The 42304-nt window shown below is 65.0% G+C and carries 45 protein-coding genes, 1 tRNA gene and 2 pseudogenes; 27 read left to right on the plus strand and 21 right to left on the minus strand.

All coding sequences use genetic code 11. From position 1 onward, the window contains the following. A partial coding sequence (locus KBY74_RS03435; RefSeq protein WP_254941516.1) for an FAD-dependent oxidoreductase occupies nt 1–847 on the minus strand: 847 nt, incomplete at its 3' end. Nucleotides 848–915: 68 nt separating this feature from the next. On the opposite strand from KBY74_RS03435, the gene KBY74_RS03440 reads away from it, so the two are divergent. From KBY74_RS03440 to KBY74_RS03460, 6 genes and pseudogenes are all read left to right on the plus strand, one after another. After that, nucleotides 916–1461, plus strand: coding sequence for a DUF1543 domain-containing protein (locus KBY74_RS03440; RefSeq protein WP_254941517.1), 546 nt, complete (start codon nt 916–918; stop codon nt 1459–1461). 48 nt (nt 1462–1509) lie between these two features. Next, complete coding sequence (locus KBY74_RS03445) at nt 1510–1854, plus strand: nucleotidyltransferase domain-containing protein (protein ID WP_254941518.1); 345 nt, start codon at nt 1510–1512, stop codon at nt 1852–1854. Next, a pseudogene (locus tag KBY74_RS13835) lies at nt 1847–2017 on the plus strand (HEPN domain-containing protein); the annotation flags it as partial. The gene KBY74_RS03445 and the pseudogene KBY74_RS13835, both read left to right, overlap by 8 nt. 26 nt (nt 2018–2043) lie before the next feature. Further along, nucleotides 2044–2229 (plus strand): hypothetical protein, encoded by a 186-nt coding sequence (locus tag KBY74_RS03450; protein WP_254941519.1) that lies wholly within the window; start codon nt 2044–2046, stop codon nt 2227–2229. Nucleotides 2230–2279: 50 nt separating this feature from the next. Next, the gene (gene mtnA / locus KBY74_RS03455) at nt 2280–3380 is read left to right on the plus strand and encodes an S-methyl-5-thioribose-1-phosphate isomerase (RefSeq protein WP_254941520.1); all 1101 of its coding nucleotides are present in this window, start codon (nt 2280–2282) and stop codon (nt 3378–3380) included. Further along, a complete protein-coding gene (locus KBY74_RS03460; protein ID WP_254941521.1) occupies nt 3373–4029 on the plus strand; it encodes a class II aldolase/adducin family protein in 657 nt (218 codons plus the stop codon). Before mtnA ends, KBY74_RS03460 begins: the two co-directional genes overlap by 8 nt. On the opposite strand, the gene KBY74_RS03465 is transcribed toward KBY74_RS03460, so the two are convergent. Together KBY74_RS03465 and KBY74_RS03470 are read right to left on the minus strand one after the other, a co-directional pair. Continuing rightward, entirely contained in the window at nt 4011–5381 is a 1371-nt protein-coding gene (locus tag KBY74_RS03465) for a sodium/glutamate symporter (protein ID WP_254941522.1), read from the minus strand. The genes KBY74_RS03460 and KBY74_RS03465 overlap by 19 nt on opposite strands. After that, the gene (locus tag KBY74_RS03470) at nt 5378–7321 is read right to left on the minus strand and encodes a prolyl oligopeptidase family serine peptidase (protein ID WP_254941523.1); all 1944 of its coding nucleotides are present in this window, start codon (nt 7319–7321) and stop codon (nt 5378–5380) included. Before KBY74_RS03470 ends, KBY74_RS03465 begins: the two co-directional genes overlap by 4 nt. A gap of 88 nt (nt 7322–7409) precedes the next feature. Between KBY74_RS03470 and def the strand changes: the two genes are divergently transcribed. The 4 genes from def (at nt 7410) to rpsU (ending at nt 9145) form a co-directional block, all read left to right on the plus strand. Then, on the plus strand, nt 7410–7994 hold the full coding sequence (def, locus tag KBY74_RS03475; RefSeq protein WP_254941554.1) for a peptide deformylase: 585 nt from the start codon (nt 7410–7412) through the stop codon (nt 7992–7994). A gap of 12 nt (nt 7995–8006) precedes the next feature. Further along, on the plus strand, nt 8007–8204 hold the full coding sequence (locus tag KBY74_RS03480) for a hypothetical protein (RefSeq protein WP_254941524.1): 198 nt from the start codon (nt 8007–8009) through the stop codon (nt 8202–8204). Between the two features lie 54 nt (nt 8205–8258). Continuing rightward, the gene (locus KBY74_RS03485) at nt 8259–8897 is read left to right on the plus strand and encodes a DUF3747 domain-containing protein (protein WP_254941525.1); all 639 of its coding nucleotides are present in this window, start codon (nt 8259–8261) and stop codon (nt 8895–8897) included. A 77-nt stretch (nt 8898–8974) separates the two neighbouring features. After that, complete coding sequence (rpsU, locus tag KBY74_RS03490; protein WP_010304532.1) at nt 8975–9145, plus strand: 30S ribosomal protein S21; 171 nt, start codon at nt 8975–8977, stop codon at nt 9143–9145. Between the two features lie 22 nt (nt 9146–9167). Here rpsU and KBY74_RS03495 read toward each other — a convergent pair whose 3' ends face one another. Then, nucleotides 9168–10745, minus strand: coding sequence for a YifB family Mg chelatase-like AAA ATPase (locus KBY74_RS03495; protein WP_254941526.1), 1578 nt, complete (start codon nt 10743–10745; stop codon nt 9168–9170). A 56-nt stretch (nt 10746–10801) separates the two neighbouring features. Between KBY74_RS03495 and KBY74_RS03500 the strand changes: the two genes are divergently transcribed. Genes KBY74_RS03500 through KBY74_RS03510 form a run of 3 tightly spaced genes read left to right on the plus strand, consistent with a single transcriptional unit; the run spans nt 10802 to nt 13414 of the window. Next, entirely contained in the window at nt 10802–11143 is a 342-nt protein-coding gene (locus KBY74_RS03500; protein ID WP_254941527.1) for a histidine triad nucleotide-binding protein, read from the plus strand. Between the two features lie 38 nt (nt 11144–11181). Then, entirely contained in the window at nt 11182–13173 is a 1992-nt protein-coding gene (locus tag KBY74_RS03505; protein WP_254941528.1) for an ABC transporter ATP-binding protein/permease, read from the plus strand. A gap of 16 nt (nt 13174–13189) precedes the next feature. Continuing rightward, nucleotides 13190–13414: a chlorophyll a/b-binding protein gene (locus KBY74_RS03510; protein ID WP_254941529.1), complete on the plus strand. Its 225-nt coding sequence runs from the start codon at nt 13190–13192 to the stop codon at nt 13412–13414. Between the two features lie 12 nt (nt 13415–13426). Here KBY74_RS03510 and KBY74_RS03515 read toward each other — a convergent pair whose 3' ends face one another. The 4 genes from KBY74_RS03515 to psbX all read right to left on the minus strand — a co-directional run bounded on the left by KBY74_RS03515 (nt 13427) and on the right by psbX (nt 15601). Further along, complete coding sequence (locus KBY74_RS03515; protein WP_254941530.1) at nt 13427–13843, minus strand: hypothetical protein; 417 nt, start codon at nt 13841–13843, stop codon at nt 13427–13429. Nucleotides 13844–13914: 71 nt separating this feature from the next. Then, nucleotides 13915–14460, minus strand: a complete 546-nt coding sequence (locus tag KBY74_RS03520) for a Tol biopolymer transporter periplasmic protein (RefSeq protein ID WP_254941531.1) — start codon at nt 14458–14460, stop codon at nt 13915–13917. 35 nt (nt 14461–14495) lie between these two features. After that, a complete protein-coding gene (locus KBY74_RS03525; RefSeq protein ID WP_254941532.1) occupies nt 14496–15392 on the minus strand; it encodes a Ycf66 family protein in 897 nt (298 codons plus the stop codon). An 86-nt stretch (nt 15393–15478) separates the two neighbouring features. Beyond that, nucleotides 15479–15601, minus strand: coding sequence for a photosystem II reaction center X protein (gene psbX, locus KBY74_RS03530; protein ID WP_106632598.1), 123 nt, complete (start codon nt 15599–15601; stop codon nt 15479–15481). Nucleotides 15602–15691: 90 nt separating this feature from the next. Between psbX and KBY74_RS03535 the strand changes: the two genes are divergently transcribed. After that, the gene (locus KBY74_RS03535; protein WP_254941533.1) at nt 15692–16036 is read left to right on the plus strand and encodes a YggT family protein; all 345 of its coding nucleotides are present in this window, start codon (nt 15692–15694) and stop codon (nt 16034–16036) included. 13 nt (nt 16037–16049) lie between these two features. Here the strand turns inward: KBY74_RS03535 and accC are convergent, their stop codons facing one another. Continuing rightward, complete coding sequence (accC, locus tag KBY74_RS03540; RefSeq protein WP_254937700.1) at nt 16050–17408, minus strand: acetyl-CoA carboxylase biotin carboxylase subunit; 1359 nt, start codon at nt 17406–17408, stop codon at nt 16050–16052. Between the two features lie 130 nt (nt 17409–17538). On the opposite strand from accC, the gene KBY74_RS03545 reads away from it, so the two are divergent. The 3 genes from KBY74_RS03545 to msrB all read left to right on the plus strand — a co-directional run bounded on the left by KBY74_RS03545 (nt 17539) and on the right by msrB (nt 19411). Continuing rightward, nucleotides 17539–17620: transfer RNA gene (locus KBY74_RS03545), tRNA-Leu, on the plus strand. A 16-nt stretch (nt 17621–17636) separates the two neighbouring features. After that, nucleotides 17637–18932, plus strand: a complete 1296-nt coding sequence (locus KBY74_RS03550) for a glycosyl transferase (RefSeq protein ID WP_254941555.1) — start codon at nt 17637–17639, stop codon at nt 18930–18932. Nucleotides 18933–18967: 35 nt separating this feature from the next. Further along, nucleotides 18968–19411: a peptide-methionine (R)-S-oxide reductase MsrB gene (gene msrB / locus KBY74_RS03555; protein ID WP_254937699.1), complete on the plus strand. Its 444-nt coding sequence runs from the start codon at nt 18968–18970 to the stop codon at nt 19409–19411. Nucleotides 19412–19443: 32 nt separating this feature from the next. On the opposite strand, the gene KBY74_RS03560 is transcribed toward msrB, so the two are convergent. Next, nucleotides 19444–20523 (minus strand): PRC-barrel domain-containing protein, encoded by a 1080-nt coding sequence (locus tag KBY74_RS03560; RefSeq protein ID WP_254941534.1) that lies wholly within the window; start codon nt 20521–20523, stop codon nt 19444–19446. A 68-nt stretch (nt 20524–20591) separates the two neighbouring features. Then, on the minus strand, nt 20592–24200 hold the full coding sequence (gene smc / locus KBY74_RS03565) for a chromosome segregation protein SMC (protein ID WP_254941535.1): 3609 nt from the start codon (nt 24198–24200) through the stop codon (nt 20592–20594). Nucleotides 24201–24317: 117 nt separating this feature from the next. Between smc and KBY74_RS03570 the strand changes: the two genes are divergently transcribed. Both KBY74_RS03570 and KBY74_RS03575 read left to right on the plus strand, forming a co-directional pair. Continuing rightward, complete coding sequence (locus KBY74_RS03570; protein ID WP_254941536.1) at nt 24318–24740, plus strand: glycine zipper domain-containing protein; 423 nt, start codon at nt 24318–24320, stop codon at nt 24738–24740. Beyond that, nucleotides 24737–25123: a phage holin family protein gene (locus KBY74_RS03575; RefSeq protein ID WP_254941537.1), complete on the plus strand. Its 387-nt coding sequence runs from the start codon at nt 24737–24739 to the stop codon at nt 25121–25123. Before KBY74_RS03570 ends, KBY74_RS03575 begins: the two co-directional genes overlap by 4 nt. On the opposite strand, the gene KBY74_RS03580 is transcribed toward KBY74_RS03575, so the two are convergent. From KBY74_RS03580 to KBY74_RS03595, 3 genes are all read right to left on the minus strand, one after another. Continuing rightward, entirely contained in the window at nt 25120–26286 is a 1167-nt protein-coding gene (locus tag KBY74_RS03580; RefSeq protein WP_254941538.1) for a class I SAM-dependent RNA methyltransferase, read from the minus strand. The genes KBY74_RS03575 and KBY74_RS03580 overlap by 4 nt on opposite strands. Before the next feature lie 693 nt (nt 26287–26979). Continuing rightward, nucleotides 26980–27264 carry a hypothetical protein gene (locus tag KBY74_RS03590; RefSeq protein WP_254941539.1) on the minus strand — a complete coding sequence of 95 codons (285 nt, stop codon included), beginning with the start codon at nt 27262–27264 and terminating at the stop codon, nt 26980–26982. A gap of 103 nt (nt 27265–27367) precedes the next feature. Then, on the minus strand, nt 27368–27823 hold the full coding sequence (locus KBY74_RS03595; RefSeq protein WP_254941540.1) for a hypothetical protein: 456 nt from the start codon (nt 27821–27823) through the stop codon (nt 27368–27370). Between the two features lie 171 nt (nt 27824–27994). Between KBY74_RS03595 and KBY74_RS03600 the strand changes: the two genes are divergently transcribed. The 5 genes from KBY74_RS03600 (at nt 27995) to KBY74_RS03620 (ending at nt 33784) form a co-directional block, all read left to right on the plus strand. Further along, complete coding sequence (locus tag KBY74_RS03600; protein WP_254941541.1) at nt 27995–28951, plus strand: DnaJ C-terminal domain-containing protein; 957 nt, start codon at nt 27995–27997, stop codon at nt 28949–28951. 25 nt (nt 28952–28976) lie between these two features. Continuing rightward, nucleotides 28977–29978 carry a porphobilinogen synthase gene (hemB, locus tag KBY74_RS03605; RefSeq protein WP_254941542.1) on the plus strand — a complete coding sequence of 334 codons (1002 nt, stop codon included), beginning with the start codon at nt 28977–28979 and terminating at the stop codon, nt 29976–29978. Nucleotides 29979–30042: 64 nt separating this feature from the next. Next, entirely contained in the window at nt 30043–30939 is an 897-nt protein-coding gene (locus KBY74_RS03610) for a hypothetical protein (protein ID WP_254941543.1), read from the plus strand. A gap of 20 nt (nt 30940–30959) precedes the next feature. Next, entirely contained in the window at nt 30960–31349 is a 390-nt protein-coding gene (locus KBY74_RS03615; protein WP_254941544.1) for a VOC family protein, read from the plus strand. Further along, entirely contained in the window at nt 31346–33784 is a 2439-nt protein-coding gene (locus KBY74_RS03620; protein ID WP_254941545.1) for an endonuclease MutS2, read from the plus strand. Before KBY74_RS03615 ends, KBY74_RS03620 begins: the two co-directional genes overlap by 4 nt. Here the strand turns inward: KBY74_RS03620 and KBY74_RS03625 are convergent. Further along, nucleotides 33772–34998 (minus strand): ABC transporter ATP-binding protein, encoded by a 1227-nt coding sequence (locus KBY74_RS03625; RefSeq protein WP_254941546.1) that lies wholly within the window; start codon nt 34996–34998, stop codon nt 33772–33774. The two genes, KBY74_RS03620 and KBY74_RS03625, sit on opposite strands and share 13 nt — an antisense overlap. Before the next feature lie 38 nt (nt 34999–35036). Between KBY74_RS03625 and obgE the strand changes: the two genes are divergently transcribed. Continuing rightward, entirely contained in the window at nt 35037–36047 is a 1011-nt protein-coding gene (gene obgE / locus KBY74_RS03630; RefSeq protein WP_254941547.1) for a GTPase ObgE, read from the plus strand. 35 nt (nt 36048–36082) lie between these two features. Here the strand turns inward: obgE and KBY74_RS03635 are convergent, their stop codons facing one another. The 4 genes from KBY74_RS03635 to KBY74_RS03650 form a co-directional block, all read right to left on the minus strand. After that, entirely contained in the window at nt 36083–36301 is a 219-nt protein-coding gene (locus KBY74_RS03635) for a CP12 domain-containing protein (protein ID WP_106632635.1), read from the minus strand. Nucleotides 36302–36505: 204 nt separating this feature from the next. Further along, nucleotides 36506–38395, minus strand: a complete 1890-nt coding sequence (locus KBY74_RS03640) for an ABC-F family ATP-binding cassette domain-containing protein (protein ID WP_254941548.1) — start codon at nt 38393–38395, stop codon at nt 36506–36508. Beyond that, nucleotides 38392–39033 (minus strand): DUF2301 domain-containing membrane protein, encoded by a 642-nt coding sequence (locus KBY74_RS03645; RefSeq protein WP_254941549.1) that lies wholly within the window; start codon nt 39031–39033, stop codon nt 38392–38394. Before KBY74_RS03645 ends, KBY74_RS03640 begins: the two co-directional genes overlap by 4 nt. Beyond that, nucleotides 39030–39983: a glutathione S-transferase C-terminal domain-containing protein gene (locus tag KBY74_RS03650; protein ID WP_254941550.1), complete on the minus strand. Its 954-nt coding sequence runs from the start codon at nt 39981–39983 to the stop codon at nt 39030–39032. The genes KBY74_RS03645 and KBY74_RS03650 overlap by 4 nt, the downstream gene beginning before the upstream one ends. A 71-nt stretch (nt 39984–40054) precedes the next feature. On the opposite strand from KBY74_RS03650, the gene KBY74_RS03655 reads away from it, so the two are divergent. Further along, the gene (locus tag KBY74_RS03655) at nt 40055–41023 is read left to right on the plus strand and encodes an aspartoacylase (protein WP_254941551.1); all 969 of its coding nucleotides are present in this window, start codon (nt 40055–40057) and stop codon (nt 41021–41023) included. On the opposite strand, the gene KBY74_RS03660 is transcribed toward KBY74_RS03655, so the two are convergent. Next, nucleotides 41002–41457 (minus strand): hypothetical protein, encoded by a 456-nt coding sequence (locus KBY74_RS03660; RefSeq protein WP_254941552.1) that lies wholly within the window; start codon nt 41455–41457, stop codon nt 41002–41004. The genes KBY74_RS03655 and KBY74_RS03660 overlap by 22 nt on opposite strands. A gap of 29 nt (nt 41458–41486) precedes the next feature. Continuing rightward, nucleotides 41487–41843: a prefoldin subunit gene (locus tag KBY74_RS03665; protein WP_254941553.1), complete on the minus strand. Its 357-nt coding sequence runs from the start codon at nt 41841–41843 to the stop codon at nt 41487–41489. 261 nt (nt 41844–42104) lie between these two features. Here KBY74_RS03665 and KBY74_RS03670 point away from each other — a divergent pair. Beyond that, nucleotides 42105–42304: pseudogene (locus KBY74_RS03670) on the plus strand (photosystem II q(b) protein); the annotation flags it as partial.

The following is a 42304-nucleotide window of genomic DNA, read 5'->3' on the forward strand; positions in this document are numbered from 1 at the left end:
TCGCCAGCCGCAGCGGTGGCGGGATGGCCACGATGGCGCTGCCGGCGTGATGCCGCTCCCCGCTGCTGTCCACCAGGTAAACGCCGTGGCTGTCTTGAACGATTGCTTGCACGGGCCGGTTCAGCAGCAGGCAGCCGGGCGCTTGGGCCTCCAGGCTTGAGGCCAGCCGCTGGGCAACACCTCCAGCCCCGCCGCGCACCAGCCAGGCTTCCGGGCTCTCCGCCTGGGGGGCCACGGCCTGGGTCCAGGCCAGGTGCAGGATCGAAGCCTCCCAGGGTTCAAAGCCGCCGGAGCCGCCCACGCGGCACAGCCAGTCGAGGGGCAGGTGGGCCAGGGGGATGGTGGTGTGGCGCTCGGCCCATTGCGCCACTGTGAGGCGGTCAAGCTGCTCGGCATTGGGCGTGCGCCAGGGCTGGTGAGAATCCACCTGAGCCACCAGGGCGTTGAAGGCCCGCTGCAGGGCTTTACAGGCGTCCAGCTCCGCTGCAGGCAGGCCGAGGCTTTCAGGTTTGAAGAAGAGATAACTGGCCGCAAAGTCTTTTGCCAGGGGCGCTTCCACCCTGCTGCCGCGCCAGTGGAAGACGCCGCGGTCGCCGTAGTGGCTGGCAAAGCGCTCGAGTGCCAGCTCATCCAGCAGGGCCGCGAAGCGGTGGTGGCTGGCGCCGCCCCACTGGCCGCCCAGGTCAATGACGCTGCCATTGGCAGTGGTGCTGCTCAGCATGCGCCCGCCCACCCGGCTCCGGGCTTCCAGCACCCGCACCGCGCGGCCGGCGCTTTGCAGCCTGCGGGCAGCCACCAGGCCCGAGAGCCCGGCGCCCACGATCAGCACATCCACTTTTTCAGTCATGGCTTGATCGGCCGGGGGCATTGCGCCCAGATTGGCAAGCTTTGGCAGCGAGGGGCGTTGGGGTTTCGATGATTTCTGAGAGCCCGGGCCGGGCCGACTTGTTTCTGGCGGTGCTGGGCGGCCGGGCGCTGGGCTGCCATATCGAGCTCCACGACGTGCGCTTCGTGGCCGGCGCCACGATCGAATCGGCGCTTCCGGAGCTGCGGCGGCAGTGGTTCGGGAGGCGTGAGGGCCTGCACCTGGACAGCTACCTGGCGGTGCGAGCGGTGGATGGCTTTGCGGTGAGCCTCGGGCGCGAGCCGGCCGCGCCCCGGCCCGAGCGGCTGTGGTTTGTCAACCTGGGCGCCTACCGCCCAGACTCCCTAGCGGAGCTGCACCACTTCGGCCTGGTGGTGGCCCGCTCACCCCAGGCGGCCAAGGCGGCCGCCAAGCGCCAGTGGCTGCGCGGTGCCCTGCAGCAGCACAAGGATGATCTGGTGGCCGTAGACGACTGCCTGGCGATCGAGCAGCTGGAGCTGCTGGGCGGCGAGCGCTGGCATGTGCAGCTGGAGCCCCACCCGGAGGGCCTGAGCCAGAGCCAGGTGCCGGATTGGTTTGGCTACCGGCTGCTTTGAGGTGATTGGGGCCGCTGCAGCGCTCGCAGCAGCAGGCAGACTGATCCAATGACCGCAAGCGCCATTACGTCTGGTGTCGATCCTCGAATTCTTCAGATCGCGGCTGCGATTCGGGCTGAGATCCCGCAGTCGGACGTGCGCCTGTTTGGATCGCGGGCTCGCGGCCAGGGGCGTCCAGATTCCGATGCAGATCTGTTGATCATCGTCCCGGATGCCTGGCTGGCGCAGCACAGTCGGCTTGTGGTTCTCGGTCGGCTGAGCCGAAAGCTTTCAAGCCACCGTTTGCCTCTTGATCTATTGCTGTACTCCCAGAGTGAGGTGGCTGCTCGTAGCTCCAGTCGTCAGGCGGTGACCACGGTGGCGTGCCGTGAGGGGATCGTGCTCGATGGCTGATGCCGACGCCAGTCGCTACCTGCGCATTGCGCGGGCCGATCTTCTTGAGGCTCGGCGCATGTGGGAGTTCTCTGGTTTTCGTGGCAGCAGCATTGGTTTCTTGCTCCAGCAAGCAGCGGAAAAGGCCCTGAAGGCCTGGATTCAAGTGGCTGGAGGAGAGGCTCCTTTCACCCAGACCTGGGTGCGCTGTTGGATCTGTTGCAGGAATTGGGCAAAGCCACTGCTGAATACGAGAGCCTCACTGAGCTCAACTTCTTTGCGGTGCAATTGCGTTACGACGATGAACTTGAGGTTGAGCCCCCCAATTGGCTGGCCTGCTTCGATCTGGTCGAAAACCTGTTGAGGCAGGTGGAGGCGCCTTGGCCTGGGGCTTGAATTCACCCCCCCAGGGATGATCAGGGTCTGATTTCGCTCCACATGCAGCCATGAACATCGACGGCAAGGCCTGGCGCACGATCTGGCTAGAGCCGGACGGCGGCTTGGGCTCCTACGCGATCGGTGTTATCGATCAGACCCTGCTGCCCCACCAGTTCACGACGCGCACCCTGCGCAGCTGCGCTGAGGCGGCAGACGCGATCAGCACGATGGTGGTGCGCGGTGCGCCTCTTATTGGCGTGACAGGCGCCTATGGGCTGATGCTGGCCCTGCAGGCCGATCCGGGCGACACCTCCCTGGCGGCGGCCTTCGAGCAACTCAATGCCACCCGGCCCACGGCGATCAACCTGCGCTGGGCCCTGGAGCGGGTGCGGGCCAAGGTGCAGCCGCTGCCGCCGGCCGTGCGGGCCGAGGCGGCCAAGGCGGAGGCTGGGGCGATCGCCGATGAGGACGTGGCGATGTGCGACGCGATCGGCGAGCATGGCCTGGCGATCTTTCAGCAGCTGGCAAGCCGCAGGCCCGGCGCCACTCTCAATGTGCTCACCCACTGCAACGCCGGCTGGCTGGCCACGGTGGACTGGGGAACGGCCCTGGCGCCGATCTACAAGGCCCACCGTGCCGGGCTTCCTATCCATGTGTGGGTGGATGAGACCCGCCCCCGCAACCAGGGTGCCTCGCTCACGGCCTATGAGCTGGCTAAGGAGGGCGTACCCCACACCGTGATCGTTGATAACGCCGGCGGCCACCTGATGCAGCACGGCCAGGTGGATGCGGTGATCGTGGGCACCGATCGCACCACCCGCCGCGGCGATGTGTGCAACAAGATCGGCACCTATCTCAAGGCCCTGGCCGCCCACGACAACGGCGTGCCCTTTTATGTGGCCCTGCCCGCCTCCACGATCGACTGGACGATCGGCGATGGCGTGCCTGAAATCCCGATCGAGGCCCGCAGTGCCGAGGAGGTGACCCACATCCAGGGGCGCGGCGCCGATGGCGCGATCACGACCGTGCAGCTGACGCCAACGGGCAGCGCCGGCTTCAACCCGGCCTTCGATGTCACGCCGGCGCGGCTGGTGACGGGCCTGATCACCGAGCGGGGCGTGGCAGCGGCCACCGAGGCTGGGTTGCAGGAGCTTTATGGCAATGACTGAGCAGGCGCTGCGCCAGCAGCTCGTGGAGGTGGCCCGGTGCCTAAACGCCAGCGGGCTCAACCAGGGCACCTCCGGCAACCTTTCGGTGCGGATCCCAGGTGGTCTGCTGATCACGCCCAGCTCCCTGCCCTTCGAGCAGATGCAGCCGCAGGATCTGGTGGCGATTGCTGCCAGCGGCAAGCCCCTCGAGGCGGCAGCTGGTCAGCGGCGGCCCTCCTCCGAGTGGCGGCTGCACGCCGATCTCCTGGCCAGCCGGCCTGAGATTCAGGCGGTGCTGCATTGCCACTCGATCCATGCCACGGCCCTGGCCTGCCATGGCCGCCCCATCCCCCCCTTTCATTACATGACCGCCGTGGCCGGCGGCGATGACATCCGCTGCGCCGGCTACGCCACCTTTGGCACCGCCGAGCTTTCGGCCCTTGCTGTGCAGGCCCTCGATGGCCGGCTGGCCTGCCTGCTGGCCCAGCACGGCCAGGTCACACTCGGCACCAGCCTCGATCAGGCCCTGCGCATCGCCGTTGAGGTGGAAACCCTGGCCCAGATGTATCTGCAGGCCCTGCAACTCGGCGAGCCTCCGCTGTTGAGCGCCGCCCAGATGGCTGCGGTGCACCAGCAGTTCCGCTCCCTGCACTACGGGGCCGGCGCCTGAGTCCGTGCCAGCCACAGCCCGGTGCCGCCAAACAGCAGCACCAGGGCAAAGCAGAAGCCGGTCCAAAGCGGTAGCCCCCAGCCCGCCACAGCCAGCGGCGCTACCACCGTCACCACCCCTCCGGCCAAAAAAGGCTGCAGCATCAGCTGCTTGATCGAGAAGGCCGGTAGGGCGTCGCTGCGGTCGTCTGGATCGGCCATGCGCAGTAGCAGCAGGCCGCTGGCCGCCACTCCCGTGGCCTGGCCAAACTCAATCACCGCCCGCTCAAACCAGTCGGCGGGCAGCAGCCGCGGTGCTAGGAGCAGGGTCACCGCCAGGTTCCACAACAGGCCGCCTAGGGCAAGCACCGTGAGCGGCAGCCAGTCGGCCTTGAGCAGGGCCAGATCCAGCCCGGCGGTGGCGGCGGTGATCAGCAAATCTGCTGAAAGGGTGCCCACCTGGCCTTGCACCGCTGAAGAGGCCCAATGGGCTTTGCCGCTGCGCTCCAGCGCTAAACGCACCAGCAGCGACCCCACGATCGCCAGCGGAAACACCGGCAGCGCATCAACAACGCTGGCAACGCCATCCCCCAGCCCAGAGGTGAGCCAGCGCAATCCGGCCAGTAGCGCCACGCCCGTGAGCACGGCCATGCCCGCCAGGGCCAGGTTCACCGCCCAAGCCGCTGCCCTGGCCGCCACGCCACCGGAATCGCCGCTGGCCGTGCTGGTGGGTTCGCTGGGTGCGCTGCCTGGGGCATCGGCCAGCAGCCAGCCGCGGCTGCGGGCCAGCACCACCACCAGCCCCCCCACCAAAGTGGAGCTCAGCAGCCCCACCGTGGCCATAGCTAATCCCAAAGCCTGGCCGCCGGGAAAGCCCAGGGCCGCATAGCTCGGCCCCATCGCCGCGGCGGAGCCATGGCCGCCCTCGTAGGCCACCTCGATCAGGCAGGCCATCACTGGGCTCACCCCCAGCCAGGGCTGCAGCACCAGCAGCACCGCCAGTCCGCCCACCACGTATTGGCCGAAGGCCAGCACCAGCGCCAGCGACACCTGCCCCGACACCGGCCGCCACAGCCCCTCCAGTTTGGGCAGGGGTTTGCCGAGCAGCAGCGAGCCAAACACCAGGGTGAGCAGCACCAGCGGCAGATCGGCCCATAGCTGCATCACCTGAGGAGGCAGCAGCGGCAGGGGGCCGCCCGGGGCCAGTAGCAGACCCAGCAGTCCGGCCAGCAGGGCTTCGGGGATGCCCCAGAGCCGCAGCTGCAAGCGGGCACCAAGGGCTCGCCCCACCGCCAGGATCAGGCTGAGGCAGGCCAGGGCCAGGGCCAACCAGCCGAAGCTGGGCAGCAGGTCGCTCGCCAAGGTTGCGATCACAGGTTGAAGTGCCGGCGGAAGAAAGCCTCAGTGGCCTCCAGGACGCGGATCAAGGTGGCACCATCGCGGAAACCGTGGCCCTCCTGCGGGAAGCGGTGCACCTCCACCGGGATGGCGTTGGCTTCGAGCGCTGCTGCCATGCGGTCGGTCTGCTCCGGTGGCACCACCTTGTCATCGAGGCCCTGAAAAAAGATCACCGGGCAGCGGATTTGATCGGCGTGGGCCAGCGGTGAGCGGGCCTCGTAGGTGGCGCGCGCTTCGGGCCAGGGGCCGATCAGCCCATCGAGATAGCGGGCTTCAAAGCGATGGCTCTCAGACGCCAACGCGCTGGGGTCGGCTACGCCATAGCGGCTCGCGCCGGCGCGAAATACGTCCGTAAAGCACAGGGCGGCCAGGGTGGTGAAGCCGCCGGCACTGCCGCCTTCGATGGCGATGCGGTCGGGATCGGCCCGGCCCGCCGCCACCAGGCTCTGGGCGGCTGCGGCGCAATCGCCCACATCCACCACGCCCCACTGGCCAGCGAGCCGCTGCCGATAGGCGCGGCCGAAGCCGGTCGAGCCGCCGTAGTTCACATCCACCACCCCCCAGCCTCGGGTTGTCCAAAACTGAATGGCCAGGTTCAGGGCCGTGCGGGCCATGGCGGTGGGGCCGCTGTGGCTTTTCACCAGCAAGGGTGCCTCCCGGTGGGCTCCCCCGGCTGGGGGGTAAAACCAGGCGTGGCTGCGGGCGCCGCCGTGGCCCTCAAACCACAGCTCCTGCGGCAGGCTGATCGCCTGCGGCGCCAGAGGGCAGGCGGCAGCAGGGCTATGCCACCAGTTGCCGCTGGCCAGGTCCAGCTCGAGCAGGCCCGCTGGTTCAGTTGCTGAAGCGGCGATGCAGGCCAGCCGACCCCGTTCGGCGCAAATACCAGCCAGATCATCAAAGGGGATAGCCAGGGGCTGCCACTGGCCGGCACCTCCGCTCTGGCTCGGCAGCTCCACGCGGCCCAGCTGCCAGCGCCCCTGCAGGCAGGCGGTGGCCAGCAGCTGCTCGCCATCCCAGGCCTGGGTGCCCATGCCGAACACCCACTGGGGCAGGCCGAATTCGGCCTGCATGGGCAGCAGCGGCCGCCAGGCAAGCGGCGCCTCTTCGCCGAGGGTCTCTGCGTCGAGGCTCACTGCGTCGAATCCCTCGGCGTTGTCGAGCTGCTCGAGGTTCCAGAAGCCGGAGCGATCGTTTGCCACCACCAGGTGGGGCCCGCACCAGAGCGGCTGGAACACAGAAACGTCCGGGTTTGTCCCCACCCCCGATCCTGCGACCAGGCGGCGGCCGCTGAGCTGGCCTGCCGCATCGAAGTGCCCCAGCCAGAGCTGGCTGCGCTCCCAGGGCATGAAGGGCTGCTGCCACTCCACCCAGGCCAGCCCTGCGCCGGAGGGGCTCAGGGCCGGGTAGCCGCAGAAGTCGGCTGGCACCACCAACGGCTGGGGCTCGCCACCTTCCAGCCCAACAGCCACCAGCTGGTCGCAGCCAGCACCTTCATCACTGCCGCTTTCCAGTACGCCGATCCAGCGGTCGCGGCCGGCATCGATCAAGCCGCCGCCGTAGGCACCTGGTGGGCTGAGCCGTCGCGGCTGGCAATCGCTGCCATCGAGCTCCAGCAGCCAGAGGCAGCGGTCACCGTCGTGACTGAACACCGCTACTGGCCGGCCATCCCTCCGGCGGCCCAGGGCCGTACTGCCGCCACCGTATTCATGCACCCGGCTGCGCAGATTCCAGCTGCCAGGGGTTAGCTCCTTAGCTGGCTGGTCTGGCCCCAAGCGTCGCAGCAGGGTCGTGCGCCCCCCTTCATGGGGTCGCTGCTCCAGCCAATAGACCACCCCGTCTAGTAGCCGGGGCTCCCGCAGGCTGGGGGTTTGGCCCACCACAACAGCGGCGGGAAGGGCTCCAGGGGGGTCAGCCACCGCATGCACCGAGGGATAACGACTTAAAGTGGATGTCGTTCGATCAAGTATCGCGTTGGCCCGCAGTTCAGCCGGCAGCTTTGCCCAGATGGCACGCTCCGCCGTTCAGGCCAGCCGCGGCGTTCAGGTGCCCAAGGATGCCCTTGAGGAGTCCCCCCTCACGATCCACACCCTTGGTGATGGGGTGCTGCGCACCCCTGCTAAGCGGATCAGCAAGGTTGATGAGAGTGTGCGAGATCTGGCCCGGGAAATGCTGCGCAGCATGTACGCGGCCAAGGGCATCGGTTTGGCGGCACCCCAGGTGGGAGTGCATAAGCAGCTACTGGTGATTGATCTTGATCCCGAGAATGCCGCCGCGACGCCGATGGTTTTGATCAATCCCGAGATCGCCTGCTTAGGTGCTGCAATCGAGACTTATGAGGAAGGCTGCCTCAGCATCCCTGGCGTTTACCTGAATGTGGTGCGTCCGGCCACGGTTGAGGTCAGCTATCGCGACGAGATGGGCCGCCCCCAACGGGTCAAGGCTGATGGCCTCCTGGCCCGCTGCATCCAGCACGAGATGGACCACCTCGAAGGTGTGCTTTTCGTTGACCGCGTCACCGATGAGCTCAGCCTCAATGAAGGTCTGCTGGAAAAGGGCTTTCAACGGGCAGATGTCCGTTCCATCCGCTGATCGTTCTTCTCCATGCCCATGAAACCTCTGGCCGGCTTGTTCCTGGCTCTTGCCTGCATACTCGGCATCGCCTCCACGGGCTCGGTGTTTGAGCTCGCCTACGGCGACCCCGACCTGGGGCAGCAGACCACCCTCTGGATCCTGGGTCTGAGCCTGCCCGGCACGGTTGCGGCCCTGTTGGTGGCCATCCGGATCAACAAGCCGGCCTAGACCTTGCCGGATACCGTGCATACGATTAAGCACATGTCGCTTGCCAATGCCGTGATGAGATTGCCCCATCTGGGTGTCAATTCCCTCCCCCTGGCAGCTGGAGCTTTCGCCGCTGGGGTGGCATTTGGTGCCACCCCAGCCATGGCCAGCGCCCTGTTTCAAGCTGCGGATCTCAGCCAGGAGCGTTTTGTTCTGGTGGCAGCGCCCATCGGCGATGGCGTCCGCGCCCAACTCAACATCTATGAGCAGGTCAAGCCGACCCGGCCTTGTTTTGCCGTGGCCCCAGGGTCACCAGCTCCGGTGAGCCCCCTGCTTGCAACTTTTGATTTCAGCGGCATCTGCAGCCGCTTCATCGATGCCAACGGCTACTCGGTGCGAGTCGGCGGTGCAGATCTGGCCACGAGTTACCGCCTAACAGTTCTGCGTCAGAGCGGCGACAACGTGCTTCTGGCCGTGCCAACCAAGGCCGGGGCGGGTCCAGAAATGCTAGTTGCTCGCACTAAGGGCCAGGGCGCTGGCTTCCTCCAGTTGGTGTTTGAACCGGGCTGGCAGCTCAAGCGCCGGGCCTACGGCGGTCGCAATCTGGGCCACGTGTATCTCTACCGCGATACCTGGCCTGATGCTGCGATCCAGCCTGGGCTGCCGGTAGTTGCGCCCAGCCCCATTTCAGGCCTCTCTGGCACCAAGCGCTGAACCCGAAGTAGTGGGGAGTGGTCAGAGCGGAAAGGCAGTTGCTACATTGGCAAGCTCTGTGAGCAGCGCAGCGCTTCATGACCCAGGTCACCGTCGGCGAAAACGAAGGGATTGAATCGGCCCTGCGTCGCTTCAAGCGCCAGGTGTCTAAGGCGGGCATCTTCGCTGACCTAAAGCGTCTGCGTCACCACGAGACACCTGTTGAGAAGTACAAGCGCAAGGCCCAGCAGCGCCGCCGCCGCCGTTGATCGCTTTGATCTGGTCTCCCGCTTAGCGAGATCCCCCTTGATCAAACGACCGGTAGGTAAGCGCTTCGGCAATTGCAGCTGCGCCAATGCTTGCTTGGTCGTTCAGGTCGGCGATCGTTTGGGCAACCCGCAGCAGCCTGGCGCCAGCCCGGGCACTGAGCTGCCGGTGCTGAATCGCAGCCTCCCACACTTCTAAGGCTTCGCTTTCCAGTTGCAGCACTTGCTGCAACTGACCTCCGGCGATGCGGCTGTTGCAGCAGCCCCCGGGATTGCGGGCAGCCATCTGGGCCCGGGCCCGGCGGACTCTTGCTCGCACCTCAGCGCTTGATTCGTCGCTGGCCGGGCTGCCGCCCTGGTCCCTAAACGGTGCCGTTAGGGCGGCGCTGGATGGCCGTCTCATCACCACCTGCAAATCAATGCGATCCAGCAGGGGGCCCGACAACCGGCCCCAGTAGCGCCGCCGCTGGCCCTCCCCGCAGCTGCAGCTGCGCTCTGGGTCGCCAAACCAGCCACAGGGGCAGGGATTGGCCGCGGCCACCAGGGTGATGCGGCAGGGGAAGCGAGTCCGCTGGCGGGCGCGGTGAATCCAGACTTCGCCGTCTTCTAGGGGCTGGCGCAATTGGTCGAGCACGGACCGGCGAAATTCGGCCAGCTCATCGAGAAACAACACTCCGTGGTGGGCCAGGGCCAGCTCTCCTGGTCTGGGTTGGCCACCTCCACCGATCAGCCCCGGCCCGGAGCAGCTGTGGTGGGGGCAGCGAAAGGGGCGCGTTTGCAGCAAGCCCTGGCTGCTGTCCAGCAGTCCCGCCACCGAGTGGACGGCGGTGAGCTCAAGGGCCTCCGCCTGATCGAGCGGGGGTAGCAGCCCCGCCAGTCGCTGGGCCAGCATTGTTTTGCCGCTGCCGGGTGGGCCGCAGAGCAGCAGGTGGTGGCCTCCGGCTGCGGCGATCTCCAGGGCCCGGCGCCCGTGGGGCTGCCCTTTGACGTCGGCAAGATCTTCAGCTGCGGGCCTGGCGGTTATGGGCGCGTTGGCTTGTTTAAGGGCGGGGGCAGGGGCGGTGGCACGGGCAGGGGCGGTCGGACGGGCCCGCGGATGCTGCAGTCGCCATAAGGCCTGGCCGAGATCGGCGGCGCCCCACACCCGGAGCCCCTCCACCAATGCGGCCTCCCAGGCATTGGCCTGGGGCACGACCAAGGCCCGGGCGCCATGGTTACGGGCTGCAATCGCAATCGCCAGCACCCCCCGGATCGGCCGCAAGCTGCCGTCCAGCCCCAGCTCGCCGGCGCTCCAAATCTCGTTGTTGCTGGCGGTATCCAGCTGGCCACTGGCCAGTAGCAGGCCCAGGGCGATCGGCAGGTCAAAAGCCGGCCCCTCCTTGCGTAGGTCGGCGGGGGCCAGATTCACCACCACCCGCGTCAGCGGCACCTTCAGGCTGCTGTGGCGTATGGCCGAGCGCACCCGCTCCCGGGCTTCCTGCACAGCCGCATCGGCCAGGCCCACCAGCTGCAGGCCCGGCAAGCCGGGAGCCAGATCCACCTCCACCAGCACTGGCCTGGCCTCCAGGCCCTGCAGCGCCGCCGTCTTGCACCGTGCCAACATCACGCCATGGGCTACTACATCGTTAGTGCCACCCCTGTCCCACCCCCGTTGCTTTTGTGAGCCAAGACACGATCTTTGGGCGCATCCTCCGTGGCGAGATCCCCTGCGATCAGGTGTATGCCGATGAGCATTGCCTGGCTTTTCGCGATGTAACGCCCCAGGCTCCGGTCCATGTGCTGGTGATTCCACGCCAGCCGATCGCCCAGCTTGCTGATGCCACCGAGGCGCACGAGGCCCTGCTGGGCCACCTATTGCTGGTGGCTGCCCGGGTAGCCAAGCAGGAGGGTCTGGAGTCGTTCCGCACAGTGATCAACAGCGGCGCCGATGCGGGCCAGACCGTGTTTCACCTGCATGTGCATGTGATTGGTGGGCGTCCGCTGGCATGGCCCCCGGGCTGACCGCGGGCCCGCGACAATGACCTGATCCGACCTGCCCCATGAACCCCCTCAAGGCTCTTCGCGGTCAACTGGCGAAGTTGCAGCGCCTGGCCCAGCCCTATTTCCTGCCGGTAGACGACACCAAGAGCTGGCAGTTTCTACTGCTGGTGGTCGCACTGCTTGCGGTGGTGGTAGGCAGCACCTTGTTGCTGCTGACTGGGGTTTTGGCCCTGAGCGGGGCCTTGATCCCCGAATTGCGCAGCCGTTTCCTGCCCGGGGTGCCTGAGCAGGTGGCAGCAATTTGGAACAGCCCGATCGGGCCGCTGGTGATGGTGCTGCTGGCCGGTGGGCTGGGCTGTTTTGTGGCTTTCCGAGGCAAGTTGCGTCACGGACGCTGGTTGCCCTGGTTGTTGATGGCGGTGATCACCCTGCTGATCCTGGTTATCAATGGCATCAATGTGGGGATTAGCTATGTAGCGCGCAATATCGAAAATGCTCTGGTCGGCTATAAGGCTGAGGAGTTTTGGAAGATAGTTGCTATTTATGCTTTTTGCTTGGTTATAGCTTTGCCGATCAGGGCTATTCAGAGTTATTTAATCCCCAAGCTTGGCCTGCTGTGGCGCGAGTGGCTGAGCGGCCGCCTTTTGAGCCGATATCTTTCAAATCGGGCTTATTACGTTCTCAACCCAAACGATGAGTCAATCGAGGAGATTGACAACCCCGATCAGCGCATTTCACAGGACGCGGCCAGTTTTACTGGTACCAGCCTCAGTGTCACGGTTGAGATAATATCTGCCCTGCTCACTTTTGTTAGTTTTATAATTGTATTGTGGACTATTAGCGACAAGTTGGCCTTGGTGCTCCTTGCCTACTCTGTTGGTGGCACGGGCCTAATTGTTTTTGCCAGCCGGAAGCTGGTGAACTTGAACTATCAACAGCTCAAGCTGGAGGCTGATTTTCGCTACGGGCTGGTTCATATTCGTGATAACGCTGAATCCATTGCTTTCTATCGGGGCGAGCAACAGGAGGGCCGTGAGGCAGGCAGGAGGCTGGAAGGGGCGATTAGAAATTATGATCGCCTGATCATCTGGGAGGCGCTCATTAGTGTCATTCAGCGTTCCTATGATTATTTTTCTCGCTTCCTGCCTTGGCTGGTGATAGCTCCTATTTACTTCGCTAAAGATGTTGACTTTGGAGTCTTTGGCCAGGCAAGTATTGCTTTCAGCCAGGTGTTATTTTCGGTGAGTTATATTGTTAATAACATTGATCGACTTGCTGCTTTCTCTGCTTCGATCAGTCGGCTTGAGGGTTTTCAGGGCAAGGTTGATTCAATCGGCATTGAAGCTGCAGCGCTTGAAGCCCAGTTGGCCGCCACGAGCACTGGTAGTAGTGGAAATTCGATTCTGGTTAGCCATGTCGATTTGGTGCCGCCCCGCACCAATCGCACCTTGATCCGCGACCTCAGTGTTGAGGTCAATCTTCATCAGCGTTTACTGGTTGTGGGCCCATCGGGCTGCGGCAAAACCTCTTTCTTGCGCATGGTCAGTGGTCTGTGGCCGCCGGCCGCTGGTCGGGTGGAGCGGCCCAGCGAGGGAGATCTGCTGTTCATTCCCCAAAAGCCCTACATGCTGCTTGGCAGCCTGCGCGAGCAGCTTTGCTACCCGCTGCAACCAGATCGCTTTAGTGACGAACAGCTGCGCCATGTTTTGGAGCAGGTGCGGCTGCCCGAGCTTGTTGGGCGCTACCCCGATCTCGACATCATTCAGGATTGGCCTCGCCTGCTTTCCCTGGGCGAGCAGCAGCGCTTGGCCTTTGCACGTCTGCTGCTCAATTCACCGAGTTTTGTTGTCCTAGATGAGGCCACCAGCGCCCTCGATGTGGCAACTGAGCGTCACCTTTATTGCCTGCTAGCTGAGCGGGAAATGGCTTTTGTGAGCGTCGGTCATAGGCCCACCCTCACCGCCTTCCATGACACCGTGCTGGAGCTCGATGGCAGCGGCAACTGGCGGTTGCTACCCGCGGCCGGCTATGACGTGGGCCGCCACGCCTGATCCCCTACCTGACCCCATGCCTGAACCAAGCCCGGACCAGAGCCCAGAAATCAGCCCTACAACCAGTGCAACAACTAGTTCAACAACTAGTGCAACAACCGGCGAAGTGCCTGCCTTTGGTTGGAGCGGCTACGCCGAGAGGGTGAATGGTCGCTTTGCCATGGTGGGCTTCCTTGCCGTGCTGCTGATCGAAGCCCTGAGCGGCGAGACGTTTCTGCGCTGGTCTGGCCTGGTGCCCTGAGCGCCTGGTGCCCTATGGAATTTGCACCAGATCCACCTGCCAGATCCCGCCCCTGCTCACCTGAACAGCTAGCTGACGACCATCGGCCTGCAGCTGCACCTGGCGGGCAACGCCGCTGGGGACCATCGGTATGGGTTGCAGGCTCTGTACGGAGCGCCGGTAGAGCACCAACTCGGTGCGTCCCTCCAGCTGCCGCACCAGGGCAATTCGCTCTCCTGCTGCGTCGACGCTGACGCTCACCGGTTGGGCATCGGCCCGGTTGAGGCCTGGCAGGTCTATGGGCTGCTGGCGCTCCAGATCAAGCAGCAGCACTTGTTCGCGGCCGCCCCTGCCGCTGATTAGGGCCAGCCAGCGCCCTGAAAGGGCTGGATCCTGGTTGGCACCTATGGCTTCCAGCCGGGAGTTGAGCGGCACTATGGGCTGCGGCATGGGGGCAAGGCAGCCACCCAGCAGTAGGCCGGTTGCTGCTGCTGCGATGGCTCTATTTGTTAGCGAGCTCCTCACGGTGAGGGCTCCGCTCCGCCCCCCTGAACGGCAAGGCCGCCGGGCAGGTCTGGCTCAAGCAGGCTGCGCAGATCAAACAGCTGCACGCGCCACTGGCCAGCCTGGGCCACCTGCACCGCCAGCTGGCGTGCCTCCGGGGACAGGCTGAGGCGCACTGCAGTGCGGTCCGCCGGTAGGGGAAGCCGGTGCAGGTTGCCGTTGGCTCGGTCTTCGATCAGGGCCAGTCTTTGGTTTCCCTGTTGGACCAGAGCCGCCACGTAGCGACCGTTCCAGCTAAGGGAGGGGGAGCTGTGGGGCTGGCGGTTTTGGAAATGGCGCAGGGGCACGATTCGGCCGCTGGGCTGCTCCTGCAAAAGCAGGGTGGCCCGGCCACCCCGATCAACCACTGAGGCAAGAAATCGCCCCTGGCCGCTGAGGGCGGGTTCTTGGCGGCTGTTGCCGTTGAACACCCCAACCGGGCCAGCACTGCGACGGGCCAGCCACGCTCCACCTGAACAGCCGCTGACAAGCAAGCTCAGGGTTATCAGCAGCAGGGCAGACACCCCTAGGGGACCAAATCTGTTGACGGCGAAAAGCTTCAGTCGTCGAAGCGGGAGCTGTTGTCCCGGGGGCTAATGCCTCGGGGGCTGGGCTCCGGGCGACTGGAGGGTTTCACTGGGGTGAAGTCCGCATCACTGATATCGCTTGCCGCTGGGCGATTGCTTCTGCCGCTGGCAGGGGTTGCTGGGCTGATCGGTGAGCCTTGGGGTACTCCCGCTGGTTGGGAAGCCCTGGGAGCTTCTGAGGCCGAAGCAGGGGCCGTGGACGCGGGCCTGCGGCTGGAGCGAGGCATGGCCTCACTAGCGGCTGTCGGCCTGCTGCCCCGTCGTGGCTCTACTGCGCCATCTCGATCACGCCTGCGGGCTCCGAAATCGATACTGGGCCGGCTAGAGCTTTGGGATGCCCAATCCTCTTGGGGAGGGCGGCGGCTGGCGGCCCTTTCAGGGATGGCGGCCCTACTGCTGGGACGGGGTGCCCGGTAAAAATCTTCCTCATCTGGCGCATCACCTTCGCCGCGGGAGGGGATGCGGCGCCTAAGCGGCTCCGGCTCATCAAAGCGATCCGTAGAGGCCTCCCCCCAGGCGCGGCCACCCATTCTGGGCCTGTAGGGGCCTGGTTCAGGCATGGGTTCGTCGTCGTCGAAGTAGGACGACCGGCGCGCCTGCTCCGTGGTTACCCCTCGCAGACGCACACTTTCGTAGGCGAAAAAGACCGTGGTGCCGGCGAGCAGAAACTGACCAAATTGCAGGATTGGATCGAGGCGCCAACCCTGAAAAAACAGAATGCCGCCGCAGAGCAGGCCAATCGCAGCGAAAAAGACGTCGTAATCGCGGGCGAGTGCGGGCTTGAAGCTCCGCATGAAATAAAGCAGTGCACCGCCCACCGCAAGCACTATGCCCACGATGCTGGCCCAATTCAGGCTGGCATTAACCACGGTTTTTCACCCGACAGTCCGTCTCGTCAGTGTAGGCAGTTGAGCCCGAGCAGCTAGAGACCTGGAGTTACTCAGGTGCAGGAAGCTCAAAGGCGACGATCAAGCTGATCGTTTTGGCTGATCAGCACCAGCCCGATTGTGATGGGCACCACCACGATCACGGCGCCGGCAAGCAGGCTGGTCAGGAAATTGGCCAGGGATGGCGTCATGGCAGGAACAGCTCTATGGCTTGATTCGTGGACCGATCCTAGGCAGTGGTGGCGGCTTCCTACGCTGGGAGCCCAGCTACTTAGAGCTTTGTGACGGCAGCCCCCTCCCTACCCCAGTCCTGGCTGCCGTTGTTGTCCGGCTTGCACTTGGCCCTGGCCCTGGGCCTGGCGCTTTGGACCTTGCTTTTTCTGTTTCGCATCGTGCTCACCTGGTATCCCCAGATTGATCTGAGCCGCGGAGCGATGCGCTTGGTCGGAGCCCCTACCGAGCCCTTGCTTGCCCTCACCCGTCGGCTGATCAAACCGATCGGTGGCGTTGATGTGACGCCGGTGGTGTGGGTGGGCCTGCTCAGCCTGGTGCGAGAAATTTTGGTGGGGCAGCAGGGGCTTGTTAGTCAGGTGTTGTTTCGGGCCCAGAGCGTCGGGATCGGCTGAACCCAGATCCGGCTTAGCTGCCCTTCTGCGGAAGCATGTCCTGTTCCACAAATTTGGTGTGTACGTCGCCCGCCTGGAATTCGGGGCGATCCAGCAGTTGCAAGTGAAAGTCGATGGTGGTGGGAATGCCTGTCACCGCGCATTCCGATAGGGCCCGGCGCAGACGCCTGAGGGCGTGGGGGCGATCGGTGCCCCAGACGATCACCTTGCCGATCAAGGAGTCGTAGAAGGGCGGGATCTCATAGCCGGTGTACACGTGGCTATCGACCCGCACACCGGGGCCGCCAGGAGGGAGCCAGCCGGTGATTTTGCCGGGGGCGGGTCGGAAGTTTTGGCGGGGGTCTTCGGCGTTAATGCGCGCCTCGATGGCGTGCCCGCAGAGCTTGATCTGGTCTTGGGTGACCGAGATCGGCTCCCCACCGGCAATACGCAACTGCTCGGCGATCAGATCTACCCCTGTGACCATCTCGGTGACCGGATGTTCCACCTGGATCCGGGTATTCATTTCCATGAAATAAAACGCCCCGCTGCGGTCCACCAGGAATTCCACGGTGCCGGCGCCCTCGTAGCCAATGGTGCGGGCGGCGGCCACGGCGGCATCGCCCATCTGGCGGCGCAGGTCGGCGTTGATGGCCACGCTGGGGGCCTCTTCCAGCAGCTTTTGGTGGCGGCGCTGGATCGAGCAGTCGCGTTCGCCCAGGTGAATCACGTTGCCGTGGCGATCGGCCAGCACCTGCACTTCCACGTGCCGGGGCCGGTCGATGAATTTCTCCATGTACAGGCCAGGGTTGCCGAAGGCAGCCTCCGCTTCTCCTTGGGCCGCTTTGAACAGGCTCTCGAGTTGATCGGGCCCAGGCACCAGGCGCATGCCGCGGCCGCCGCCACCAGCGGTGGCTTTGATCATCACCGGGTAGCCCATCGATTCGGCCAATCGCGCAGCCGCCTCCGGGCTGGCCAGCAAGCCGGCACTACCGGGGATGGTGGGCACCCCCACCCGCTCCATGGTGGCCTTAGCGGTCGACTTATCTCCCATCGAGCGGATGGCCTCGGGGGAGGGACCCACAAACGTGATGCCGTGGTCGGCGCAGATCTCGGCGAAGCGATCGTTTTCGGCCAGGAAGCCGTAGCCGGGGTGAATTGCGTCAGCACCCCGGGAGGTGGCCGCCGCCAAAATGTTGGGGATGTGGAGGTAGCTCTTGCTGCTGGGCGCCTCTCCAACGCATACGGCTTCGTCGGCGAGCTGCACGTGCAGGGCGTTCTTATCCACCGTGCTGTAAACGGCGACGGTGGGAATGCCGAGCTCCCGGCAGGTGCGCAGGATGCGTAGGGCTATTTCGCCACGGTTGGCGATCAGCAGCTTGCCGATGGGCATCCGCGGCGTCTCAGCTGATATGGGCTGAGGCGGACTGTATCAGTGCTGCCTGGACAGCTCCCTCAGACGATTCTGGTGCCGGCGATGGGTATATTGCTCGCACCGGAACGCTTAGCGATCCGAACCACATGCGGATGTGGTGGAATTGGTAGACACGCACGTTTGAGGGGCGTGTGGCTTCGGCCTTACGAGTTCAAGTCTCGTCATCCGCATTTCTTAATTCGAGCCATCCAGGCCTTGCCCGAATCGATCCGGCCCTCGGCAGCGATCGTGCTTGTCAGCAACGGCCCCGGAGAGCTGTCTACCTGGGTTCGTCCCCTCGCCCAGCGCCTCCATCGCCAGATACCGCTGCGGCCTGAGGTGCCTACGGCCGCCTGCAGCCTCAAGTTGCTGCTTGTGCCCTGTCCAAACGGCACGGGACAGGAGCATCGAGCCGCCGCCGCTTGGGGCCTGTTTGAGCGCATAGTGCCAGCTCGTCAATTTTGGTCACTGCTACTGCGCCCCAAGCGGTTTGGTCCCTGGCCCCGCCAGGGACTGGTGGTGTTTTTAGGGGGTGATCAGTTTTGGACTGTGCTGCTCTCGGCACGGCTGGGTTACCGCCATCTCACCTATGCGGAATGGGTGGCCCGCTGGCCCCGCTGGAACGACCGTATCGCTGCCATGGGCCCCCTGGCTGCTGACCAGTTGGCACCGCGTTGGGCATCCCGCTGCACGGTGGTAGGTGACCTGATGGCAGACCTCTCTGAGTCGGCCCGCAGCGAGGCGCCCTTGCCGGCAGGGGAGTGGTTGGCGCTGCTGCCGGGCTCGAAGCGGGCCAAGTTGCGTGTGGGCATGCCGTTTTTGCTGGAGACGGCCGATCGGCTGGCGGCCCTTCGTCCTGGTTGTCGCTTTCTGTTGCCCCTGGCTCCCACCACTGCGGTGGAGGAGCTGCTGAATCAGGCTGGCCCCGCCAATCCGATCGCCCGTACCTACCGGTCGGGTCAGCCCCGCCTGCTGGCTCCGGATCTACTTGAGACGCCAGCTGGCACCACGATTCGGCTGGTTCGGGAGAATCCGGCTTACGGCAGCTTGAGCCAGTGTTCCCTGGCCCTCACCACCGTGGGTGCCAACACCGCCGAACTGGCTGCTTTGGGGGTGCCGATGCTGGTGCTGGTGCCAACCCAGCACTTACACGTCATGCAGGCCTGGGATGGACTGGCCGGAATGCTGGGGCGGTTGCCCCTGCTGCGCTGGCTGTTTGGGGTGCTGATTACGGCCTGGCGCCTGCGCCACCGGGGCTTTCTGGCCTCTCCCAACATTGCCGCTGGCCGCTTGGTGGTGCCGGAGCGGGTTGGGGCGATCACCCCTGAGGCCATCGCCGCCGAAGCCGCCGACTGGCTGGCGGCACCGGAGCGACTGGAGCAGATGCGCGCCGATCTGCGCAGCCTGCGGGGCCAGCCGGGGGCGGTGGCCAGCCTGGCGTCCCTGGTGCAGGAGCTGCTGCCCCCAGAGCTGAGTGCCTCTGACCTGAACATCCCCAACTGAGCTGCCTAGGCTTGCGACTCATTTCGCTGAGTTCGATGGCCGACGCTGCTAGTTCTTCCGACCCTTCAGCCTGCGGCCTCGACAGTGGCTTGGCCCGCGGGGCCAGCGAGGAGCAGTGGCGCCAGCAGCTGACGCCTGAGCAGTTCCGGGTTGCCCGCCAGGGCGGTACCGAGCGTGCCTTCAGCGGCGCTTACTGGAACCAGAAGGGCAATGGCAGCTACCACTGCATCTGCTGTGATGCCGAGCTTTACAGCAGCGCCACCAAGTTTGATTCCGGTACCGGTTGGCCCAGCTTCTGGGATGGGGTAAGCGCTGCTGCCATCAGCACCCACACCGATAACGCCCACGGCATGGTGCGCACCGAAATTCGCTGCGCTAATTGCGACGCCCACCTTGGCCACGTCTTCAACGACGGCCCGGCCCCAACCGGTCAGCGCCACTGCGTCAATTCGGCGTCCCTGGCCTTCAAGGCGAGCTGAGAGGGCTACTGAGCCTCGATCCTGGACTTATTTCACCAGGGATCTTCTAGGTCGTTGCTGGCCAGGTCTTCAGCCTCCACATCCAGGGGTTCGCGGTAGGGGGTGGGGGCGGGCCGCCTCTCTAGGGGGCGAGTTTCTACTGGTCGAGCATCAAGAGATCGAGCATCAAGAGGTCGAGCCTCGAGGGGGCGAACCTGCCTTGGTAGAGGTTCGGCCTGCAGGGGGCGGCGAGTGGGTTCTGCTGGACGCTCTTCGTAGCGTGATTCCTCGTAGCGGGTTTGCTCGTAGCGGCTCTCCTCCTCGTCATCGAGGTAGCGGCGCTGGCGCAGGGGTTCCCGTTGGCGCTGCTCATCGAGTTCGACGTAATCGAACTCCTCATCGGGCTCGAAGGTCTGGCTGGTGGCCGGCTGGATGCGGCGCTGTTCCTGCACTGCCGGCTGGCCTGCAGCCAGTTGGTTTTCCACGGGCACCATGCCGGTGCGGTATCGATCCCGCTCCTCCTGCTCCCAGCTCGGCCCACCAATACCAAGCTTCTCGAGCAGCCCGGAGCCCAACTGCTTGAGCTTATCTTCGGCGCCCTCGTAAACAATGATTCGATCCGGCCCGCTGCTGACGATTTCCTCAACCGTGAGCTCCCAGGTGCTCAGCACGCCTTCACCCAGCAGGGGCACTCCCAGGGCGCCGATCACCAGAGTGGCCAGCTCGCCGGTTTCGATGTCGAAGCTGAAGCCCAGCACCCGGCCCAGCTGGTCGCCCGCTTCGGTGATCACCTGGCAGTTGATCACCTTGCTGTAACGGTCAGGGTTGAAGCCCTCCGCCAGCGAATCGGCGGAATCAACCAGGATCACATCGCCCACCTGGCGGATCCGGTCGAGGGGCATCCAGCGCGGCAGGCCTGGCAGGAAGCGGGTCAGAGGGTTGTCGCGCAGGCCCAGCGCCACCACTTCGCGCCGGTCGATATCCACCACCACCTCGCCCACCACGCCCAGCCGGCGGCCGGTGTCGCGGGTGATCACCTGGGTGCCCATCAGCTCGGAGCGCAACCAGAGGCGATCACTTGGGGCGGCAGCCGTTGCCCCGGGATCAGCGGAAGGGGGGATGGAGGAGGTCAATGAAAGGGTCGTACCCGTGGCCCAGTCGGCCCATTGTGGCTCACCTGCTCCGCTGGGGAAGGGGCGGCTCAGGCAGCGGGCGGTAACCCGACCACCTGGGTGTGGGCGCCCCGGGCCTGGGTGACACCAATGGTGCGGGTTGCGGCGGCGATCATCGGGCGCCGGTGGCTCACCACCATGAATTGGGCCTGGTCTGCCTGGCCGGCAATCAGGGCGGCGAGGCGCTCCACGTTGACGCCGTCGAGAAAGCTGTCGACTTCGTCTAATGCATAGAAGGGCGAAGGGCGGAAGCGCTGCAGGGCAAACAGGAAGCTCAGCGCCGTGAGCGATTTCTCGCCGCCACTCATGGAGTTGAGACGCCGCACCGCCTTGCCCTTGGGGTGGGCCACCAAGGTGAGGCCACCTTCAAGGGGTGCTTCCGGGTTTTCCAGCTGCAGGTGCCCCTCGCCGTCGGATAGCCCTTCAAAGATTGTGCGGAAATGGCCATCCACCGCTGTGAAGGCTTCAAGAAAGGCCTCCTGGCGCAGGGTGGCCACGGTTTCGATGCGCAGCAGCAGCTCTTCGCGCTCCTTGCTGAGCACTTCGAGCCGCTCCTCCAATTCCGCCAAGCGGGTTTCGAGCTGCTCAAGTTCCTCGAGGGCGAGCATGTTCACCGGTTCGAGGGCTTCCATCCGGGCCTGCAGGCTGCGCAGCTCCGCCTGTAGGGCAGCGAGCCCTGTCTCCCGCACTTCTGCGGGAATCTCCGGCCTCGGCTCAGGCAGTTCCCGCTCCAGTTGTTCCAGGCGCAGCTGGTCGCCACGCTGCTGTTCGGCCAGCGATTCGATCTCCTCGCCGAGGCGTTGCAGTTCCCATTGGCGCTGTTGCAGGGCCTGGCGCTGGGCGGCCAGCTGGGCTTCGGCGGCATCGCGGGCGCGGCGGCTTTCGCCAAAGCGGGTTTGCAGCTGCTGCTGCTCAGCTGCCAAGGTGCTGCGCCGCTCCTGATCCGCTTGGTGCTGCTCTTTCCAGCGAGCTCGCTCCTCCACCAGGGTGTTCACAGCTGCCACCAGCCGCTGTTCATCGGCGCTGAGGGCCTCGAGCTGGTTGCTGAGGCGCTCGGCGCTCAGGGCCCGTTCGCGCCGGGCCGCCAGCAGCCCATCACGCTGGCTGCGGGCCGCGGCCAGGGCCGAGTCGGCCGCCTCCAGCTCGCTCTGCAGCCCCTGCCAGCGTGCTGCATCGCCGGATGATTGCACTGCAGCTTCGGCCTCTTCCAAGGCGATGCGTTGTTGCTGCAGCGGCAACAGCAGGGATTCGAGTTGCTGCTGGCGCTGCAGATCGCTCTGCAAGGCCTCCTGCAGTTGGCCCAGGCGACTGCCCAGCTGCTGCTGCCGTTGCAGCTGGGGGGCTAGGGCCCGCTGGGCGGCGCTGCGCTCGGCCTCCAGGCCCGCCTGGCGCTGCTGGTGTGAGAGCAGCCGGGGGCGCAGGGCCTCGAGCTGCTGGCCCAGCTCGGCTTCCTTGCGGCGGCAGGCCAGCAGGCTCTCGCCCAGCTCCAGCAAGCGCTGGCGCAGGGGTGCGGCTTCGTCGCCGTCCTGGCTGCGGCCGAAGCTGAGCTGGCTGCCCCGCTGTTGCAGGCTGCCGCCGGTCATGGCGCCGCTCTTCTCCAGCAGTTCGCCGTCGAGGGTCACGGCCCGGCAGCGGCCCAGTTCGCGTCTGGCATTGGCCAGGCTGTCGAACACCAGGGTGTCGCCGAAGACGTAGCGGAACACCTCGGCGTAAACGGGCTCGTAACCCACCAGATCCACCGCCTTGCCGATCAGGCCGGTGCTGCCAGCTCCCCCGCGTTGCAGGGCGGCTCCGCCGCTACCACTGGAGCTGCCACCGGAGCCACCCCGAATCTTATTGAGCGGTAGGAAGGTAAGCCGGCCTGCCCGGCGACTTTTGAGCAGCTCGATCGCCCGGGCGGCAATGCGGTCGTCGTCGACGACCACCTGGCCGAGGCGGCCGCCGGCGGCCACTTCCAGCGCCAGGCGCACCCGCTCCTCCACTTCGCCGAGCTGGGCCACCGGCCCGTGGATGCCGTCCATGCCAGCCTCCAGCAGCACCCGCAGGGCGCCGGTACCGCGGCTTTCCTGAAGGGTTTCGCGGCGGCTGTCTAGCCGGGCGATCTCGCGCTCGAGCTGGGTTTGCTCCTGCTCGAGGCGGCTGCGGGTTCGCTGCTGAAGGGCCAGGGCTTCGGCTAGCTCCTGCACCTGCTGCTGCTCCAGGCAGGTGGCTTCCAGCACTTGCTGCCAGCTGCTTTCGGTGGCCTCCAGTTGCTGCTGGGCACTGCGATGGCTGGCCCCTTCCTGCTGCTCTTCGGCGCCGAGCTCGGCCAGGCGCTCCTGGTGCTGCCGCAGCCGCTCCTGTAATTGCTGACGCTCGGCCTCCAGGGGGCTGATCTGCTCGCCCAGCTGCTGGCGGGCGCGGCTGCGCTGCTGCTGTTCCTCCAACCAGCTGCCAGAGCGCCCCGCCACCTCGCCAAGCCGGCGGCGCGATAGCTCCACGGCGGCTTCGGCATCGCGGCAGCCGGCGTCGGCGTCGCTGAGAGCGGCTTGGTCGGAACTGGTCTCGAGGGCCTGCTGCTGCTGGCGCAGCTCGCCCTGAGTGCGGGCCAGCTCGTGGCGCTGGCGTTGCAGGGCCTCGGCATCGAGCTGGTGTTTGCCTGCCTGGCGGGTTAGTTCGCGGCCACTGGCCTCCAGGCCTGCCAGCTCGGCCTGCACTGCGATCAGTTGGTCTTCACCGAGGGCTTTTACCTCAGCTTGGAGCTGCTCGAGCACGGTGGCGGCGGCAGCTAGGCCCGTTTCGCCTTCGCTGATCGCCTCGCGTTCAGCCTGTTGCTGACTGGCGAGGCTGGCGCGGCGTTGCAGCAGGGCAGCCTGGTTCGCCTGGGCTGCTTCAAAGGCCAGCACCTGCTCCTGCAGGCGGCCGTTGTGGTGGCGCTGGCGCAAGTCTTGATAGGTGCGGGCCTTGGCGCAGTCGCGCTCAAGTTTCTGGCGGGAGCTGAGCAGCTCCTGCTGCACGATTGAGCAGCGCTCCTGACGCTCCTGCACCTCATCAAGCTTGCCGCGGCTCTGTTCGATGCGGCTGTCGAATAGGGCTACACCAGCCAGCTCGTCGATGATGCCGCGCCGGTCCCGGGCGCTCATCGAGACGATGCGGGTGACGTCTCCCTGCATCACCACATTGCTGCCTTCAGGATCCACCCGTAGGCGCCGCAGCTGGCTTTGGAGCTGTTGCAAATTGCAACTCACCCCATCGGCGCTGAAGCTGCTGGCATAGGTGCCGCCGGGGGCAACCCGCAGGCGCCGGCTCACCGTCCACTCCTGTTGGCCTGGCTTGATCCAGGGCCCTTCTTCGGGCGGCTCCAGGCCAGCTTCGGCTTGGTCGGGTTGCCACTCACTGAGGTCAAAGCGCACGCTCACCGAGGTTTCGGCGGCCTTGCCCTCGCGCAGCATGGCGCTGTTGATTAGATCGGGCAGACGATCTGCCCGCATGCCGCGGCTGCTGGCCAGGCCCAGACAAAACAACACCGCATCAAGGATGTTGCTCTTGCCGGAGCCGTTGGGGCCCGTGACCACCGTGAAACCTTCTTGCAGCGGGATCGTGATCGAGCCGCCAAAGGACTTGAAGTGGGTGAGCTCGACCTGATTGATGTGAACCAACAGGCCCGTGCGCCGAGCAGCAGAAATGTAGCGGAGGCTTTCGAAAGCTCAACCCCCTCCTTACCTTGAGGCCTGAGCTTCGCAGTCGCTAACTCTCCCCATGACCGCAGAACTGCCATGACCGCTGAAACGCCTTCCCGCGCCGCCAGCCCAGAGGGCTTCCGCGACCGTTTTGAGACCCTGATCCCCACCATTCAGCGGGAGTGGCCGGCGGTTGCCCGCCAGACCCTGGAGGCCACTCGGGGCAGTTTTGATGAAGTGGTTGAGGTGATTTCCAGCCAGACCGGCCGCACCGCTAGTGCGGTGAAGGACCAGTTGCTCGACCTCCTCGAGGTGGCCGGGGACCAGACCAGCCGCCTAGCGGACAACCTGGCGCCCTTGGAGGCCCAGCTGGAAAACCTGCTCGATGAGCTCAACACCACCTTGCGGCCTCGCATTGAGAAGCCGGTGCGGGAGCGTCCGCTGATGGCGATCGGCATCGCCACCGGCGTCGGGGTGCTGCTCGGTCTGCTGCTCGCCTCGGGCCGGCGTTCCTCATGACGGATCCGAACTCGCCAGGCCCTGCCCGGGTGGCGGCCGGCCGGGTCGGTGCCTTGATGACCTCGGTGATGGACCTGCACGTGCGCATCGCCCTGCAGGAAGTGGACCGGGAGAAGCGGCGCCTGATCAGCGGTGGCCTGCTGCTCAGCGGTGGCCTGGCGCTGCTGCTGTTGGCGCTGATCGGCGCCGAGCTGGCCCTGCTGCTGTGGCTGCACGACGCCCAGGGGCTCAGTTGGATCCACGCCGCCCTGGCGGTGGCAGCCCTGGATCTGGTGCTGGCCGGGGTGTTCGTGCGGGTGGGCGGCCAGCTGCTCAAGGGGCCCTACCTGCCCCAGACCACCGCCGGTCTCAGCAAAACCACTCGCGCAATCTTGAGTCGTTAGCGCACCTCATAGTGCAGCCAGCGGCAGTCAATGCCTCCGTTGCTGATTGGGATGCGGCGGCTGGCCTTCATTTTTAGGGGGCCGGTGAGCTCCGGGTTGCCGCTGAGCAGCCACAGGCTCCAGCCGCCGCAACGCTCCTTCACCATGCGGCCCAGGTCGGCGTAGAGAGGCTCCAGAGCATCACGCTCGCCGATGCGCTCGCCATAGGGCGGGTTACACACCAAGATCCCCGGCCCCGGTGGAGGCATGAAGTCGCGGCAGTCGCCCAGGCTCAGTTCCAGGGCACTTGCGATGCCGGCAGCCTCAGCGTTGCTGTGGGCTTGATCAAGCACTCCGGGTTCCTGTTCCATGCCAACGATCGGCGCCAGGGGGTCTCCGCTGGGGAGCGTCTCTCGGGCCAGGGAGCTGGCCGCTTGCCGCTCTTGTTGCCAGAGCTGGGAGTCGAACTTTGGCCATCGCTCCAGGGCGAAGTGGCGGCCTAGGCCCGGCGCCCGGCCCAGGGCCATGCAGGCCGCCTCAATCAGCAGGGTGCCGGAGCCGCAAAGGGGGTCGGCCAGGGGCACCGAGCCATCCCAGCCGGTGAGGGCGATCAGGCCGGCGGCGAGGTTTTCCTTGAGCGGGGCCAGGCCCATGGCAGCCCGGTACCCGCGGCGGTGCATGCTGCCGCCGCTGCCATCGAGGCTCAGGGCTGCTTCGCCGCCGCCAAGGTGCAGATGGATGGAGAGGTCGGGATCGTCTAGGTCAACGGAGGAGCGGGCGCCCCACTGCTGGCGCTGCAGATCCACCAGGGCATTTTTGACCTGCAGGGCGCTGTAGTGACTGTGGTTGAGGCCAGGAGCGCTGCCGGTGGCATCGACCCGGAAGGTGGCGCCAGGAGGCAGCCAGCGGCTCCAGTCGACGGCGCGCTGCACACCGTCGTAGAGCTCGTCCTTGCTGCGACAGGGAAATTGAGCCAGTTCAAGCAGGAGCCGGAAGGGCAGGCGGGCTTGCAGGTGCAGTCGGTAGAAGCCAGCCAGGTCTGTTTGGAAGCGCACGGCCCGGCGTAGGCGTGCTGCGGCTTGGCAGCCCAAGGCCGTGAGCTCAGCCGCCGCGGCTTCTTCGAGCCCTGGTGGCACAACCGCTATGCCGCTGATTGATGTGCTGTTTGGTTCGGTGATGCCCACCCCTGCGTCTGCCCTTGCTTGCTGCCACAATGAACCAGTCTGGTTTCGACCTGACTAGGTGGCTCACACCAGTGCTTCGGACAGCGGTTCGATTCCGCTCAGCTCCACTTAAACGGGGCTGCAATGGTTTCGACGGGGTATAAGGAGGGTGACTGAAGCCTGCTCGGTAAGAGCACACACGTAACAGCGAACAACATCGTTGCTTTCTCCCGTCAGACCGCCCCTGTGGCTGCCTGACCCTGTAAGGGAGATGGGGTGAGGTCAGCCTTATCACCCAAATGACCGCTTGGGGGTGGAAGCCCCCCTTTAAGTAGTGCTCTGGAAGGGGCCTTCCCATTGCAGCTCGCCCGAGCGATGGCCTGTCCCCACTGCGGCAGTTGGTCGGTTAAGGCGGATCGCAGCCTGGCTGGACGTCTGGTGTGTGGTCGTTGCGCCAGGCCGCTGGGGGCAGCCCCGGCGCCCCGACGTCAGCGGCGCTCCCGATCGAGGCGCCCAGGTCTGTCTTTAGGCATTGGCCTGGTTGCGCTGCTGGCATTGGCTGCGCTGTTGGCAGCCTGGGACGAGCAGCGGCTCAGATTCACTGCGCCGCTCGAGCGGCCTCGCCCCTAACTCGCAACTAAAAACCCCAGGATTGTTCTGAGCCTTGCGCTTCAGAGATACCCCAGGGACCGCAGAGTTTGCACGGCGGCTGCTTCAGGGTCGCCCGATTGCCCGCATCACTGCGCCCTGGCATAGGCCGCCATGGGAGCACAACGGAATCGCCTGGCCGTTTACCGAAGCGCCGCTGGACGCACCGCTAGCCATTTTTTGAGTTGAGCTAAGCGGAGCGGAGGAAGGGCCTGGGCTGGAGCCTGAACCTGCTGCAGCTTGCTGGGTGGTGGCGGTGTTAACGGTGTTGCGGGTTTTATCGAGCGCACCTGTGTAAGCAGGCATGGAGGAGCCCTGCAGGGTGCCTTGAATAGCGCTGGCTCCAACCATGGGCGCCAATCCTTGGGCTATTGCATTGTCGGCTGGCAAAACGACGGCCGCAACCAGAGCGGCTTTCAGCAGATTCGAAGACATATTGAGTGGCGACTAGGAATCAAGGCTGGCTTGGCTTGGCAGCTCCGCTAAAGCCGCTCCACACTTTCAGCTCCTCAATTGTTTGTACTCCTTCGCGGCGCTCCTTGCCCGCCAGGTCCCAGGTGGGGAAAGCCCGTATCTGGGCGGCCATGCAGCGGCTACGGCCATCGTCAGTCTTGTCGCACTCCACATAGGGGAGGGAATTGCCCCCTTCCTTGCCAAACAGGTTTTTTTGCTGGAAGCAGGCCGGGCACCACCAGGCGCCATAAAAAACAGCTCCCCTAGCGCGCAGGTGGGCGCTTAGCTCTTTTTGTTCCGGCGTAGATGCAGAAAGGGCCTCTCCCAAGGTGGCAGTGGTGGAGCTGCCGGAAGCTGTTGTGGCGCCGCTAACGGCGCTGGCAGTGGCTGTAAAGCCAAGCAGCACCGTGCTGAGGGCGATAAGCAGGCCGGAGCGCAGGGAGCCATACCGGGGCATCAGCTTCCAGAAGCAACAACCAAAACTAGTTCCGCTGCTTGCTTTTGCCTGTGTGTGTGGGCAAAACACAGCCGATGGCCGCGCCGCCGCGTTCGGCCTTCCGCCCTTCCTTGGCCCAGCGGAAGTTCCCAGCGGCTGAGACACTGATCTGGTGCGGTGGTTTTGGGGTCGATGAGCGCGAACGGCTACCGCGACTACTTCAGTGTCCTCGAGGTTGAGCGTGGCGCCGATGCCGACTCCATCAAGCGCGCCTTTCGCAAGCTGGCCCGTCAGTACCACCCGGACGTGAACCCCGGCGATTCGGGGGCTGAGGCCAAGTTCAAAGAGGTGAGCGAGGCCTATGAAGTGCTCTCCGATCCTGATAAACGCCGGCGTTACGAGCAATTTGGCCAGTACTGGAGCCAGGCGGGCGGTGGCTCGGCCAGTAGCGGCGTTGACGTTGATTTTGGCCGCTATGGCAACTTCGACGACTTCATCAACGACCTGCTAGGTCGTTTTGGCGGCCCCTCCCCCGGCGGGGCCCCTGGCGGTTTTGGTTTCAGTTCAGGCTTCCCTGGCGGCATGCCCGGCGGCGGACGTGGCGCCCCGATCAATCTCGATGCCGAAGCCAGCATCAGCCTCTCCTTTGCCGATGCTTTCCGCGGCTCCGAGCGCACCTTGGCCGTCAACGACGAGCGGGTGCAGGTGCGCATTCCGCCCGGTGTGAAGCACGGCAGCCGCCTGCGGCTGAAGGGCAAGGGCAACCTGCAGCCCGGCACCGGCCGCCGCGGCGACCTGTACCTCAACCTGCAACTGCAGGAGCATCCGGTGTGGAAGCTCGATGGCGACCAGCTGCGCGCTGAGTTGCCCCTCAGCCTCGATGAATTGGCCCTCGGCGGTGAGGTGCGGGTGGCTACCCCCGACGGTGAGGCCTCCGTGCAGGTGCCGCCTGGTATGACCCTGGGCCGCAGCCTGCGGCTCAAGGGCAAGGGCTGGCCCCTCAAGGACGGCCGCGGCGACCTGCTGCTTACGCCGGTGCTCAAGTTGCCCGAGCAGCTCAGCGCCGAGGAGCGCCAGCTGCTGGAGCAGTTGCGTGCTGCCCGCAGCGCCGATCCCCGCTCTGGCTGGATTCAGGCGGCCCGTCTCTAGGATCCGGGCCAGCCAGGCCTTTTTCATGGAGCTCACCTACCGTCCCCGCCGATTGCGCCGCACCCCGGCTTTGCGGGCGATGGTGCGGGAGCATCACCTAAGTGCTGCCGACTTTATTTATCCGCTCTTCGTGCACGAAGGCGCCACCAACGAGCCAATTGGTGCCATGCCAGGAGCTATGCGCTGGAGCCTCGAAGGCTTGGTGCAGGAGGTGGGCCGCGCTTGGGACTTGGGCATCCGCTGCGTTGTGCTGTTTCCCAAGGTGGCCGATGGCCTTAAAACCGAAGACGGCGCCGAATGCTTCAACGAAGGTGGCCTGATACCCCGAGCTATTCGCCGGCTTAAGGAGGTGCACCCCGACATGGCGATCATGACGGACGTGGCCCTCGATCCCTACTCCTGTGACGGCCATGACGGCATCGTTAGCGATGAAGGGATAGTGCTCAACGATGAAACGGTGGCGATCCTCTGTCGCCAAGCCGTTGCCCAAGCTCGGGCAGGGGCGGATCTGATTGGCCCCAGCGACATGATGGATGGACGAGTTGGGGCTATCCGCGAAGCCCTCGATGAGGAGGGGTTCGAGCATATCGGCATTATTAGCTATACAGCTAAATATTCTTCCGCTTATTACGGCCCCTTCCGCGAAGCTCTTGATTCGGCCCCTCGGGTTGGCGCGGGCAAGCCAATTCCGAATGATAAATCAACCTATCAAATGGATCCGTCCAATGGACGTGAAGCGCTCACCGAAGCCCTGCTCGATGAACAGGAGGGTGCTGATATTTTGATGGTTAAGCCTGGCCTTGCCTACCTAGACATCATCTACCGTCTGCGTGGCGAAACCGAGCTGCCAATTGCTGCTTACAACGTAAGTGGTGAATACGCCATGGTGAAGGCCGCCGCTGAAAAGGGCTGGATCGACGAGCGGGCCGTGGTGCTGGAAACCCTGCTGTGCTTTAAGCGGGCTGGGGCTAATTTGATCCTCACTTATCACGCCTGTGATGCTGCGCAGTGGCTGCGCCAGGGGTAATTTTATTAATACCCGATATTTTTGGATTTGGCCTTGTCTGGCTACAGCTACTTACATCGCTTTGATGACTGCGCTGGCCAGGGCTAGTGGCATCAGTTACCTGTTGTTTCCAGAGCTGGGGGCGCTCGCTTCTGTTGTGCTTGCCGATCCGCTCAGCAGCTGGGCCCGTTCCCCAAAACTCCTGGCCCTGACACCGGTATTAACTGCTGTGCCTGGAGTGCTGGTAACCCGCACCATGCCCTATGGCCCCACTGCGCTGATATTGGATCTGGCGATCTGCTTGCTTGTGATCCGGCTTCTACGCTCGCCGGTTATTCCGGCAATTTCAGCCGGGGTATTGCCCTTAGTGCTGGGAATTACGAGTTTTTTGTACCCGGTGGCGATTCTGGTGGGCACAGGTGGGCTGGCCCTAATCGTAATGCTTCGCTCTCACTTGATGCCGCCACCGGCTCGGGCTGAAGTCTCCCACTTGGCGCCAAATATTTCAACTTTGATTGCCTCCAAGTCCTGGTTTGGAAGGGTTCCCTGGCTGCTGCCTTTGGCTGTTTTCTTGCTGGGAGCTCTGGTAATGGTCCAGCTGCTGGGATCCCACTTGGTTTTGTATCCCCCTTTGCTGGTGATTGCCTGGGAGATGTTGGCTAATGCTGATGAGTGTCCCTGGCAAGGCCGCTTCTTTGCCGTGCTGGCGGTTACTGCTGGAGCGGCGGTGGCTGGAATTGCATTAGTTCTGGCTCTGGGAGTGAGTCCGCTGGCCGCATTTTTGGCTGTTTTGGTTACTGCGTTGCTACTCAGGTTGGCTCGCCTTCGTTGTCCTCCGGCCTTCGGTTTGGCCCTGCTTCCCTTCTTAATTCCTGCACCCACGCTCGCCTATCCCCTCCTCACCTTGGCCGGCACCACCTGGCTGATTTTGGTGGTGAAGCTCGATCAGATCCTCAAGATCCGTTTCTGTAACCCACAATGAACTCACCCGGTTCAGTTGCCATGGTTCCTGCTGCTGTTCATCACCTTGGCCATGTGGCACTGCGGGTGCAGGACATGGAGCGGGCCAAGGCCTTCTATGTCTCCCTGGGCCTGCAGCTCTGCTGGGATGCACCCGATTGGGCCTATTTGCAGTGGCCTGGGGCCGGCACGGGCTTGGCCCTGCTCAGCCCTAGTTACAAAGCTGCCGGGCCCCATTTTGCTTTCCATTTCCGCGACCGCTCAGAGGTGGATGCGGTGCACGCCCAGCTTGTGGCGGCCGGCCGCTCCTGCGGCCCGGTGCATGACCACCGTGACGGAACTGCCAGCTTCTATCTCCAAGATCCGGAAGGCAACTGGCTAGAGATGCTCTACGAGCCCCCTGGCGGCATCCCCTCCAACCTGCCCGGGTGAACGACGTCACCGCCCCATTGGCCCCAATTCAGCAGGAGGCCCTGGAGCTGCTCGAGTGGCCGCGGCTCGCTGAGCAGCTGGCCAGCTTCGCCAGCACAGCTCCGGGCCGCTGTGCCTGCCTGGCGCTGGCCCTGCCCGCTGGCCTCGCTGCCAGCCGCAGCCTGCTCGCTGAAACCACCGAGCTGCTTGGCCTCGACGGGCTGCTGGAGGGGGGGCTGAGTTTTCAGGGAGTTGCCGATATCGCGGTGCTGGTGACCCTCTGCGCCAAGGGCGGCACGGCTCCGGGCGAGGAGTTGCTGGCCTTGGCTACCACTCTGGCTGCGGCCCGCCGGCTGCGACGCCAGATCGACGATCCCCAGCTGCGGCCGGTCTGTACGGCCCTGGTGGCCGAGCTGCGCACCCTGCCGGAGCTGGAGCAGCGGCTGCATTTTTGCCTTGAAGAGGGCGGCCGGGTGGCGGATCGGGCCAGTCCGCCCCTGGAGGGATTGCGGCGCCAGCTGCTTGGGGCCCGCTCAGATCGGCGTGATCGACTGCAGGAGCTGATGCGCCGCTGCGGCGCCATGCTCCAGGACACGGTGATCTCGGAGCGCAACGGCCGTCCCGTGCTGGCTGTGAAGGCTGGCGCTGCCGCTCAGTTGCCAGGGCTGGTGCACGACAGCTCGGCTTCGGGACAAACGGTGTTTATCGAACCCCAGGCGGTGATTGCCCTGGGCAATCGCATACGCGACTTGGAGGGGCGCGAGCGGGAGCTGGAGCGGGCCGTGCTGACGGCCCTGAGCGCCCAGGTGGGCGAGGAGGCTGAAGCTCTGGCCGCACTCCAGCAGGTGCTGGTGCGCCTGGATGCGGGGGTGGCTCGGGCGCGCTATGGCCAATGGTTGGGAGCGGTACGCCCGGAGCTGGCAGACGACCCCAGCGCCCCCTTCGAGCTGCGTGAGCTGCGCCACCCCCTGCTGCTTTGGCAGCAGCGGCGTCAGGGAGGTCATGCGGTGGTGCCCGTGAGCCTGCTGGTGGCAGCGGAGTTGCGGGTGGTGGCGATCACGGGTCCCAACACCGGTGGCAAAACCGTGACCCTCAAAAGCGTTGGCTTGGCAGCTCTTATGGCCCGGGCTGGCTTGTTTCTGCCCTGCAGCGGCACGCCCCGCCTGCCCTGGTGCGCCCAGGTGCTTGCCGATATCGGCGATGAGCAATCGCTGCAACAAAACCTCTCCACCTTCAGCGGCCACATCCGCCGCATCGCCCGCATCCTCGAAGCTCTTCCTGGGCCTGGCGCTGCTGGCGGCGCCTCCCTGGTGCTGCTCGATGAGGTGGGAGCCGGCACCGATCCCCTCGAGGGTTCGGCCCTGGCCACGGCCCTGCTCAAGCACCTGGCCGATCGGGCCAGGCTCACGATCGCTACCACCCACTTCGGTGAGCTCAAGGCGCTCAAATATGCCGATCCACGCTTCGAGAACGCTTCGGTGGCCTTCGATGTGGACACCCTCTCGCCTACTTACCGGCTGCAGTGGGGTATCCCGGGTCGCAGCAACGCCCTGGCGATTGCACGCCGGCTGGGGCTGGGGGAGCCGGTGCTGGAGCTCGCCGCCGCCCAGCTGGAGCCCCTTGGCGAGGGCGAGGTGAACCAGGTGATCGCCGGCCTCGAAAATCAGCGTCAACGCCAGCAGGAAGCCGCCGAGGAAGCAGCCGTCCTACTGGCTCGCACCGAGCTGTTGCACGAGGAGTTGCTGCTGCGCTGGCAGCAGCAGACCCAGCAGAGCGCCGAGCTTCAGGAACAGCGGCGCCAGCAGTTGGAGCGCTCGATTCGTCAGGGACAGAACGAGGTGAAGCGCATCATCAGGAGGCTGCGCCAGGGACCTGATGGGGGGGAGGCCAGCAGCGCTGCCCTAGGCGAAACCGCCCGCCAGGCTGGCCAGCGGCTCAAATCGCTTGAGCAGCAGCACCGCCCCACCCCGGAGCGGCGCGAGCACCGGGGCTGGATGCCCGCCGTTGGTGATCGGGTGCGGCTGTTATCGCTGGGCAAGGCCGGTGAGGTGCTTGCCATCGCCGATGACGGCCGGGAACTCACGGTGCGCTGTGGGGTGATGCGGCTGACCCTGGAGCTGGCTGGCATCGAGGGGCTGCATGGCGAAAAACCCTCAGCCCCTGAGGTGCGCGTGCAGGTGAAGGGTCAGCGGGGGCTGGGGGGGCAGGGCCCGGATGTGCGCTCCGAGCGCAACACCGTTGATGTGCGTGGCCTGCGGGTGCATGAAGCCGAGGCGGCCTTGGAGGAGCGGCTGCGCGCCGCCAATGGTCCCGTGTGGGTGATCCACGGCATCGGCACGGGCAAGCTCAAGCGCGGCCTGCGGGCCTGGTTGGCAACGGTGCCCTACGTGGAGCGTGTGAGTGACGCCGAGCAGGGCGACGGCGGGGCTGGCTGCAGCGTGATTTACGTGAAATAGGGCAGGGTCGGCTCCACGCTTGCGGGCTCAGGGGGCAGGGGCAGGGCCTCGCCGCTCGCATCAAACAGGCGCCAGCCGCGGGGATCTATGTCGAGGTTCAGGCTGGCCCCCGGCGGCAGGATTGTTTCAGGGCCGACCCGCACCTGCACCAGGTGACCGCCCTCCTCCAGGCGGCAGGTGAGCAGTTGTTCGTTGCCCAGGGCTTCGCCATGGCTCACCTCGGCCCGCAGGTTGCGGTTGGTGGCGGGAGCTAGCTGGAAGTGCTCGGGCCGCAGTCCGCCAGTGAGCGCCTCCCCTGCCCGTGATGCCAGCACATCGGCCAGGGGACCTTCAACCGCCAGCTTGCGGCCGCCCAGCTGCACCAGGCCCGCACCTATCGCGGTTACCGGCAGCAGATTCATGGGCGGGCTGCCGATGAACTGGGCTACAAACAAATTGGCGGGCCACTGATAGAGCTGCATCGGTGTGCCGAGCTGCTGCAGCCTTCCGGCATTGAGCACGGCGATCCGGTGCCCCATGGTCATGGCCTCCACTTGGTCGTGGGTCACGTACAGGGTGGTGGTGCCCAGGCGTCGCTGCAGTTCAACGATTTGGGTGCGGGTGCCGGTGCGCAGCTTGGCGTCGAGGTTGCTGAGCGGTTCGTCCATCAAAAACACCGCTGGCGCCCGGGCGATGGCCCGGCCCAGGGCAACCCGCTGCTTCTGGCCGCCGGAAAGCTCCTTTGGCAGCCGATCGAGTAGCTGGTCGAGCTCCAGGGTTTCTGCTACCTCGGCGATGCGCTGGGCGATGCGCTCCTCCCGCCGTGAGCGCAGCCGCAAGAGCCCTGGCAGCCGCCTGGTGGCCAGGTGCAGGCTGTCTTGAAGTTGCTCAAGGGCCGTGCGGTTGCGGCTGCGGCGCAGGCCGAAGCCGATGTTGCCGGCCACCGTGAGATGGGGATAGAGCGCATAGCTCTGGAACACCATGGCCACGTTCCGTTGGGCTGGGCGCAGCGAGCTCACGGGCCGATTGCCCACGTAGATCTCCCCCTGGCTGGGCTGCTCTAGGCCAGCCAGTAGGCGCAGCAGGGTGCTTTTGCCGCAGCCGGAGGGCCCAACCAACACCAAAAATTCGCCGTCCTGAATCTGTAGATCCAGCTGGCGCAGCACCTGCACCGGATCACCACCGCGCCGGGGTGGGTAGGTCTTGCTGACCTGCTGGAAGCGAACCTCTGCCAAGACGGGCCTTCAGACGGCGCGATCCTAGGTTTGTTCCAATGCAATTCATCGATCAAGCCCGCGTAACGGTCAAGGCCGGCCGAGGCGGCGACGGAATCGTGGCGTTTCGCCGCGAGAAATATGTGCCAGCCGGCGGCCCTTCCGGCGGCGATGGCGGCCGTGGTGCCGACGTGCTGCTGGTGGCTGACGCCAACCTCCAGACCCTGCTGGATTTCAAGTACAAGCGGCAGTTTTTGGCGGTCGATGGTCGCCGGGGCGGCCCCAACCGCTGCACCGGTGCCAGCGGTAACCATCTGGTGATCAAGGTGCCGTGCGGCACGGTGGTTCGCGATGCCCGCACCTCAATTTTGCTAGGTGATCTCACCGATGCAGGTGAGGAGCTACTGGTGGCCTTTGGCGGCCGCGGCGGCCTGGGCAATGCCCACTACCTCAGCAACCGCAACCGGGCCCCGGAGAAGTTCACCGAGGGCAGGGAGGGAGAGGAGTGGCTGCTGCAGCTGGAGCTCAAGCTGCTGGCTGAGGTTGGCATCATCGGCTTGCCCAATGCCGGCAAGAGCACCTTGATTTCGGTGCTTTCGGCAGCTCGGCCCAAGATCGCCGATTACCCCTTCACCACCCTGGTGCCCAACCTGGGGGTGGTGCGCCGTCCCAGTGGTGATGGCACCGTCTTTGCTGACATTCCTGGTTTGATCGCTGGAGCGGCCCAGGGGGCAGGGCTAGGGCACGACTTCCTACGCCACATCGAGCGCACCCGGCTGCTGATCCACCTGATCGATTCCAGCGCCGAGGATGTGGTCGCCGACCTCAACGTGGTCGAAGGGGAGCTCACGGCCTACGGCCATGGGCTCGACCAGAGGCCCCGCCTAGTAGTGCTCAATAAGATCGAATTGCTCGATCCAGCCAGCCTTGAAGAGCTGGTAGAGAAGGTGAGCCAGCAGGTGCAGGCCAGTGGAGGCTTGCCCGTTCTGGCTATTTCAGCTGCGGCCTCCAAAAATTTGCCGCAGCTGCTGGCCGCGGTGTGGCAGCAGCTCGGCATTATTCAACCCTAGGCAGTTCGGCCTTAGGTAATTAGGCCCTAGGCAATTCAGTCGTCGTAGACGCGGCACTCGGGGGCAGAAGGGTTCAGGTCACAGAACACTTCCAGTGGGGTTGGGTCGTGGCTGTCCTCGGGATGGTGCTCTTTGAACTCCTTGAGACCCTGGAGCTCTTCCTCCAAGTGGCGAACCTTGCCTAGGTCGCCAGCGGCCTTGGCTGCCTCGATCTCGCTCTGATCTTTCTGGATGTGCTCGTCGATGCTTTTCATTCGGATACCGGTCACTGGATACCGGAGCTCGTCGCCGATCACCTTACGGGCGCCTGTTCTGGATCGACGCCCCGGGGGTGCACTGCTGACTCTTTGAACACTCCCAATGGCGCCGGGAGCTGAGCTTTGGTGATGTGTTGGATTGACAACAATGTGCGTCCAGCGTTCTCGGCGCTGCTGCCAGGGCTGGCTGCGGCCCCCGTTTCACCCCGCCAGCTCGCTGAGTTCGAGCCAGCGCTCCTCGCCGCAATGGATGCGCTCCGTTAACGCGGCCAGCTCCTGGGTGAGTCCCTCAAGGGCGGCGTAGTCGCTGCCTGAACTGGCCAGGGCCAGCTCCAGGTCACAGCGCTGCTGCTCCCAGACCGGCAGGTTTACCTCCAATTCGCCCAGCTCCCGGCTCTCCTTGAAGCTGCGCCGCCGCGTCTGGGCCTTGCTGGCTTGGGGCGCTACCGGGGCTGGATTCTTGGGGTTCTTGGGTGCGGCCTGGCGGGTAGAGCTCGCTTCTAAGTAGGCGCTGTAGTTGCCCTCAAAGCGCTGCAGCTCGCCATTCTCAAAGCAGAACAGCCGATCCACGGTGCGATCGAGGAAGTAGCGGTCGTGGGAGACCACCACCACGCAGCCGCGAAAGTCTTCAAGGAAGTCTTCGAGCACGCTCAGGGTCTGTACGTCCAGGTCGTTGGTGGGCTCGTCGAGCAGCAGCACGTTGGGGGCCTCGATCAGCAGCCGGCAGAGATGGAGCCGCCGCCGTTCGCCGCCGGAGAGCTTGGCCACCGGTTGGTGCTGTTGGGCTGGTGGAAACAGGAAGCGCTCCAGCAACTGGGAGGCGCTCAGCTCCTCGCCGTCCACTGCCACCCGACTGGCGGCAGCTTGAACCACCTCCAACACCTTCTGGTCGGGCTTGAGCAGCACATCGCTGTGCTGGTCGAAGTAGGCGAGCTTCACGGTGGAGCCCAGCTCCAGGCTGCCGCTGCTGGGTTGGCGCCGGCCGGCAATTACCTCAAGCAGGCTCGACTTGCCCACTCCGTTTGGGCCAATGATGCCAACCCGGTCTTCCGGGCTGAAGTCGTAGCTGAAGGCGCGCAGCAGGGCCCTGGTCTCGGGTCCTTCGCCCACACTCACCTCCAGATCTTCGGCGGTGATGGCCCGCTTGCCGAGCCGACGGCTGGTGGTGGCCAAGCTCACCTGGCCGCGGCCCTGCCGCAGAGGTGCCTCCCGCATCGCCTCAATTCGCTGGATACGGGCCTTCTGCTTGGTGCTGCGGGCTTTGGGACCCTGCCTGAGCCAGGCCAGTTCCCGCCGCAGCGTGCCCTTGAACTTGGCGGCTGAGGCCGCTTCAGATGCCTCCTCTTCAGCTTTATGGGTGAGATAGGTGGCGTAGTTGCCGTCGTAGCTGCGGGCCAGGCCCCGATCTACCTCCACGATCCGGCGGGTGACCCGATCGAGCACGTAGCGGTCGTGGGTCACCAGCACCAGGGCGCCGGAGAAGCGCTCCAGATAGCTCTGCAGCCATTCCACCCCGTTGGCGTCGAGGTGGTTGGTGGGCTCATCCAGTAGCAGCACGTCCGGCTCGGCCACCAGGGCTGCAGCCAGGGCGACCCGCTTGCGATAGCCGCCGGAGAGGTCGCCCACCTTGCGTTCGATGTCGGCGATGCCTAGCCGCTCCAGCACCTCGCGGCACTGCTGCTCCAGCCCCCAGGCATTGAGCTGATCCATGCGGCCATGCAGGTCGCTGAGCTGGGCCAGGGCGATGGCGTTGTCGGGGCCATCAGCCACGGCCTGACTTAGGGCCGTGTGCTGCCGCAGCAAAGCCATCTTCTCGCCGCTACCGGCAAACACCTGCTCCAGCACGGTGTGCTCGGGGTCTAGCTCGGGCTCCTGGTCTACGAGCACCACCCGGGTGCGGGGGGCGCAGCGGCGCTGGCCGCTGCCGAGGGGCTCATTGCCCGCAAGCACCTTCAACAGGGTGCTCTTGCCGGCCCCATTGGGACCTATCAGCCCGAGCCGCTCCCGCTCGCCGATGTGCAGGGTGAGGCCCTCAAACAGGGTGCGAATGCCGAAGTCCTTGCTGGCTTCCACCAGGCTTATCAAGCTCAAAGTGCAGCCTCCTCAGCTGTGCCAGCTTGGCCTTTGAGGTAAGCAAACACGCTCTTGTCGCCCACATCAGCCGCGGCGGGCATGGGAAACTTGCGCAGGCACAGCACCAGCAAAAGCCCGCTCTCCAGGGCCAGCAGGGTCGTGGTGATTGCTCCTGGCAGCAAGCCGCTGAGGTGGCCCAGCAGGGCGATAGGCAGCAGCAGGGTCACGCCGATCGCCTCCGGTCGCCTGAAGCAGAAAAATTCCTTGAAGCCAACCCCCGCCAAGGCCGCGAAAAAGGGGCCAATGGCCAGGATCCAGAGGGGCTGGCTGGCCAGGGCCGGCAGCATGGCGCCAGGGCCGCTGCGGATCGCCAACGCCAGGCCCCCCAGGCAGCCCAGTAGCCAGAAAAGCTGCAGGGCCCGGTGCAAGGGCACTAAGTAAATGTGAATCCAGCGCAGGGCTAGTCCCAGCCCTGCAGCCATCAGCAGCATCCAGGGCCAGAGCTGGTCGGCTCCCAGCTGCCGCCACTGCACTAGCAGGCTCGCTTGGCCAATGGCCACCGCCGTGAGGGCAAGGCGGTAGCCGAGCACCTCCCTCCGGTCGGTGGCGTCAATCGTGTAGGTGCCGTACACCCCTTCAAATATCGGATCAGTCATGGATGGGCACGGCCTTGCACCAGTGTGGCGAGTGGCGGCCCGGCCGGGATGATTCCCGAGGGATGGAGTGGAAAGAGGGCGCCGAAGTAATCGCTGCGCCAGGCCTCCGGGAAGCAGGTCTCGGCCACGCCGGGCAGGCTGTAGAAGCGCAGGCGCCAGTCCCATAGGGCTGGTAGCTGCCAAAGGGGTAGGCGGCTGCAACCGAACAGGGGTGCATAAACAAGCTCCAGCCGGATCAGGGTCGGGAAAAGCCCTATGTCGGCCAGGCTCAGTTGGGCCCCACTTAGCCAGGGAGATTGCTCCAAGGCCCCATTGGCGTCCAGAAGCGCTGCAAACAAGGCCGTCTCGGCCCGGTCGTAGGCAGCCTGGGTGCGGGCGAAACCACAGCGGTACACCCCGTCGTTGACGTCGCCCTGCAGCCGCGTGCGCCATTTCTCTGTGGCTTCCTGCTGGTTATGGGGCTCCAGATCGGGTCCTGCTGGAGCGGGCCAGCGGTTGAGCAGCTCGATCAGCCGGGCGCTCTCCGTAACCAGGATCCGCCGCTCACTGCGGGAATAAAGCGCCGGCACCGTGGCCCGCTGCCCCGGATCAGAGCCTGATTGCTGGTAGAGCTCGATCAAGCTGGCGCAGCCTTCGAAGGGCTCGCCAAAGCGCCAGCGCCCCTCGGCTGGATCGGGGTCCACCACCACCAGGTTGATGCTGCTGCCCAGTTGGCGCAGTCTCCACACCAGCCAGGCCCGGTGGGCCCAGGGGCAGCTGCGCCCCACAATCAACACGTGCCCATCAGCCGCGCCGGCTTCGCTGGGCAGGGGCGGCAGCGCCGTGAAGGCTCCGCTGGGGCGGCGGTAGTTGCCCTCGGCATCGGCCGGTCCCAGGCCGCCCATGAGCTGGTGCCATTGCCAGTGCCAGATCGCGCGGGCCGTGCGCACCAAGGGGGCGGGGGGAGGCATGGTTGCGGGGGCGGCAGAGCTCTGAATCTGCGTCAGGCTGGGGCCGAAATCCATTTCTGGCCTTCTTCTTTTTGATCAGCCAAATCGTCAAACCGGCCCAGGTGCTGGTCGTGGCCGGCACCCACGGCAATGAACGCAACGCCCCCTGGCTGCTGGAGCACTGGCGCCGCCAGCCCGAGGCCCTGCAGCGCCACGGGCTTGATGTGGCACTGGTGCTTGGCAACCCAGCTGCCCACAAAGTCAATCAGCGCTATGTGGAGCGGGATTTAAACCGCTGCTTTTCTCCCGAGCTGCTGGCGGATTCCTCGAGAAACGAAGCTGATCTGCAGCGCGCTCGCCAGCTGCTCGCTTGCCATGGCCCTGATGCTGAATCTCCTTCGCTGGTGGTGCTCGACCTACACAGCACCACCAGCGCTATGGGTAACTCCTTGGTGCTCTATGGCCGGAGGCCGGCCGATCTAGCTCTGGCGGCGGGTTTGCAGGGGGAGCTGGGGCTGCCGATTTACTTGCACGAGGCCGATGCTTCCCAAACGGGCTTTTTGGTTGAGCGCTGGCCCTGCGGCCTGGTTATCGAGGTGGGTCCGGTGCCCCAGGGGGTTATCCAGGCTCAGATCTGCCGTCAAAGCCAGCTCGCCGTTGAGGCGGCCCTGGCCGTGTTGGCGGCAGCCCAGCGAGGCCGCCTGAGGCTGCCGGCTGAGCTGGTGGTGCATTGCCATCTGGGCAGCTTGGATTTGCCGCGCCATCCAGATGGTTCACCTGCCGCTTGCCTGCATCCGGAGTTACAGCATCGCGACTGGCGTCCCTTGCGTGCGGGAGATCCGGTGTTTGTCGATCCCTGCGGCAAGGAAATTGGCCTGGCCCTACCGCCGGATTTGGCGGGGGAGTCCGTTTGGCCCGTCTTTGTGAATGAGGCCGCCTACGGCGAAAAGGGCATTGCCCTAAGCCTCACTCGCAGGGAGTGTTGGCCGGTTGGGCCTGACTGGTTGCTGGCTCTAACAGACATTGCCTCCCAGTTGGCTCAACGCGGGGCGCCGTTGTAATCGATGCCAAGGACGGTGCTCCCGTCACTGGAGATGCGGATTTCGGTTTCCACCGAAGCCGGCAGATTTAGTTGCTGCCAGCCAGGGGCACCGCCTAGGAAGCTAAAGAGATAGCCATCACTGGTTGAGCTGATCAGGCATTTGTTGCCGGCGTTCGCCGTTTCAAACATGCACTTCTCTGGTCGGTAGAGCCCCAAGCCCCCGTTGCTCTGCACTGCGGTGTTGCGAGCCAGGTTGAGGGCCCGCACGGCGCTGAATGGAACGGGTGCCTCCGCCTGGGCCCGGGCCGGCGCGGAATTCACAAATGACAGGCTGCCAGCGCCCAGGCAACTGGCCACCAACAAGCCACCCGCCAGCAGTCGCGGATTTAACAACGCCGCTACTGAAGCAAAAGGTGAACCCATGGGTTTATCGACGTGAGAGATCCAGCTCAACGCAGCGGCTCTGTCAGTGTCAAGGCGACTTAACCACACACCAAGGTGGCCTGCTCCTTGGTGCAAGGCAGGTCGCTCTTGCTGCCATCAGCCCAATAAACGCGTAGGCGATCGTCTGAAGTGCCGCTGCGGTACGTCAGGGATTTGATCGCTCCAGCCGGGGGCTTGCCAGCTGGGTCGGCGCCGTTAGCGGCGGGCGCCGCGTTGAGCTTTTGTTCTAGCTGCTGAATCTTTACTTCCAACTGCTCCTGGCGCTGCTGCAGCTTTTGCAGCTCGGCCGAGGGTTGGCGCTGACAGCCAGCAGAGAACAGGCAGGCTGCGGCCACGGTTGCTGTGGCCAGGCTGGCCCGTAGAGGCACGGCTTTAAATCGAACGAGCAGGGCCATGCCAGAGACGCATCCTGAGCTGTCCTCTGCTTAGCAGTGGGCTGGCCTGCTGGCTACGGATTGCCGCCGCCGCACCCCGGCATAAGCGGTGCTTATAGGATTCATCAGCAGGGCTTTGGCGCCTCCCGGCCAGCCTTCTCACTAATCCCGCAATCTTCCGTTACGGTCCTGTTACGCAATGTCCTTGCGCTCGACGGGATTCCGTCTGGTGGCTTGCCACCTTCCATACCCGTTCCTCTGGAACACCCTCTTCTCGTTCTCATGACAACCACTATTCAGCAGCGCCAAGGCGCTTCTGCGTGGAACCAGTTTTGCGACTGGGTCACCTCCACCAACAACCGCCTCTATGTGGGCTGGTTCGGTGTGCTGATGATCCCCTGCCTTCTGGCTGCCACCATCTGCTTCATCGTGGCCTTCATCGCCGCACCCCCTGTCGACATCGACGGCATCCGTGAGCCCGT

It is taken from the genome of Cyanobium sp. A1C-AMD, assembly GCF_024346495.1.
Classification (GTDB): domain Bacteria; phylum Cyanobacteriota; class Cyanobacteriia; order PCC-6307; family Cyanobiaceae; genus Cyanobium_A; species Cyanobium_A usitatum.

Coding starts and splice junctions, on each gene's coding strand:
- KBY74_RS03510 (WP_254941529.1), top strand. CDS start 13,190: ATGCCTGAACCAAGCCCGGACCAGAGCCCAGAAATCAGCCCTACAACC.
- msrB (WP_254937699.1), top strand. CDS start 18,968: ATGGCCGACGCTGCTAGTTCTTCCGACCCTTCAGCCTGCGGCCTCGAC.
- KBY74_RS03595 (WP_254941540.1), bottom strand. CDS start 27,823: ATGCCCCGGTATGGCTCCCTGCGCTCCGGCCTGCTTATCGCCCTCAGC.
- KBY74_RS03570 (WP_254941536.1), top strand. CDS start 24,318: ATGACCGCTGAAACGCCTTCCCGCGCCGCCAGCCCAGAGGGCTTCCGC.
- KBY74_RS03610 (WP_254941543.1), top strand. CDS start 30,043: ATGACTGCGCTGGCCAGGGCTAGTGGCATCAGTTACCTGTTGTTTCCA.
- KBY74_RS03615 (WP_254941544.1), top strand. CDS start 30,960: ATGGTTCCTGCTGCTGTTCATCACCTTGGCCATGTGGCACTGCGGGTG.
- KBY74_RS03485 (WP_254941525.1), top strand. CDS start 8,259: ATGAGATTGCCCCATCTGGGTGTCAATTCCCTCCCCCTGGCAGCTGGA.
- KBY74_RS03460 (WP_254941521.1), top strand. CDS start 3,373: ATGACTGAGCAGGCGCTGCGCCAGCAGCTCGTGGAGGTGGCCCGGTGC.
- accC (WP_254937700.1), bottom strand. CDS start 17,408: ATGCCCATCGGCAAGCTGCTGATCGCCAACCGTGGCGAAATAGCCCTA.
- KBY74_RS03575 (WP_254941537.1), top strand. CDS start 24,737: ATGACGGATCCGAACTCGCCAGGCCCTGCCCGGGTGGCGGCCGGCCGG.
- rpsU (WP_010304532.1), top strand. CDS start 8,975: ATGACCCAGGTCACCGTCGGCGAAAACGAAGGGATTGAATCGGCCCTG.
- KBY74_RS03440 (WP_254941517.1), top strand. CDS start 916: ATGATTTCTGAGAGCCCGGGCCGGGCCGACTTGTTTCTGGCGGTGCTG.
- obgE (WP_254941547.1), top strand. CDS start 35,037: ATGCAATTCATCGATCAAGCCCGCGTAACGGTCAAGGCCGGCCGAGGC.
- KBY74_RS03635 (WP_106632635.1), bottom strand. CDS start 36,301: ATGAAAAGCATCGACGAGCACATCCAGAAAGATCAGAGCGAGATCGAG.
- KBY74_RS03650 (WP_254941550.1), bottom strand. CDS start 39,983: ATGCCTCCCCCCGCCCCCTTGGTGCGCACGGCCCGCGCGATCTGGCAC.
- KBY74_RS03480 (WP_254941524.1), top strand. CDS start 8,007: ATGCCCATGAAACCTCTGGCCGGCTTGTTCCTGGCTCTTGCCTGCATA.
- KBY74_RS03590 (WP_254941539.1), bottom strand. CDS start 27,264: ATGGTTGGAGCCAGCGCTATTCAAGGCACCCTGCAGGGCTCCTCCATG.
- KBY74_RS03665 (WP_254941553.1), bottom strand. CDS start 41,843: ATGGCCCTGCTCGTTCGATTTAAAGCCGTGCCTCTACGGGCCAGCCTG.
- hemB (WP_254941542.1), top strand. CDS start 28,977: ATGGAGCTCACCTACCGTCCCCGCCGATTGCGCCGCACCCCGGCTTTG.
- KBY74_RS03445 (WP_254941518.1), top strand. CDS start 1,510: ATGACCGCAAGCGCCATTACGTCTGGTGTCGATCCTCGAATTCTTCAG.
- KBY74_RS03645 (WP_254941549.1), bottom strand. CDS start 39,033: ATGACTGATCCGATATTTGAAGGGGTGTACGGCACCTACACGATTGAC.
- KBY74_RS03505 (WP_254941528.1), top strand. CDS start 11,182: ATGAACCCCCTCAAGGCTCTTCGCGGTCAACTGGCGAAGTTGCAGCGC.
- mtnA (WP_254941520.1), top strand. CDS start 2,280: ATGAACATCGACGGCAAGGCCTGGCGCACGATCTGGCTAGAGCCGGAC.
- KBY74_RS03495 (WP_254941526.1), bottom strand. CDS start 10,745: ATGTTGGCACGGTGCAAGACGGCGGCGCTGCAGGGCCTGGAGGCCAGG.
- def (WP_254941554.1), top strand. CDS start 7,410: ATGGCACGCTCCGCCGTTCAGGCCAGCCGCGGCGTTCAGGTGCCCAAG.
- KBY74_RS03600 (WP_254941541.1), top strand. CDS start 27,995: ATGAGCGCGAACGGCTACCGCGACTACTTCAGTGTCCTCGAGGTTGAG.
- KBY74_RS03515 (WP_254941530.1), bottom strand. CDS start 13,843: ATGCCGCAGCCCATAGTGCCGCTCAACTCCCGGCTGGAAGCCATAGGT.
- psbX (WP_106632598.1), bottom strand. CDS start 15,601: ATGACGCCATCCCTGGCCAATTTCCTGACCAGCCTGCTTGCCGGCGCC.